This is a genomic window from Clostridium punense (assembly GCF_017874425.1).
Lineage (GTDB): Bacteria > Bacillota > Clostridia > Clostridiales > Clostridiaceae > Clostridium_J > Clostridium_J punense.
The window spans coordinates 1-57,671 of sequence record NZ_JAGGLL010000003.1 but is presented as its reverse complement, the minus strand read 5'-3'; the positions used below and the strand labels follow the sequence as shown (position 1 = coordinate 57,671).

The following is a 57,671-nucleotide window of genomic DNA, read 5'->3' as shown; positions in this document are numbered from 1 at the left end:
TCTTCCAATTTGATATCCATCTCTACTAAGTACCCTAATTACTATCTTTTCACCACTAATCATGGGCAGAATAGAAACCCTCAGGTCTACTTCTTTATCAGTTAGTCTGGTGATGATTCTACCATCCTGTGGCAATCGCTTTTCAGCAATATTCAAGTTAGCCATAATTTTAATTCTTGTAACAAGGGGCGGTAGACTATCTATGGACAGAGTTGAAACTTGTTGAAGTTGTCCATCTATTCTGTATCTTATTCTTACAATTTTCTCGTAAGGTTCAATATGTATATCACTGGCCCTTTGCTCTATGGCATTTCTAATTAAGTAATCTATCATTTTAACTACAGGTGCATTTTTAATATCATCAAAGGTTTCATCTACATTCCCCTGACTCTTAGAATCACCTTGTTTTTCTTTGGATAGTTCTTCTGCAGCCTTTGTTACCTGTTCATCAGAGTACTGCCTTTCAATGGTACGTTTTATTTCATCTCTTGTAGCTAAATATGCCTCAACCTCAAACCCTGAAGCTATATATATGTCATCGATTGCAAATATATTTAAAGGATCCCACATGGCAACTTTAATCTTATTCCCGTCAAATCCAAATGGGATTAAGTCATTCTTTAAACAAATATTCTCTGGTACAGCTTTTATAGCTCGCTTATCGATAGTGTTTAATTCTAAATTAATTCTTGTTATGCCTGTTTGCTTTTCTAGTACTTCTAATATATCTTCTATAGTAACATAGCCCTCAGCAATTAAAACCTCTCCAATTTTCTTACCCAGAAATTTTTGTTTTTTAAGAGCTTCTTGTAACTGAAAATTAGTTATTTTTCCAGCTTGCACTAGCAAATCTCCAAGCCTTTTAACCTGTTTTCCTCCTATTGCCATCCATAACACTCCTTGCTTAGTACAATTTTAAAATATACTTATATTTACATAAATGTCTAATATTTCATTATACATTTATTATAATAATAATCAGTTAGTTTCACAATGAAATCTTATTTTTTCTTTGGAAATTATCTTAAAAAAATAATACCAGATAGTAATTTATTATTGCACTACCAAACAATACTGAAATCAAGGCACCTAAAGCTAAAAATGGTCCAAATGCCATATAGTCTCTTCTTCCTTTAATATTGGTAGCAATTAATATAGTGCCTATTACTCCACCTAATATAAACGCTAGTATTATCATAAGTATGGAAAGTTTCCAACCTATAAATGTTCCACATAGTGCTGCTATTTCAATGTCACCTTCACCCATTGCGCCTGTAATATAAACTATCAAACCAATAATTACAGCAGCTATAACCGCACCAATAAAATAATTTTTAAAACTTCCTATAGCAAAGTACTGCTCTATAATAGCAAAAATAAGTCCACTAATTATGCCTGGAATAGTTGTAGATGTGTATACGTCTTGATGCTTAATATCAATATTAGATATTACAATTAAAATGCTAAATAATATTACATACTTGAAAAGATAAATAGAAAACCCGTATTTATAATAAGTAATGAGAAATATTATTGCAGTAAATAATTCTTGAACTGGATATGTGATAGAGATTTTATTTCCGCAATACCTGCACTTCCCCTTCAAAATAGCATAACTTAATACTGGTATTAAGTCTTTCCAATTTAACCTTGTGTTGCAGCGCGGACAATTTGAAGGAGGATACACAATGGATTGATTTAATGGAATTCTATACACACATACATTCAAGAAACTGCCAATAATCAAGCCATAAATAAAAACAGTAACGTAACCCAAAATTTTTATCATCCCCTCATCTAAATCAAAATTAATATACAAATATGTAATAAGTCTATAGTAAATTATTTTTTTTACATTTCTTATTACTCACAATATTTTTGCGTGGATTTGTAAAATTCAAGAAACAAAAAAAAGGCCCCTGTTAAAGGCCGGTTGCACTATAAACTCCACATATCCAAAGTGCCCAAATAAGAATATGTTTCAAAGTTTCCTTCTAAAAATTTACAAATATTTTCTATATAATATTATATTATATACTTTGCAAAAAAAAATCAATAGTTTTTTTATGATTATTCAATTTTTTTCTGTAAACAATGCTTTTCATTTTCCACATACAAAATAGACTTTATATGCTTATAAAAAAAATAAGAAATTAAGTATAATGTAAATCTATAACTTAATTTCTTAAACAAATTTATTTACATGTTTATTCTAATTTTAAATCAACAAACTCTCCCTTAGTAAAACTAAATAATCCCCTAGAAGTAATCTTTAATTCAGGTATTACTGGAAGAGCTAAGAATGATAAGGTTATAAATGGGTCAAACTCAGGTTTTACACCAAAGGTTCGTGCTATCCTATTAAGCCTTTTTATTCCCTCACTGACTATAAATGGGTCTTGGAATGTCATTAAACCTCCAATTGGAAGGCTTAAATGAGCAATTAACTTTTCTTCTGACACAATAGCAATTCCTCCACCCATGGTTATTAAAGAATTAACTGCTATAGCCATATCCTTGTCTTTCTCTCCTATAACCACTACATTATGGGAATCATGAGCTATACTTTGTGCAATTGCACAATTTTTCAATCCTAATCCCTCAACAAATCCTAAGGAATATTTACCTGTTCTCTTATGCCTTTCAAATACCCCAATTTTCAATATTTCCTTACCTTTAACCTCTGATATTATATTATTTTCTAGAGTTACATCTCTTATAACAAGTTTTGTTTCTAAGGATTGAGGCTTGCACTTAATTACATTCACCTTAGCTCCAGTAGAAGAAATCTTAAAGGTTTCTTCAGAAACAAAGTCCATGTTCATTGAATTTTTAACTTTAAAGGAACTACTTTTATGTGTTTTAACTGAATCTACGTCCTTACCATTTTTAATTACCTTTACTATATCTACCCTTTTTAAATTTTCTAATACTACTAAATCTGCTTTATATCCTGGAGCTATAGCACCAAGATTTTTTAGTCCATAACATTGAGCAGTATTAAAGCTTCCTATAGTAAAAGCCTTAACTGGATCTACCCCCTCTTTAATAGCCATCCTTATAGAATTATTAATAGATCCTTCTTCTATTAAATCTTCCAAATGTCTATCATCGGTACAAAACAAAAATCTATGATAGTTATCGTTACTTACGGCCTTGATTAGGGTAGTAAGGTTTTTAGCTGCTGATCCTTCTCTAATTATTACATACATTCCACTTTTAATTTTATCTAATGCATCTTCCACCGTTGTGCATTCATGGTCTGTTTTAATTCCTGATGTTAGGTAGGCATTTAATGCTTCTCTATTAATCTTTGGGCAATGTCCATCTATATTCTTCTCTAAGGACATTAAAATCTTATTAAGCATATCTTCATTTCTGTTTAAAACAGCTGGTACATCCATAACTTCCCCTAATCCTAGCACTTTAGGATTATCTATAAGTCCTCCTAGTTCTTTATGACTAAGGGTATATCCATTGTCTTCAAAGGAAGTAGCAGGAACACAGGAAGGTAACATATAAAATATATCTAACAAGGTAGATTTAGAGTTACTCATCATAAACTCTATTCCTTTAATCCCTTGCACATTGGCAATTTCATGAGGATCAGCAATTACTGTTGTTACTCCATTTTTCAAAGCAATCTGAGAATACTTTTCAGGTATTACCATGGAAGATTCTATATGCACATGTGCATCTATAAAACCTGGCACTACATAGTTATTTGAACAATCTATTTCATTGATTCCTTCATAATTTCCTACTCCTATAATTGTATCCTTATATATTCCTATATCTCCAGTCTCCATTTTTTGTGTAAACACATTAATAAAGGTAGCATTTTTTAAAACTAAATCACACTTTTCCTCTTTTAAGGCAGCTTTAATTTTTTTTGATAACTCTTTCATTAAATACACCTTCAACTATTGCTTTAATATTTCCTTAAGCTGATTTTTATAATTTTCCAATATTTTCTCTTCACTATCAAAGATTATTTCATTAGTAAAAGCTTCCTTAAGTTTATACCTGATAATGTTTAGTATAGTATTTTTAAATAAATATTCTGTAGGTTTACCAATTACTAAATTTTCAACTTCATAAACTCTAGATTCCTTACCATTTGAATCTTTAAGGTTTAGTTTGTATTCCATAATTTTATTTTCCTCTTTAACTAAATGAACAACACTTTTTATCCTTGGGGCCATAGATTCATTAATACTTGTGTTACATGTTGCAGCCTCACATTGCTTTTTCTCTGTTAATGATGATAGTTCTACCTCTTTATAACCATTAGTTAACTCCCTGTTAATATCCTCATTTCCCTCTGTAAAAACTTTTAAATCCATTGAATAACCCCCTCTTAAATTAAGTCTAATTAACTTTGTCAGAATATTATATTAATACCATATTATTAGTAAAATCTTTAATATATAACTTATATAAACTATGAAAAAAACTTAGAATTAGACAAAAAAATTGAACTAGATTTTTTATCTAGTTCAATTCAATTAAAAGTATTATTAATTGATTCTTCTTTTTCAGTTTTGTTTTCTACCGGCTTTACTACATGCTTTTTCCAATTAACATAGATATAAAATAAGCTCACCACATCTTGCATATTATAAAGGAGTATTTTCTCTTTTTTTTCTAAAGGCATTCTAGAAAAATACTCTTCATCCTTCATTATTTTCCCAAAGGTTTTTGCCAAATTAGATCCACTAATAAGTTCACTTTCTCTATGAATTTCAAAAATATTTTCTAGATTTTTTAATCCAATGGAAGTACCTGCTTCTTGCTCATATTTTTTTTGAAGATCAATTTGAGTGAAGTTTTCACTAATCTTATATCCAATATTATGCTTATTTAGCAAATAATTTATTACAATAAAATCATTGTTTCCAGAAAATGTAACTATATGCTTCTTCTTATGTACAGTGCTCATCTTTTCAAAATAGTCCTTAGCCATATTTAGCATCTTTTTTAACTCATATTTATTTTCTAACATATATTGAGTAATTCTCAATTCATTCTCCTTAGCATCATAATAAGCTGCTCCAAAAACTCCAATACAAATAGGTTTTTTATATACATAATGCTCTAAATCAAAAAATATGGCATCCTTAAATAGTTCTTTATCACCAGCAATATCCAGACTATTCTCCCATTGAAATTCTTCAACTTTTATAGTTTCTTCTTTAATTATCACAATATCACTCTTTTCTTATATTAAATGTCTATGCTTAATGTACTAAGAGGAATTTATATATTCACCTAAGCTTGACTATAGGCTCCCTAATCATATTTAAATTTATTCATTTTAAAAGCTTTAAGAGAGCTAACAAAGAGGTTCTATATACAAGTTAAGTCTTAATTTTGGTTCCCTATAAAGAAACCATTTCACCGTTTAATTATATCTTCCAAGAAGCGGTTTCTCAAAAAGAAATATACAAGCTCAATGAACTGTAAATATCTAAGTTATTCTTAAGATGAATAAAATTCTATCCTTAAAAGATATATAATTTTGAGCATGTTTATCTATATAACTAAAATTCAATTATATATCAAATATATACGGATGGTTCTAAATTATAGTATAAAAAATATGTCCAAACCCCATACTGAAAAGCATAATAATACTATACCACATTTTAACACTTTTTTTCTATAACCATATATAGTAATTATATTACCATTTATAAAAATTATTATTAATCTATTTAAAATAAATAAGTATACTTAATTCCCCAAAATTCCACAAAAACTAATTTGAGAAAAACTTTAATATAATACTTCTTCCCTATTGACAATTATTCTCAACACTAATATAATAATAATGAGAATAATTATCACTAAGGAGTGAGTTTCATGAGCATATTTGACTTAAAACCTGGCATGAAAGGTTATATAAAATATTTAAACTGTGATGAAAAACTAGCTAAAAGACTTTTAGCTTTAGGATTTATAGAAGGTACAGAAATATTAGTAAAGAAAGCAGCACCTCTTGGTGACCCAATAATAATCAATTTAAGAGGAACTGATTTAGCTATAAGGAAAAAGGATGCCAAAAACATTCATATTATGGAGGCTGTTTAAGGATGAAAACAATCGCATTATTAGGTAATCCTAATGTTGGTAAAACCACCCTGTTTAATGCCTTAACCGGTTCAAATCAGTATGTAGGTAACTGGGCTGGGGTTACTGTAGAAAAGAAAGAAGGCTATTTAGGAAATAACATTAAAATTGTTGATCTTCCTGGTATCTATGCTATGGACACCTTTTCCAATGAAGAAAAAGTATCTAAAGAATTTTTAGAAACCGGGGATGTAGACTTAATTGTAAATATAGTAGATGGGTCCAAGCTAGAGAGGAATCTATATTTAACTTCTCAGCTTTCAGAATTTAATAAGCCTATTTTGCTTATAGTGAACATGATAGACGTTGCTAAGTCTAAGGGTATAGATATTAATTATAGCAAGTTATCTAGAGAGTTAGGGGTAACTATTATGCCTATTTCAGCTTCTAAAAGTGAAGGCATAGAGGCTGTTAAGAATTTTATCCAAAAAAGTGATTATTCAAGTTTAGATTTGTCAATAAATAAAAAGCATAGCTTTTCAAAGATGAATGAAAAGGAAACTTATATGTACATAGAAAATCTGCTAAAAACCTCAGTAGAAGGGAAAAAAACTGGTGTTGTTAGTACAACAGAAAAGATTGACAAACTTGTACTTAATAAGTTTCTCGCTTATCCTATATTTTTAGGTATCTTATATTTAATATTCAAATTTACCTTTGAGTGGGTAGGAGGACCTCTTCAGGAGCTATTAGACGGCTTTGTAGGTGGAACCTTCGTATCATGGGTTGAAGTTCTTTTAGCAAATTCTAGTGATTGGTTTAAATCACTATTAATAGATGGTATTATCGGTGGAGTTGGGTCTGTTATAGTTTTCTTACCAATAATTCTTGCTCTATTTCTTGGAATTTCCTTCCTTGAAGATAGTGGCTATATGGCAAGAGCTGCATTCATAATGGATAAACTAATGAGAAAGTTAGGTCTTTCAGGAAAGGCTTTTATTCCCCTAATAATGGGCTTTGGCTGTTCCGTTCCTGGAATTATGGCTGCAAGGACTCTTGAAAGTGAAAAAGACAGGAAGCTGACTTCTTTAATAGTTCCCTTTATGTCTTGTAATGCTAGATTACCAGTATACGGATTATTTACTGCTGCATTATTTACAGCTAATGAAGCAACTGTTATCTTTGGGCTTTATCTACTTGGAATATCAGTAGCGTTTATAATAGCTTTGATTTTTAAAAATACTTTGTTTAAAAAAGATGAAGAACCATTTATTATTGAGCTTCCTGAGTATAAGCTACCTGAGTTAAAAAGCTTATTAATGCATACTTGGGAAAAAGGAAAAGGCTTCTTAAAGAAAGCTGGAACTTTGATTTTCTCAATTTCAGTATTAGTTTGGTTCCTATCAAACTTTAACATGAGTGGAATGACTGAAATAGAAAGCAGCTTTTTATCTTCAATAGGAAGATTTATAAGTCCTATATTTGCACCTTTAGGTTTTGCATCTTGGCAGAACTCTGTAGCACTTTTAACAGGATTAATGGCAAAAGAGGTTGTTGTAAGTACTCTTGGAGTGCTATATACTGGAGAGCTTGTTGACCAAATTGCTGCAAACTTTACAATGGTTTCAGGATTATCCTTTTTAGTATTCACTTTACTATACACACCATGCGTATCTGTAATAGCAACAATGAAGAAGGAATTCGGAGGTAAATTTGCACTGTTTTCAGTAATCTATCAATTTCTTGTAGCATGGGTTGTAGCTTTCCTAGTATACAACGTTGCTCAAGTAATATTATAGTTTTAAGCTGCTTAATACAATTTTCAGATACTAAATTCTCTTTATAAACTATTTCTTTGTTTAAGCTTTTAAATCAACTTAGTAGTTTATATGACTAATTTTACTTTATTTAAATATTATTGATTATAACAGGAGTGATTAATAATGGAAATTATTATAACTGTATTAATAGTAGCTTCTGCTGGAGCTATTCTTTATAGAAACCTAAAAAGAAAAGCTCAAGGCAAATGTGAGTGTGGAAGTTGCAACTCTAAATGCCCTAAGTATGAAGAAAGAGATTAAAAGTTTTACTTTTAATCTCTTTTTTACTATAGGGATCAAATTTAAAACTCAACTTCTACATGATTTCTACACTGATTCCCTTAAGGCCTTTTGAACATGAATAGATTAAATTTGCACTAGGGAAGCTTATATTAGTTAAAATTAGGCAATTTAAGCTACCCTACCGCAGATATATTCAACTTAGTCCCGTTTAATACTGAAATAAATAAATGGTGCTAAACTTTTCTTTTACATTTCTTCAACAACTTGTAATCCGATTAACTCCAGACCATTTTTTATAACTTGAATTGTAGCTCTAACTAAATTAATTCTTGCATTTTTAATTTCTTCATTCTCTGAGTTTAAAATATTATGTGCATTGTAAAACTTATTAAAGGCTTTTGCAACCTCTATAATATATCTTGTAACCATACTAGGCTGTAGCTTATCAATAGCAGCAGATATAGCACTTTGGAAGCCTTCTAGTTCTTTAACAAGTTCAAACTCTTCTTTAGAAGAAAGTTTACTATAATCTATATCATCACCACGTTGGCCTACTTTTCTTAAGATGCTCTTTCCCCTTGCATAGGTATATTGAACATAAGGACCTGTTTCTCCTTCAAAGCTAAGCATTTCTTTCCAATCAAATACAATATCTTTTTCTCTACTATTTTTTAAGTAAGCAAATATTATGGCTCCAATACCTACCTTCTTTGCGACCTCTTCTTTATTTTTAAGAGTAGGGTTTTTTTCATTAATAGTTTCCAGAGTTTTTACAACAGCTTCATTTAATAGCTCATCTAAAAGTATTACATCACCTTTTCTTGTGGATAATTTTTTATCTAAAAATCTTACAAGACCAAATTCTACATGGTGGCAATCTTTAGCCCACTCATAACCCATTAAATCTATTGTTGTGAAAACCTGCTTGAAGTGAAGACTTTGATCCTTTCCTACCACATATATATTTTTATAAAAATCATAAGTGTTTTTTCTATAAAAAGCAGCAGCTAGATCACGAGTAGCATAAATAGTTGCACCATCTGCTTTTTTTATGATACATGGTGGCATATTATACTCTTCAAGCATAACTACTTTTGCCCCATTGCTTTCAACTAACAAACCCTTTTTATCAATTTCATCCACTACTTCTTGCATTTTATCACTGTAGAAACTTTCACCTGCATAGGAATCAAAAGTAACATTTAAGGTTTTATAAAGCTTACTGAACTCCTTCAGGCTAAGGTCTCTGAATCTTGCCCAAAGCTCTACGGCTTCCTCATCTCCATCTTCTAACTGTTTAAAATATTTTCTTCCTTCCTCTTCTAATTCAGGATTATTTTCAGCTTCATCGTGAAACTTTACATATATTCTTAAAAGTTCAGTTATAGGTTCCTTTTGAAGTGCTTCTTCATCTCCCCATCTTTTATATGCAGAAATTAACTTACCAAATTGAGTTCCCCAATCTCCTAAGTGATTAATTCCAATAGTATTATATCCTTGAAACTTAAAAATCTTATACAGAGAATTCCCGATAACTGTAGTAAATAAATGTCCTATATGAAAAGGTTTTGCAATATTAGGGGAAGAGTATTCCACAATAACATTTTTCCCTTCGCCTACATTATTTCTCCCATAGTTATCCCCCTGGTGTAATATATTTTCGATGACTTCTTTTATAAATATTGATTTATCAACAAAAAAGTTTAAATATGGCCCAAAAGCTTGGATTTTTTCAAATCCCTCCAATGGGAAGTTTTCCTTTAACTCCATAGCAATAATATTTGGAGCTTTCTTTAGTTCTTTTGCTAACTGAAAGCAAGGAAAAGCAAAATCCCCCATATCACTTCGTGGCGGAACTTCTATTAAATTTTCTAGTGTATTAATATCCATGTCTATATATTCACATATTTTATTCGCAATAATACTTTTATAATTCATGAAACTGTCTCCCTTCCATTTAAATTTATTAATCTCTCTATTTTATTCATTAATTGGACTGTCGCAAGCCTTGAAGCTTTCAGCCTAGAGAAGCTGTTTTAGTGTAACAAATTTTACTTATAAATACTAAATCTACTTACTAAGTAACTCCACAAAATGAACTTGTTCATTATTTAATATAAAAGCAAAAGCATGCATTCGAATGCTCTTTTAAATAATTTATAACATAAAAAAACCCGTCTCTAAAAATAGAGACGGGTGTATCCGCGGTACCACTCTTGTTGACTTAACTAAGTCCACTCAAAACTATAACGCATTGCTGCGACTTACCCTATACAAGCAAAGTGTTACTCTTTCAGGTAGCTTCTCCGAGGTTCTCTTCCTTTATAAGTTTTAAACAGAAAACTTATAATACCTTTGTGTTACCACAATGGCTTTTCATATTCCTACAAGGCTTTCACTCTCCCCTTGCTCGCTTTAAGACTTCTGAAAAGTACTGTCCTCTTCATTGAATTTTTATACATTATTAGGTTTTATTTATAAAATGTATTATAAACTCCTAGGAATATATTGTCAATACTACGCTTTATACATTTGTTGTACTTGTTTTTGAATATCATCACTTTCTAAGTACTCATCATAAGTCATAGCTCTATCCATTATACCACTTGGTGTTATCTCTATAACTCTATTTGCTATAGTTTGAATAAACTGATGGTCATGAGAAGTAAATAGAATAGTTCCTGTATAGCTTATTAAACCATTGTTTACAGCGGTAATTGATTCAAGATCTAAGTGGTTGGTTGGTTCATCTAAAATAAGAACATTAGCACTGCTAAGCATCATTTTAGATAACATACAACGCACTTTTTCTCCTCCTGAAAGAACTGAAGCTTGCTTTAGTGCTTCTTCACCTGAAAACAACATTCTACCTAAGAATCCTCTAATAAAGCTTTCAGCCTTATCTTCAGAGAATTGTCTTAACCAATCAACTAAGTTTAAATCACAATCATTGAAAAACTCTGAGTTATCCTGTGGGAAGTAAGCCTGTGAAGTTGTAATTCCCCACTTAAAAGTTCCGTTATCCGGTTCCATTTCTCCCATAAGAATTTTGAATAAAGTAGTTTTGGCAACACCTTCACCTAAAAAGGCTATCTTATCTCCCTTATTCACTCTAAAAGTTACTTCATCTAAAACTTTAACTCCATCGATAGTTTTAGATAAATTTTCAACAGTTAGCAAATCATTTCCCGCTTCTCTTTCTGGCTTAAAGCCTACAAAAGGATATCTTCTAGAAGAAGGTTTTATATCGTCTAAAGTTAACTTATCAAGTTGCTTCTTTCTACTAGTAGCTTGCTTTGCTTTGGATGCATTAGAGCTGAATCTAGCGATGAAGGCTTGTAAATCCTTAATTTTTTCTTCTTTCTTCTTGTTTTGATCTTTAGCCATTTGATGTGCTAATTGGCTAGATTCATACCAGAAGTCATAGTTACCAACATAAAGTTGAATCTTACCAAAGTCCACATCTGCCATATGAGTACATACTTTATTTAAAAAGTGTCTATCATGGGATACTACTATTACTGTACCTTCAAACTCCATTAAGAAGTTCTCAAGCCAGGTAATAGATTTAATATCTAAATGGTTAGTAGGCTCATCTAGTAGAAGAATATCTGGATGTCCAAATAAAGCCTGTGCTAAAAGTACTTTAACCTTTTCTGGTCCATTTAAGTCCTTCATTTTTTTATAGTGTAATTCTTCTGTAATTCCTAAACCCATTAATAAAGTTGCTGCTTCACTTTCAGCTTCCCAACCATTAAGTTCTGCAAATTCTCCTTCAAGCTCAGAAGCCTTTATTCCATCCTCATCACTAAAGTCCTCTTTTGCATATAGGGCCTCTTTTTCATCCATAATCTCTATTAATCTACCATGACCCATGATTACTGTTCTTAAAACTTCTTCTTCGTCAAATTGGAAGTGATCCTGTTTTAGCACGGCTAATCTTTGTCCATTAGTTATAGAAACTTCACCATTATTTGGTTCAATTTCTCCAGATAAAATCTTTAAAAAAGTTGACTTTCCTGCTCCATTTGCTCCAATTAATCCATAGCAGTTTCCCTCTGTGAACTTAATATTCACATCCTCAAATAACTTACGACCACCATATCTTAAACTTACTCCAGTTGTACTTATCATATTTTCCCCTCCATATATCAAGAAAAAAGTTTTACCCTGTAAAAGACAATTTTCATAGATAGTAAGCATCTAGATCTCACATTTATAAATTACATATCAACTTGTTCAAGCATATTATTTACACTTAGCCTCATTTTTACGTAACCATAAATTTGTGATTTAATTTACTTATTATTTTAAATGTCTAAGTTTAGATAAAACTTTTAAAATTTCTTTAGTTGTTGTAATCCAAAGTAAAAGTACATATTTCACTTATACTCAAACTTACCTTGGCTATTTTAGAACTTTTTTATAAACAAGATTGTTTTTTTAAAGCTCATAAACACATAGTTTTTATTATACCATAGGATTTTATAATATACCACATTAAATTTATATTTTGTAGATATAAATTTCCAAAGAACTTATATTATCATTAAATCACAATAAATATTTAATCTAATTTCTTACACTGCATGTTTCAGATGCTAATCTAAAGATAACACTTTATATTGTTCTTTAATTTATAAATTATCAGTAAAAGAAAGTTTTTGTGAGATACTTACCTAGTGTTTGCCTATTATTTCTTATGTGTGTTTTTTTTCGGTCCATTAACCTTTTTAAAGTCTGAGTGAGATTTGCGCTCCTCCTTATTAAATGCATTACTAGTAGATTTTGGTGTACTGCTTTTACTTGAAGAAGAACTATTAAAGTTCACTTTGCGTCCCTCATATATTTTGCTGTCATTATTATTTGAATCCTTATTTTTATCTGTTTTATTTTTTACATACTTATGTTCTGTTGTACCTTCTATTTCTTTAGCTCCTGGTTTTCTATAATTCTTCTTATCAGACTTATAGTTCTCTTTAAATGTGGGTTCCTTATCCTTATTCTTATTGATTTTAACTACAGGATTACTATTTGGTGTATACTCACCTTGCATTAACTTTCCATAATATAATTCTACATAATTAATGTTTATAGAAAACTTGTTTTCGATTCCTTTAATTATATGAATTTCTCTTTCCGTAACTATTGATATAGCTACACCCTTTTTATTTACTCTCCCTGTTCTTCCACTTCTATGTAAGTAATCTCTTGGATCTTCTGGTATGTCTATGTTAAACACGTGGGTAATACCTTCAATATCTAATCCTCTTGCTGCTATGTCTGATGCCACTAGTAGATTAATTTTTCCACTTTTAAAATCCTCCATAACCTTTTTTCTCTCATTCTTAACAAAAGAACCATGAATTCCATCTGCTTTTAAACCATGAAACTTTAGCTTTGAAGACAAAATCTCTATTTCATCTGTTTTATTAATAAAAGCAATAGCTTTTTTAGGTTTTAATCCAGCCATAAGTTTTCTTAATAGTAAAACCTTATCTCTTCTATCACAAACCATATAAAAATGTTGGATATTTTCATTCACAGTTGATTCTGTTTTTTCTTTTATAATTATAGGTTCTCTCATTAATTCCTTACCCTTTTCTATTACCTCTTCAGTAACGGTGGCAGAGAACATAAGTAGTTGTCGTTGTTTTAGGGTAGTCTTAACAACGGATTTTATTGTATCGTAATTATTTTCGTCTAATAGTCTATCGCACTCATCTATAACAATAGTTTTTACAGTATGAGCAGATATTTTTTTCAACTTTATTAGTTCTAAAATTCTTCCTGGAGAGCCGATTACAAATTGTGGCTTTTCTTTAAGCTTTTCAACTTGTCTTTTTATATTTACATTTCCTATTATTACAGCTGAAGATAAATTTAGTGCTGAATTTTCCTTTATAGTTTCTATAACTTTATTTACTTGAAGGGCAAGTTCATGAGTAGGAGTTAAAACAATAAATTGATTTTCTCTCTTCTCAAAGTCTACAGACTGTATTAAAGGGATTAAGTATGCTAAAGTTTTTCCACTTCCTGTTTCCGACTCTCCTATTACGTCTAGACCTTCTAGTATCTTTGGAATGGCAGAGTTTTGTATTTTAGTTGGATTTTTAATCCATTGTTTGTCCAGAGCTTTTACTATTTCATCATTTATATTCAAGTCTAAGAACTTGTTCATTTAATCATCTCCATATTTATTATTTAAGTATATTGTACAGGAGTATTATTGCATAAAAATCTATTATAACAGAATTATTTACAAGTTAACATTTTTTTATTATAGATAATGTAAATCAAAATTAACTTAGACATTAATATACAACTTAGCTCCCTTATGGCTTTTAGGAGATAAAAAAGAAAATTTCATCCTAAAGCCACTAAAATAGGTATCAACTTGAAAATATTGTCTATAATTTATTTTATAGAACGTTAGTTTGATATTGGTAATATATTATGATATAATTTATTTGAATGAGAGGTGTTTTCATGATTGAAATAAAAAGTAACAAACAAAGCGAAATATATGAGTATATTAAGCAACAAGTTGCTCTTAAGGGGTATCCACCTTCTGTAAGGGAAATTTGTCAAGCTGTAAACTTAAGTTCAACTTCTACAGTTCATGGCCATCTTTCCAGATTGGAAAAAAAGGGACTTATTCGAAGAGACCCTACTAAACCAAGAGCAATTGAGCTATTAATGGAATCTCCAATAAAAAAGGAAATGGTAGATATCCCTATTGTAGGCAAAATTACTGCTGGTGAGCCAATACTTGCTCAAGAATCTATTGAAGACTTTTTTACCTTACCTCTTAACTTTGTTAAAAGCAATGCTGAACTTTACATGTTAAAAGTTTCTGGTGAAAGTATGATTGAGGCAGGTATCTTCGATGGTGACTTAGCAATTATTGAAAAAACCTCAACTGCATCCAATGGTGATATAGTAGTAGCACTAATTGAAAATGAAGCAACAATAAAAAGATTTTTTAAAGAAGATGGCTACATAAGATTACAACCTGAAAACTCATCTATGACTCCAATCCTAGTAAAGGATTGCAAAATCCTTGGCAAACTTGCTGGGTTATACAGAAAATATTAAGAAGCTAGTAACTAGCTTCTTATTTTTTACCATTATTTAGCTATTCATTATTTTAGATAAGGAAATTAATATTCCTATTTTTGCATGGTCAAAAGTTAGACCACCTTGAAGGTATGCAATATACGGCTCTCTTATCGGCGCATCTGCAGATAGTTCTATAGATGACCCTTGAATAAAAGCACCTGCTGCCATGATAACTTGGTCATTATACCCTGGCATATCCCATGGCTCACATTCTACAAAGGAATCAACGGGTGAACCTGCTTGAATACCCTTGCAGAACTTTATTAACTTGCCTTTATCATTGAATTTTACTGCTTGAATAATGTCACTTCTTTTTTCATTATACTTAGGCAATACCTCAAAACCAGCTAGTTCCATTATTCTAGAACAAAAAATAGCACCTTTTACTGCTTCAATAGATACATGGGGTGCAAAAAACAACCCTTGATAAAAAGATCTCATTACACCAAAGGTAGAACCACATTCTCCACCGATTCCTGGTATTGTTAATCTATAAGAAGCTTGAGTTACATATTTTTCCTTACCTGCAATATACCCTCCTGTTGGAGCTATTCCACCTCCAATATTTTTAATGAGAGATCCAGCTATTAAGTCTGCTCCTACATCTGTAGGTTCTATAGTTTCAATGAATTCTCCGTAACAGTTGTCCACAAAACAAATTATATCTTTATTTATGTTTTTTACAGCATTGATTATTGGTTCTATGTCCTCCACTAACAATGAATTTCTCCATCCATAACCAGTGGATCTTTGAATATGTACTAATTTAATAGTTTCATCTTCTTGTAAAATTTTCTTCATTAATTCAATATTTACTTTTTTATTTTCGTCTAGTTCTATTTGCTTATAATTAATCCCGTACTCCTTAAGTGAACCAATGTTTTCATTGCCGCTTATTCCAATAATATTGTGAAGTGTATCATAAGGGGTTCCACATACGCTTAACATAGTGTCCTTTGGTCTTAAATTTCCAAAAAGTGCAGCTCCAATAGCATGGGTACCATTTACAAAATGTGGTCTTACTAAAGCACTTTCAGTATTAAAAATTCTTGCATAAACCTTATCTAGGGCATCTCTTCCTACATCTCCATATCCATAGCCACTTGAATTAGTAAAGTGCATATCACTAATTCTTTCTTCTTGAAGCGCATTTAACACTTTTAATTGATTATATTCTCTAATAGTATCCAGCTCTTCAAACTGCTTTTTAACATCCTCTATAGCTTGGTCATAAAGACTTAAAATATTATCATTTATTTTATATTGTTTTAATAAAAACTCTTTAGTTATATTTAACATTATATTTACTCCTTTTGTAGAATTTCTTAAATATACTATCATATTACAAAGGAATAATCAAATTAAAGTTATTTATAGAACAAAAGTATATACTAGATAAATCCTTTCTAGGAAGGAACCTTTCATTATATTTTCTTACATATAATTTAAAGTCAACTTTTTCAATCCTCTTTTATCAGTAATGTCAGTTGGAAAAGTTGAATTTCTCGTAAAATAAAAAATACACCTACTGGTGTATTTTTTATTTTACTTACTCTTCAGTTTGCTCACTAGGATTATTAAACAATATTGGTTTTAATGGAGTAATAGTTGAAACCGCATGCTTATAAATAAGCATTTGCTGCCTTGAATCCCCATTTGAAGCCACATTTAAAACCACTGTAAAACTATCGAAACCCGATACAGTGCCTTTAATTTGAAAGCCATTTGTTAAATGAATTGTAACAGGAATTTTATTTTTTCTTGCACCGTTTAAGAAAATGTCTTGTAAATTATTTGTAGATTTACTCATACCCGCGCACCTCCAAAACTATAATAAATTATTCTATAGATGATGAAAAAATCCTTTTTATTTTGAAATTATTTGGAATTTTTCATAAAATCCTTATATATATATTCTGCTATAGCTTCATCACTTGAAAATTCATCTTTATTAATCCAATTTACCCTTGGATCTTTTCTAAACCAAGTTAGCTGTCTTTTAGCATAATTTCTAGAAAATTGTTTTATCATCTCTATAGCTCTTTCTAAAGAAATTTGGCCCTCTAAGTAGTATAATATTTCTTTATAACCTATACCCTTCATAGATTGCATATCTGAAGTATATCCTTCTTTTTGCAATCTTATAACCTCTTCTATTAAACCTTTTTCCATCATTATATCTACTCTTTTATTTATTCTGTCATAAAGTTCATCTCTATTCATATTTAGAACATAATAGTGCACTTTATAAGGTATATTAAAAACATCTTCTTCCTTAGCAAATTGAGATATAGACTTTCCTGTAACCTTGTAAACCTCTAGAGCTCTTATTACTCTTTTCAAATCATTAGGGTATAATTTATTGTAGCTTTCTAAATCCACTTCTTTTAGAAGATTGTGTACAAAATCCTTTCCCTTCTCTTCAGCAAGAGCTTCAAGGTGCTGTCTGTACGCCTCATCCCTGTTTGTGTTGGCAAAGTTATAGTTGTATATAAGAGAATTGATATAAAATCCTGTTCCACCTACTATCATAGGTAAATTACCTCTGCCTTTTATATCTTTTATAAGTTCCTCTGCCTTTTCCTGAAACATTGCTACACTAAAGTCTTCTTTAGGATCAACTATATCTATCATATGATGAGGTATGCCCTGCATTTCTTCCACGTTTATCTTTGCTGAGCCTATATCCATCTTTTTATATATTTGCATTGAATCTGCAGATATAATCTCTCCTTGAAGTTTTTTAGCTAAGCTAATAGAAATATTAGTCTTTCCAACGGCTGTAGGCCCAGCTAAAATAAAAATATCTATCATAAATAATTCTCACCTTACTTTATTGTATTCTTTTAAACCTTTTTTCTAACTCTTGTAATCCAATTTTAATTATGGTTGGTCTTCCATGGGGACAAGTAAAAGGTTCATCTATATATCTTAAATCTTCAATAAGAACTTCCATCTCTTTATCAGAAAGTCTATCATTAGCTTTAACTGCTGCCTTGCAAGCAAGAGAAGCAATTTTATCATATTTTACATCTATAGTTTTACCACTACCTAGAGCTTTAAGATTTTCAATAATATCATAAAATAAATCTTTAACATTAGGTTTTCCAAGCAGCATTGGAACTTCTCTTATAGCAATGGAGTTTCCCCCAAAAACTTCAATATCAAAGCCACAAGAATCAAACACTTCTTGATTTTCTATATAATAAGGAAAATCCTCATGGCTTAAATCTAAAACTAAGGGAGTAAGTAATATTTGGCTAATAACCTGAAGATTCATAATGGATTTTCTGTATTTTTCAAATAAAATCTTTTCATGAGCTGCATGTTGGTCTATTAAGTAGAGTTCGTTCATATATTCCCCAAGAATATAGGTGTTATTAAACTGTCCAATGAGCCTAATACTTGGAAACTTAGGAGTTTTAACCTGTTCTTTAGTTTCATAATAAACTTGATTTTTTTCAGGTTTATCTTCATTTTCATCTGGCTTTTCAAATACCTCAGTATTATTTTTTTCTAAATCAGTTTTTTTCAATTCATAGGTTTTAAGTCCTTCTCCAAAGCTCTTTTTTAGGTCATCCCGATCAAAGTCCTTAAAGCTTGGTAGACTATCTTCCTTGCTTGAAGAAAAATCTACTGGAAATTCTACAGTTGTAATTTGTTCAGCTCTTTCTTTAAAATCACATTGAATATCTTCTTCAATGTTAAAGCTATTTCTTAAGCTTTCTCTTAAAGCACTATGTACTCCATCAAATACTAATTTAAATATAGCTTTTTCATCAAAAAACTTTATTTCTGCTTTAGTTGGGTGTACATTAGGGTCAATATAATCTGGGAATATATCAATATACACAAGGAAAAAGGGAAATTTATTCACCGTAATAAAGGATTTAAAAGCATTTTCCACTGCTGCAGTAATTAAGCTACTTTTAATTAGCCTTTTATTTACAAAAATGCTTTGTCTATTCCTGCTTCCTCTACTAATTTCTCTATTCCCAATAAATCCATGGACTGAGATTATATCACTATGACTTTCAAAAGGAATTACATTATTATAAACTTCTTTACCATAAACTGCTCTAATAGTATCCTTAGAGTTATTAGTTCCTAAACTTGAAAAAACTTCTTTCCCATTACTATATAGCTTGAAGGTCACTGTATGATTTCCAAGAGCCAACCTAAGCACTAAATCATTGATTATACTATTCTCTCTTTGTGGAGATTTTAAGAATTTTTGCCTTGCTGGCACATTATAAAATAAGTTTTTTATTTCAATGGTGGTACCAACATTGGCTCCCACGTCTTTTATATACTTAATTTCTCCACCCTCTAAATATATTTCCTTGCCAAATTCAAACTCAGGAGCTCTAGATATCATCTTCACCTTCGAAATCGCTGCAATACTAGCTAGTGCTTCCCCTCTAAATCCAAAAGTACTAATAGCAAAAATTTCATCAATGGTATGTATCTTACTAGTTCCATGGGGCATGAAGGCTTTCTCCATATCCTCAGGGTGTATTCCATTTCCGTCATCACTTATTCTTATTAATGAAGTTCCACTATCCTCAACTTCAATAATAATGTTTTTCCCATTGGCATCAATACTGTTTTCTACTAGTTCTTTAACTACAGAACTAGCTCTTTCTACTACCTCACCAGCAGCAATTTTATTTGCAGTATCCTGTGATAGCAAATTAATACGTCTCACAAAGTCACCTTCCTTTTTAAGAGAATTGAATAATTAACAAGCTCATTTAGCAAATCAGATTTGGAAGTATATTAGAACTCATCAAATGAAATTTATTATTCTAAAGCAACCCACCTATTCTGAGCAGTGACCACTTAAAGACTATGACAAGGACAGACTTTAAGCTTTAAAAATCTTATTAAAGAGATTATAAGTCTAAATTTTTTTAGCCTTATTAATTAATTCATATAATTTATTAAAACCTTCCATTGGTGTCATATTTAACACATCAACAGCTTTTATTTCTTCTAGTAAATTCTTTGTGGCAATATCCTCAAAGCCGATTTGAATGGGCCCTAACTTTTCTTCTTTAATTAGAGCGGTTGCAACTTCATTATTGGATTTATCTTCTTTATTATTTTTCTTTTTAGATAAAGCTCTATTAGAAAGTTCCTTAAAGCTATCAGCTTCTAAGTTTTTATCCTCATCTACAAGTTGTTCATTATAAGCTTTTTTATTATCAATTATATTATGACTTGAACATTCTTTATTATTATCCTCCAGCACTTGTAGGATTTCCTTAGCTCTATTGATTACTTCACTTGGTAGTCCAGCTAGTTTTCCAACTTCAATACCATAGGACTCATCTGCTCCTCCTCTTATAATTTTTCTTAAGAAAATTATATTATTGTCTATCTTTTTAACAGCAATTGAGTAGTTTTTAACTCCTGGAATTTCTCCCTCTAGCTTTGTTAGTTCGTGATAGTGAGTAGCAAATAAGGTTTTACATCTTATTGTAGAAGTCTTACAGATATATTCTATAACAGACCAAGCAATACTAAGACCATCATAGGTACTTGTTCCTCTTCCAACTTCATCTAAAAGCACTAAGCTTCTTGTGGTGGCATTTTTTAAAATATTTGAAACCTCCCACATTTCTACCATAAAGGTACTTTTCCCTCCTGCTAAATCGTCAGAGGCTCCAATACGAGTAAAGATTTTATCACAGATAGAGATATTGGCACTTTTAGCAGGCACGAAAGATCCAATCTGAGCCATAATTGTTATCAATGCCACCTGTCTCATATAGGTGGATTTACCCGCCATGTTTGGCCCTGTAATTAAAATAAGCTGATTGTCCTTAGTATCTAATTCCGTTTCATTATCCACAAAGGTGTTTACAGGGAGCATTTTCTCAACTACAGGATGCCTTCCCCCTTCTATTGTGATTATTCCTTCATTATTTATATTAGGTTTACAATAGTTATTTTCCTTAGATATTAAGGCTAAAGAATAAAGACAATCAAGCTCGGATATTAATTTAGCTGTATTTTTCATTCTGTGATTTTCAACTTCAATGGTATCTCTTACATTTACAAACAAATCATATTCAAGTGCCATTAGCTTATCTTCTGCGCCAAGAATTTTATCCTCCATTTCCTTAAGTTCTGGAGTTATAAATCTTTCTGCATTAGATAGGGTTTGCTTTCTTATATATTTTCCTTCTGGAATGGATGAAAGATTAGCTTTAGTGATTTCAATATAGTATCCAAAGACCTTATTATAGCTAACCTTTAAAGACTTAATTCCAGTATCTAGTCTTTCACTATTTTCAAGAGCTGCTATCCATTGCTTACCATTAGTTTTAGCTACTCTCAGTTCATCTACTTCCTTATGGTAGCCATCCTTAATGATATTACCTTCTTTTATTGTAAGCGGTGGGTTTTCTAATAAGGAAGAATCTAATAGCTCATATATATCTTCAAGTTCATCCAGATTATTATAAATATTTATAAGTAATTTAGAATTAGCTGCTGCTAAAAGTTCCTTAACGGAAGGTATTTTACCTATGGATTGCTTTAAAGCTACTAGTTCTTTAGCATTAATATTCTTTGAGCTTATTTTCCCCACAAGCCTCTCAATATCATAAATTTGTTTTAAAGCTTCTTTTAAATCCTCCATTAGAGGCAGATTATTTACTAACTCTTCAATAGCTTCTTGTCTATGATGAATTTCTTCCTTTATAACTAAAGGTTTTTCTACCCAACTTTTAAGTCTTCTTGCTCCCATAGATGTATTAGTCTTATCTAAAATCCAAAGTAAGGTTCCCTTTTTAGTTTTATCCCTTAAACTTTCTATTATTTCTAAGTTTCTCTTTGAGTTTATATCAATAGTTAAATAATCAAAAATATTATATAATTCGATTTCATCTATGTGGGTTAAGGAAATCTTTTGTGTTTCAAGAATATAACCTAATAAGCCATTACAAGCTTTTAAAACTCCTTGTCCTAAGGTAATCTCATTAAAATTTTTAAACTGAGCTTGTAGTTTTTCAGTATCACTACTAAAAGCTGCGTTACTAAATCTTGAAAGAGAAATTGAAAATCTCTCCTCAATTGTTTTTATTATATTATTGTTTAAATCCTCAGATAGTAAAATCTCCTTAGGTTCAAACTTACAAATCTCATCAATTATTATACTTTCTTCATAGTTTGTTTCACTGCAATAAAATTCACCCGTGGAAATATCACAAAAACAAATTCCTACTTTTTCATCCTCAGTTATATACAATGACATGATAAAGTTATTTTTTGTCTCTTGCAAAAAACTTCCTTCAGTATAAGTTCCTGGGGTTACAATTTTAATAATATCTCTTTTTACAATACCTTTTGCAACAGCTGGATCCTCCACTTGTTCGCAAATAGCCACCTTATATCCCTTGGAAACTAATCTTGATATATAATTTTCCGCAGCATGAAAAGGCACCCCACACATAGGAGCCTTATTTTCTAAACCACAATCTCTACCTGTTAAGGTTAGTTCTAATTCTCTAGATGCCACCTGCGCATCCTCAAAGAACATCTCATAAAAATCCCCTAGCCTAAAAAATAAAATACAATCCTTGCATTTATCTTTAACCTCTAAATATTGTCTCATCATAGGAGTTAAAGCCATGATATCTCTCCTTTTATATAAATAATGGACTATAGGTAAACAAGCTCAAAAATTTATATATACTTTAAGTATGGAAATATTTTATATAAATAACATCTTAGATATTTACAATGTATCGAGCTTGCATATCTCTTTTGGAGAAACCACTTCATGGGAATAATAGTCTTATATTGAAGTGTTTTCTCTATAGTTTACTTTACAAAAAAAGCGACAATGTCGCTTTTTTAAAACCCTTAAATCTACTGAACTTGTTCTCCTATTAGTGAAAAGGATTGAGCTTTTGTAATTTTCACATTTACTAGGTTTCCAATGCTGCTTTTTTCTCCAGTAAAGTTCACTAGTTTTCCAGTTCTAGTTCTTCCAGTTAACTTAGTTTCATCACTTTTACTTTCGCCTTCTACTAGAACTTCTACTACTTTGCCATCATACTCTTTATTTTTCTTAGCGCATATCTCATTTACTGCTTCAACTAATTTGTTAAATCTTTCTTTTTTAGCACTTTCACTTACCTGGTCAAGCATTAAATCTGCTGGTGTTCCTTTTCTCTTTGAATATAAGAAAGTGAAGGCTGAATCATACTCCACTTCTTTTACAAGACTTAATGTATCTTCAAAATCTTCATCAGTTTCTCCTGGGAAACCTACTATTATATCTGTAGTTAAAGCCACATCTGGTATTGCTTTCTTTATTTTTCTAATTGATTCTAAGTATTGTTCTCTATCGTAATGTCTATTCATTTTCTTTAAAATTCTAGAAGAACCAGATTGTACTGGCAGGTGAATTGATTCACAAAGCTTATCACATTCAGCCACTGCTTTAATTACATCATCACTTAAATCTTTAGGGTGAGATGTCATAAATCTTACTCTTTCAAGGCCATCTATTTCATTAATTTTTCTTAAAAGTTTAGCAAAATCAATTTGTGGCTCTAAACCCTTACCATAAGAGTTAACATTTTGGCCAAGCAAAGTTACTTCCTTATATCCAGCAGCAACCATATCTTGTATTTCCTTTACAATTTCCTCTGGCTTTCTGCTTCTCTCTCTTCCTCTTACATGAGGTACTATACAGTAGGTACAGAAGTTATTACATCCATACATTATTGTAACAAAACCTTTGATGGTGCTTGCTCTATCAATTACAGCGCCTTCAATAATATCAGCTTCCTTATCCCAAATCTCTACAATTGGTCTTTCTCCACCTAAAGCTTTAGCTAAGTATTCAGTGAATTTATAAGCGTTATGAGTACCAAGTATTATATCTACAAAAGGAAATTTTGATATTATGTTTTCAGCCATTCCTTCTTGCTGCATCATACAACCTGTAATTGCTATAACTACCTCTGGTCTTTCCTTCTTAAGCTTTTTTAAGGCTCCAAGGTTTCCTTCAACCTTTTGTTCTGCATTTTCTCTAACACAACAAGTGTTAAAAATTATTATATCTGCATCTTCCTTAGAAGTTGTTCTTTTATATCCTAATGGTTTTAAACCGCCTGAAAGCTTTTCTGAGTCTTCTTCATTCATTTGGCATCCCCAAGTTTCTATATAATACTTTAAATCTTTTTTCATTAGCAGTCTCTCCTCCATCTTAAGTCTTAATTATAACCATCTATTAATTATATATAATATTCATCAATATTCAAAGTTTTTTTTGTTTTTTCAGAGGATTTTTTTCATTTCCTTGTAATTTAGCCATAATTGCTGAAACACTTTCATTACATGAAATATGATTTTCACAAAGTAAAAATATTTTTAACTTTTTAAAAGCTTTCTGTATTATTCACCTAGCATAACACTAAAAATAACATGAATATTTTATTGCGCTGATGAATCATCACATAAAACTTATTCTTTAAGGCAAAAATATTCAAAAGGAGGGTTTTCTATGTATGATGCAAAAAAAGGAAAGTTAGATACTAACGAATGCCTAAAGGGAGATTGTATCAAAGACCGTAGTTACTTTACAAATACAGAAAATACCATTTCCATGGGTACTAAATCATCATTAGTTCCTATAGAGAATTTAATACCGGACTTTAGTAACAATTCATAGGAGGATTTATACAATGAAATTTTCAAACAGAATTTTATCAATGCAGTATTCACCAATTCGTAAACTCGCACCTTATGGAGATGCAGCAAAGAAAAAAGGAATCCATGTTTACCCTTTAAACATTGGTCAACCTGATATTGAAACTCCTCAACAATTTATGGAGGGGGTTGCTAACTATAAGGATGCAGTTCTAAAATATGCACAATCACAAGGTTTAGATGAAACTATCGAAAGCTTTATAAAGTATTATAAAGAATGGAAAATAGATTTTGAAAAAGATGAACTTATAATCACCAACGGAGGATCAGAGGCTATATCTCTTGCTCTTACTACAATTTGTGATGTTGATGATGAGATTATAATTCCTGAGCCATTTTATACTAACTACGGTGGCTTTGCAGAAGCTGTAGGTGCTAAAGTTGTTCCTTTCATCACCAAAGCTGAAGAAGGGTTCCATTTGCCAACTAAAGAGGTTATAACAAGTAAAATCACAAATAAAACCAGAGCATTAATGGTTTCAAATCCTGGAAATCCAACTGGGGTTGTTTATACCGAAGCAGAAGTTAGAATGCTTGCAGATATCTGTAAAGAGTATGATTTATTCTTAATTGCAGATGAAGTTTATAGGGAGTTTGTTTATGATGGATTAAAGTACACCTCAGCACTTTATATGAAAGATATTGAGGATAGAGTTATTCTGATTGATAGTATTTCTAAAAGATATAGTGCTTGTGGTGCGAGAATTGGGCTTGTGGCATCAAAAAATAAGGAACTTATAGCTCAAATTATGAAAATATGCCAAACAAGATTATGTGTTCCAACAATAGAGCAGTTAGCTGCTGCAAACTTAATCAATACTCCAAAAGAGTATTTTGAAAAGGTTCTTATGGAATATGAGGCAAGAAGAAATATTCTTCATGAAAAGCTTTCTAAAATTCCTGGAGTTGTTTGTGAAAAACCTACGGGTGCTTTTTATGTAGTTGCTAAACTTCCCATAAAAAATGGTGAAGACTTTGCTAAATGGATGTTAACTGATTTTAGTCACAATAATAAAACTGTGATGTTTGCACCTGCAGAAGGGTTCTATGCTACAGAGGGCCTTGGAGTTGATGAAATAAGACTCTCCTACTGCTTAAACACCGAGGCCTTATCAGATGCAATGGACGTATTAGCTTTAGGTCTAGAAAAATACATGGAAATACAGGGAACTGCGCAAATATAAGTAGCTGCTGAATAGTATGTAAAAGTCTCCAATAATATAGAAACCATGGATGATAAAGATTCAACCTTTTTTATCCATGGCTTGTTTTATCTAAGGATTAAATTTCATAATAGTATTAAACTATTTTATAAAGCTCATAAGTTAAATCCCATTGCATAAACCCCATTGTTTCATACAGCTGAAGTGCTATAGAGTTACTTTCATTGCATTTTAAGTAAATCTCCTTATACCCCATGTTATAACATAAATTGGAGAGATAATTTAAAAGTAATTTTCCAAGCCCCTTTCCTCTGTACTTTTCTAATATACCAAAGTTTACAAGATATGCCTTACCCTTGTCTATTATAATTTGTCCATAACCAACTACACTTTCCTCATGCTTTATAAATATACAGCCATCATTAAGATAATATTTTTGATTTTCTTCAAAATATACATCTTCTTCATCAATTGGATAACGACTTAAATCAGAAAATATTTGATTTTGAACATTGCAACGTAATTTCTCGTCTTTATTTTTTTGAAACCTATAAAATGAAATTGGCAAATCACATTCTACTTCTTCAAAAAATTTTAGAGTCTTTTTCATTTCTACTATAGCTCTTTTCTTATCAAATCCTAGTTTTTTAAAAATGTAATACTCAATATCAGAGCTTTTACAAAAGTAGGTTGCAATTGAATTTTTCTTTATAGCACCTAATAGAGCCTTATAGTTTTCTAAACTTTTGAATTCTGACATTACAAATATTGAATTTATTTTATATCTGTTATTACTTAGTTTATTAAACCAAATAAACCCCACATACTGACTTTTAAGCTTTAAAAACTTAATATTTCTCCAGAGCAAAAACCTTTTTAATATATTATTAGAATTTAAAACACTGCTTAAATTTGCCTGCAAGTCATACTCATCAGAAATATTTATATTTTTTATTAAGTTTATATTTGTATTATTTAAGCCTTCCCATTTATACATAGCTTCCTCTTAACCAATATTTATTTTGAATCATTACATATTATACTACATTTATGGTAATTTTATCCATAAATACTATAAATATATCAACCCAAAAGAAAAAAGTCACCAAAATGATGACTTTTATATATTTGATGCTTTCACAGAAACTGGATGTTCAAAAATCCCTCTCTTAACTTCTGTAGCAGTCATATTTTTTGCTTTTAATAGTTCTGTTAAATAATTACATGCATCCCAAGGATTTATTCTATCTCCACAGGTAAATACATCAACAGCTGCATATCCAAGTTCTGGCCATGTATGTATTGTTAAATGGGACTCAGAAATAATTACTACCCCACTTACTCCTTGAGGACTAAATTTATGAAAGGCAACCTCTCTTACTTCGGCTCCAGCCTTAAGTGCAGATTCTACCATGTTTCTTTCTATTAATTCTTTATCATTTAATATTTCAGCATCACATCCATAAATTTCAGCTAAAATATGGCGTCCTAGTTCATTCATTAACAGCATACCTCCCTCACTAAATTTAAACAGATAAATAAATTCTATCAAAAATACACAAAAAGTCAATATTATTCAAAATTCCTTAAAGTATATTCTTAAGTCCTCTATTTTATTGAATAAAGAACAAGTTAATTTTGCTTAACAACCTTATTGTATATACCTCTTAAAATACATTGTATAACATAGATAAGCTACATGAGATTAAAACCCTTAATAGAACTACTTTAAGTTCATGTGTTAGTAAACTGATAATTTAAATTCTATATTATTAAGCAATTTAATAAATATTATAAAAGTAATGCTACTAGATTTATTCACACTACTTTTATAATATTATCTCTGTAATTTAATTAAATTTCTTCCAAAGCTTTAATACTAAGGGCTACTCTTTTTTGTTCTTCATTTACGTCAACTATTATAGCTTTAATTTCTTCTCCAACTTTTAATACTTCTTCAGGGCTTTCTATTCTATTTTTACTTATTTGAGATATATGAACTAATCCATCAACCCCTGGCTCTAATTCAACGAAAGCACCAAACTTAGCAAATCTTACTACCTTTCCTAAAACTATGTTACCTACAGGATACTTTTCTTTAATGTTATTCCAAGGATTTTCTGAAAGTTTCTTTATACTTAAAGAAAGCTTTTTATTTTCTTTATCAACTGTAAGGATAGATACTTTAACCTTTTCTCCAACTTTTAATAGCTCATTAGGGTTATTAACCTTATTCCATGAAATTTCTGAGCTATGAAGCAAACCATCTACACCATTAACTTCTACAAAAGCACCAAAATTAGATATTCTTCTTACTATACCTTCAACAATTTGGCCTTCTTCTAAGTTATTCCAAGTTTCTACTTCTTTAGTTTCCTTTTCACCTTTAAGAATATCTCTTCTAGAAGCTACAATTTTCATTCCATTTCTTTGTCTTTCAAATTCTATTAATTGAACATTAATTGTATTACCAACATAAGCTTTAAAATTGCTTACTCTATTTAACTCTAGATGAGATGCTGGAATAAATACTCTTATTCCTTTATAGCTTGCAACTAATCCACCCTTAACTTCTTCTTTTACTACAACTTCTATTACTTCTTTATTTTCAAAAGCAACTCTTAAATCTTCATATAATTTTTGTCTCTCAACTTCAATAGTAGAAAGCACTACAAGACCATCAGTATTTTTTCTATTTATAACTTTAGCCCTAATTCTATCTCCTGATTTTAGAAAATTCTTTAGTGATGCATTTTCTTCTTTTGTATATTCATTTATCGGTAAAATAGCTTCCGATTTAGTGCCTATAGTTAAATAAGCTTCTTTATCATTTACCTTAAATACTTCTCCCTCAAGAATTTTCCCCACACTAATATTTACATTGTCTTTCGAATACTGTTCGTATAATTCCATTTCTTCTCCATTTAATACTTTTTCATCTTTCATTTTTTCAATAGCCTCCTTAATTATCCAGTCCGGTGTTGATGCTCCAGCTGTAACTCCAATTTTTTTTATTTTATTATTGTTTAAAATTTCACGTGGTAATCCATTAAGATTTTCTACATGATAGGTATTATCACAGTTATTTTTACATATTTCATATAGCTTTGTTGTATTAGAACTATTAAAGCCACCAATTACAATCATTGCATCTACTTCTTTAGATATTTCCTCTGCAGACTTCTGTCTTACTTCCGTAGCACTGCAAATAGTGTTAAATGCTATAAGTTCTTTTGCTGAGCCTATTATTTTACTTAAAACCTTTTCCCAGTTGCTTTGCTTTTCTGTAGTTTGAGAAACTACACAAACCCTTCTAGGTATTTCCTCTAGATTTTCTCCATTTTTAGATATAATTGCTGAATTGTTACACCATCCATTAATTCCTACCACCTCAGGATGACTTTTATCACCTACAATTATAATAGAATAGCCTTCTTTATAATATTTTTCCACCTTCTGTTGTATATTGCTCACATAAGGACAAGTAGCATTTTCAACAACCACCTTATGATTTTTAAGTTTATCCAATACATTCTTAGGTACACCATGAGATCTTATAATAATCACATCATCAACTTGAAGCTTATCTATTTCATCTAGTTCAACAGAATAAATTTCTTTGTCTTTTAAAAAGTTAACTACATCATTATTATGTATCAATGGTCCTAAAGTATAAATAGGCTTATTGTGCTGTTCTCTTAGCCTTAAAGCAGAGTCCACTGCTCTTTTTACCCCAAAACAATAACCTGCTTTATCTGCTAATACTACTTCTTTCATGGTATCACATCCTAGTATTAATTAGTTATAAAACTTGTGCTAAGTAATGAGCTATATTATTAATATATTATAATTGCACAAAATCATAGAAATAGCTCCAAGTCCTTTTCACAAAACATTTGAAGAAAAATAAAGTTAACTAATGTTTTTTTATTTATTAGCTAAATATTTATCTATATAATCAGAAATTACATTTACTACCCCATTTATATCTAAATCAGAAGAGTTAATTTCAACTGCATCCTCAGCTTTAGTAAGAGGATCAACCTCTCTATGCGTATCCATATAATCTCTTTTTATAATATCCTGTAAAATAGTGTTGTACTCTACTTCTATATCTCTTCCCTTAAGCTCTTCATATCTTCTTCTTGCTCTTTCCTCTGCACTAGCAGTTAAGAAGAACTTTAAGTCTGCATTTATTAATACCACAGTACCAATATCTCTTCCATCCATTATTACACTATATTTTTCGGATATATTTCTTTGTAACTCTACGAGTTTTGCTCTAATTTCAGCTATAGCTGCATAGTTAGATACATTATTACTTATAAGGGGCATGGTAATTTCACTAGTTACATCTACTCCATTAACTATAAGATTTTCCTTATCAAAATGCATCTCAAGGGAATCAACTAGTCTGCAAAGCTCTTCAACTTGATGTGGCTCAATTCCTTCATTCATGGCACATAAGGTAACAGCTCTATACATTGCCCCTGTATTTATATACATTAAGTTATATTTATCTCCTATAATTTTTGCTATAGTACTTTTTCCCGCACCTGCTGGTCCGTCTATGGCAATAGCTATTTTCATTTAAATCTTCCTCTCCCTACTGATTCAAGTCCTTTCTTAAGCTTTTAGCATCATGTAAGTAAATAAACTTGACACTTTCCTTCTGTTCATTAGAAAGTATTAAAACTCTAATGCAAAACTTAAGATAATTTTCCACTTTCATTTCATTAAAATGCATAATAGAAAGGGTTTTCATATTGAAATACTCTCTTACAAAAGCTCCAGGATATCCACATGTAATGTCGTCAGTACATGAGAATATCATTGTGTGGATTTCCTCAACATCTAAATTATTAACTGTAATGATTTCATTAATTAACTCTATGGTCTTGCTCTTAATTTCATCTTGTGAATTACATAAAACCGTTGTAGCACCTCTAATTGAAATCATCTTAATCACCTAACTTACTTCCTGCAATATATCCAGTAGACAACGCAATTTGGACATTGTAACCACCGGTATAAGCATCTACATCTATAATTTCCCCTGCAAAACTTAAATTATCAATAATCCTAGACTTCATTGTAGATGGATCTATTTCCTTAGTATCAATTCCTCCTGAGGTTACAATAGCTTCCTCAACCGGTCTTAACCCCTTTACTGTTAAGGTTAAGTTCTGTATTAAATTCACAAGGGATTTTCTTTGTTCTCTAGTTATTGTATTTACCTTTTGATTTTCATCTATACCACTTAGTTTAATAATAATTGGTATTAGTTTTTTTGGAAAAAGATCATTTAGGGAATTCTTAAAATCTTTATTAATATATAAGTTAAAATCCTTTTGTATTCTTTTATCTAGTTCATCTTCTTTTAAGCCCGGCTTTAAATTAATTATTATTTTATATGGATTTTGTTTTTTAACTGAACTACTAGCACTCAACACTAAAGGTCCAGATATACCAAAGTGAGTAAATACCATTTCCCCTAAATCCTTAAACACAGTCTTGCCACTTTTACTCTTTAGGGATAATTCAACATTTTTTAAAGAAAGTCCTTGAAGCTCCTTTACCCATGGTTCCTCAATTTCCACTGGAACTAATGATGGTTTTAACTCAACCACTTTATGACCCAAGTTTTCAGCAATTTCTAACCCTTCTCCTGAAGACCCTGTTTGAGGATAGGACACTCCACCTGTGCTTAAAATAAAATGATCTCCAGCAATTCTTTCTCCACTGCTCAAAATAACAGCTCTAATTTTATTTTCTTTTATATCAAATTCTTTTATTTTTGAATCTAATAAAATCTTTACTCCTTTATCTCTTAGCTCAGATTCCATGGCTCTAATAATATCTGAAGATTTATCTGACTCAGGGAATACTCTATCCCCTCTCTCAATCTTAAGCTTTACACCTTTGTTTTGAAAAAACTTCATAGTATCTTCGTTAGTAAAACTATATAATGAACTATATAAGAAAGTTGGATTAGTAGGTATGTAATCAAAAAACTCCCCTATCTCTTTTCCATTAGTTACATTACATCTTCCTTTTCCAGTTATAAAAAGCTTTCTTCCAAGTTTATTATTTTTTTCAATTAGTATAACTTCATTTTTATCACTAGCAGTGATTGCTGCCATCATTCCTGCAGGACCTCCACCAATAACTATGACCTTAGACATAAAATCACCACCTAATTACTTTATCATTTAAGGCATCTTCAAAGAATAAATAAGTCAGTATCCTCGTCTATTTTGTGTTATACTGCGTCAACAGAACCCTTTGATAGCACAACTTCTAAGGAACCTATTTCCATGTCGGCACAAGCTTGCTTGTGATCTCAAAATATCCTTCACATCTTTGACTTGTTATTTATTTTCAGATACCTAAATTACAACTAATTCCCTATATTATAATTTAATACAAATTCTAGAAATATTCAACTTAATATTAGGTAACCATAGTCTTATTCAAATATTATTTATCTATATTAGACATTTAAAATAAATGTTTAAATTTATTTAGCTCGTAAACAACGGATGAAGAAAGTATTATTCCCATTAATTCTTACTACGGAATTAATTAATTGTATTGTTAGAATAATGCTTATTAATTTCCATAGCCAAATTTAAGTATAATCTACTAAACTTACACTTAATAGTATATATCAATACACAATTACTAATGTATTAAACTTAAAAAAAGAGAGAATTCAACAGAACTCTCTCTAATCATTATATTAGGATTAGTAATTTCCTTGTGCGTGCATAGCTTCAGCAACTTTAACGAATCCAGCTACGTTAGCTCCAGCAACTAAGTTGTATCCAAAGCCATAAGCTTCTGATGCATCTTTACAGTTGTTGTAGATGTTAACCATGATTTGGTGAAGTTTTGCATCAACTTCTTCAGCAGTCCAAGACATTCTCATGCTGTTTTGTGACATTTCAAGAGCAGAAGTAGCAACTCCACCTGCATTAGCAGCTTTAGCTGGTCCTACAATAACTCCGTTGTCTAAGAAGTATTGAACAGCTTCGTTTGTACAAGGCATGTTAGCAGCTTCACAAACATATTTAACTCCGTTAGCTACGATTTGTTTAGCATGCTCTAATTGAACATCGTTTTGAGTAGCAGCTGGGATTACGATATCAACTTTAACATTCCATGGTTTTTGTCCTTCGAAGAACTCGCAACCATATTTGTCAGCATAGTCTTTAACTCTAGCACCTTTGTTGATTTTTAACATTTCAACTAGGTAATCTATTTTCTCACCAGTTACTCCAGCTGGATCGTATATGTATCCGTCTGGTCCAGATAATGTAACAACTTTTCCACCTAAATCAGCAACCTTTTGGCAAACTCCCCAAGCAACGTTACCAAATCCAGAAACTGCTACAGTTTTTCCTGCAAAATCAGTTCCTTCATGTTTTAACATTTCTTGGCAGTAGTAAGTTACTCCAAATCCAGTAGCTTCTGGTCTGATTAAGCTTCCGCCATAAGATAATCCTTTTCCAGTAAGAACTCCGTTTTCGAAAGCTCCTCTGATTCTTCTATATTGTCCATAAAGGTATCCGATTTCTCTTCCACCAACTCCGATGTCTCCAGCTGGAACGTCAACGTCTGGTCCAATGTGTCTGTAAAGCTCAGTCATGAAGCTTTGGCAGAATCTCATTATTTCAGCATCTGATTTTCCTCTTGGATCGAAGTCTGAACCACCTTTACCTCCTCCTATTGGAAGACCAGTTAAAGAGTTCTTTAATATTTGCTCAAATCCTAAGAATTTAACTATTCCTAAGTAAACTGATGGATGGAATCTTAAACCACCTTTGTATGGTCCTATAACTCCGTTAAATTGTACTCTAAATCCTCTGTTTACTTGCATCTTGCCATTGTCATCCATCCAAGATACTTTAAACATTATTTGTCTTTCTGGCTCACAGAATCTCTCTAAAAGGTTAGCTTCTACATATTCTGGGTGTTTCTCTAGAACTGGTCCTAAAGAATGTAGAACTTCCTCAACAGCTTGGATAAATTCTGGTTCCCCACTGTTTCTTTTTTTAACATTTTCCAATACTTGATCGATATAAGCTTTAATATCCACGCTTACTACCTCCTAAAAAATTGAAGTTAAAATTTCAAATCTATTTTGATTTTGCAAAATAAATTTCATTTCATAATATTTATTCTATGTAGTTTAAGTTTTTCCTTCTAATTCATAAAAAGTTTATATTTCTTAATCACAGAAGTAAAACGATTTCATAGCTACAAGTACATGATATTCTATTATGATTTATAAATCAACCTTATTTTAAAATTTATTATCTTCTTTATTTTTATAAGAATAAATCTGATATTCTTGCCAAATTCCCTCTAAATCATTAAAGGTTTGAGATATTTTATCTTTTGTCCTTAATCCTACTGCAATAATAAGAGCATTGATAACACTTAGTGGAGCCACTAAGGAATCAACGAAGGAAGCCATATTACTTTCAGCAATTAAGGTGTAATCAGCTCTAGCTGCAAGTGGTGATAATACACTATCAGTTATTGCTATTACATCTGCATTTCGTGACTTTGCAAAGGTTAAAACCTCCACAGTTCTCATAGCATATCTCGGAAATCCAATTCCAATAACACAATCATCTTGAGATAAATTTAACATTTGCTCGAAAATATCGCTCATTCCATAAGAAACGATTTTAACATTATCAAGAATTAAATTTAAATAAAAGCCTAAGAAATCTGCAAGAGCTGTTGAGCTTCTAAGTCCTACAATGTATATTTTTTTAGCATTCACTATACTATCTACAGAATTCTCAAAGGCTGAATAATTAATTTTTTCTAAAGTCGCTCTAATATTTTCTATGTCAGACTTTAACACACCTTTAAGCGCATTATCCTGGCTTATAAAATCATTAGAAAGCTCTATTCTTTGAACTGTAGTCAATTTGTTTTTGATGAGCTCTTGTAAAGCTTTTTGAAGCTCAGGGTACCCAGCATAATCTAACTCATTGGCAAATCTTACTACAGTAGATTCACTTACACCTACACTACTTCCAAGTTTTGCAGCAGTCATAAAAGCAGCTTTATCGTAATGTTTTAAAATATATTCTGCTATAAGTTTTTGTCCCTTGCTTAACCTCGGAAATTTTAACTGAATGGTTCTCATAAGATCAAGATTATTATTGTCCATAATAACACCCCTTTATATCAGGAAGCAAATGAAATCTACACTTCATTTGTCATGAAATTGAATTTTTCAATTCATTTTAACATATAATGACATAACATTCAACCAAATAATTCATTTGTTTACTTATTCATACTAATTTTCTTCTTTATAGATAGATAATATATGTTTATTATTTTTTTCATGCATTCCGAAAATTAAGTTTAAATCGCTTAAATTTTTATTTAAAAAGTCAACAACCCTATACATTTCGTCATATTCTTTAAACTCTTTCATTGCAATAAGCTGTAATTTATCCTTCATTTTACTCACCTTTCCTATGCTATTCATAAATATATTTACTTCTTTTCAATTATTATTAAATATGGAGCCTTCGAATCTCTATTGGCAAAGCTATGAATCATAACTCCAAATATACTTTTTGGCAGTGTTGTAACAAATTTATGTATTGCTTCACTTTCTCTTTGCCCTTCTTCATGTCCAGTATAAACAGCTATAGTTATAAACCCTCCACTTTTTAAAAGTTCTAAGGATTTTTCAATGCTTTTTACAGAAGATTCACTTTTTGTTGTAATACTTTTATCTCCACCAGGCAAAAACCCTAAATTATACATAGCTACGTCAATACCCTCACTAATATAACTATCAAGATTATCATGTGAATCTTCTATTAATAATACATTGAGTTTATTTTTTTGAGAATATCTCTCTACAGCTTCCTTTTGTATATCAAAAGCATATACCTTACTAAACCTTTCACTTAAAAAATCACAATCAAATCCATTACCAAGAGTACAATCTACAGCAACTTCTCTTCCCTCACAATAGGTATTAATAATATTATGTGCAATGTTACTAATATCACCAACATATTTAAACATTAGCCTCACCACCCTGTTTTAAATATTGAATTTCCTTTTCACTTAAAAATCTCCACTTTCCCTTAGGTAAATCACCCAAGGAAAGACCTCCAATAGAAACTCTCTTTAAAGTAATCACTGGGTGACCAATAGCATCACACATTCTTCTTACTTGTCTATTCTTTCCTTCATGGATTATAATTTTTAGTTCAGAGCTGTTCTCAAACTTTTTAATAATCTTACAACTGCCAGGAGCTGTTATATAATCCCCAATATCTATACCCTTCTTAAATTTATCTGTTTCATCTTTAGTTGGTAGTCCTTTTACTACAGCAATATATACTTTATCCATCGATACTCTAGGATGAATTACCTTATTATATACTTCTCCATCATTTGTAAGAAGAATAAGTCCTGAGGTATCATAATCCAATCTACCAATAGGATAAATTCTTTCCTCAACCTTTACTAAATCTAAAATTGTATTTCTTCCTTTTTCATCTTTTACAGTAGATACATATCCCTCAGGCTTATTTAGCATAATATATACTTTTTTTTCTTCTGGTTTAACTAATTTACCATCAACGTAAACCTGATCTACTTCACTATTTATTTTTGCCCCTAACTCTGTAACTATCTTATCATTAACCTTCACTCTTCCAGAAGTTATTATTTCTTCACATTTTCTTCTAGATGCAATTCCACATCTAGCCATGTATTTTTGTAGTCTTTCTTCCAATATATCACCTCAAAATAACTAATTGTCCATAAATATTAATTCCTTTAACAACATTTTATAAGCTTCAAATTTGCCATCTTCCTAAAGAGCTGTTACCTACCTTGCATTTTATCGGCATGGGTAAGTAACAAAGTACCTTTGTTTAATCCAAACCAGCTTCCAAAGTTGTTAAATAAACTTATTCATGCATACCTTATATAATAGTTTGCATAATTGGAATTATAATTATAATTAGAATAAAAATCAAATATATCTTATAAATTTAAAAAGAACAGCTTAGAGTTACATTAAGGTAAATCTCTAAGCTGTTCTTTCTCACATCAACATATTTAATTATCTAAATTGATTTTCCTTAGTACTAGGGTGCTTATGCATATATCCATTTTCTAAGCTTCCCTTTGGTTGTTCAGTATCATTAATAGATGTAGCCTTAGACTTTTCTTTTCCTTGACTCTGTAATTTTGCTTGCTGTTTTTGTTTGTTTTGTGGCATATAAATCACCTCCCTTGTAATATAATTATCTATTTGAGAGAAACTATACTTATAAGTTCTTACAATTTATTTCCATGGAAATAAATTCAAGTATTGCTTGGTTGAGAAATTTATCCAGTGATGCTATATTAGATTTAAAAGACAACTCTTCCTATAACCCACATAAATATTTATGTGTAATCTATTGAAGCCCAATTATATAAATACTATTTGCTAATATATTTATTCTTTTATTTTAGATAACTAAAGGAGACATGATAGATGAATAATTCAATCTTTTATATGCCTACTAAAATTATTATGGAAAAACAAGTGATAAAGAACCATAGCTCAGCTCTATGTCAGTTAGGTAAAAGAACCCTAATTGTAACTGGTAAAACTTCTTCTAAGAAAAATGGTTCTTTGCAAGATTTAGTTGAAGTTTTACAAGAACTTAATATTACCTATTTAATTTTCGATGATGTTGAAGAAAATCCATCTTTCGAAACCGTAGAAAAAATTTCTGCTCTAGGAAGAGAAAATCATATAGATTTTTTAATCGGTTTAGGTGGTGGTTCTCCTATTGATGCTGCTAAAGCTGCCGCAGTGCTAATAAAAAATGCTTCTTCAACAATTGAGGACTTGACCTTAGCTCCAATGCTAGGAGCTCTTCCTCTAGTTGCAATTCCAACAACAGCTGGTACAGGAACTGAAGTTACTCCTTATGCCATATTAACTAATCACAAGCTACAAACTAAACATGGTATATCCCAAAAGGTATTTCCTATTTTAGCTCTGCTAGACCCAAGTTATTTAATGGATACACCAAAGGAGGTAACTATAAATACAGCAATCGATGCTCTTTGTCACTTAATAGAAGGTTATCTTTCTGCAAGCACAAATATATTTAGTGATGGCTTAGCTGAAAAAGGCTTGAAATTATTTGGAGAGTGTATTAATAAAATAGAAAAAGATACTCTGGAGTTTAATATTAGGGAAACTTTACTTATTGTTTCTTCCATTGCTGGAATTGTTATAACACAGGCTGGAACCTCCCTTCCTCACGGTATGGGTTATGCTTTAACCTATAACAAAGGTGTTCCTCATGGAAAAGCAACTGGTGTGTTTTTAAAATCGTATATGAATTTCTGTAGTGATAAAGCTAAGGTTAGAAATATTCTCACTCTGTTAAACTTTGACTCTTTAGATGACTTTGGCATTTACTTACAAAGGGTATTAGGTGAGCCAATAGCTCTTAGTGATGAAGAATTATATAATTTTGCTGCAGCAATGAGTAATAATAAGGCAAAACTTAAAAATCATCCAGCTGAAGTTACTGCAGATGATATATTAGATATTTATAGAAGCAGTTTAGGAAGGATTTAATATGAGAATAGCATTAATTGGTTTTGGAAACGTAGGTAAAGCATTTTTCCAATTGCTAAAAAATAAAAGGGATAATCTTGAGAAAAATGGTATTTCCTTGGAAATTATTTCTATTTTAAATTCTCAGGGAGGAATTTTTGATGCCCAGGGTATTTCTCTGGAGTATTTCTCTAATGAAGTAGAACTTAATAAAGAATGCTATAAGTATTCTAACTTTGCTCCTACGATAACTTTAGATTATGTCATTGAAAATGGTAATATAGATGCTGCTGTAGTCTTAACTCCAACTAATAAGGATACTGGAGAACCAGGCATAACTTATATAAAAAAGCTTCTTACTAAAGGAATAAATGTAATCACAGGAGATAAGGGCCCTATTTTATTAGAATATAACCACTTAAAGAAACTAGCACAAGATAATAACTGTACCCTAGCTTTTGGCTGTACTACAGGTGGAGCACTTCCATCCATAAATTCAGCTTTATTTGACCTTGCAGGCTCTGAGATTTTAGAAGTTAGAGGAGTACTAAATGGTACCTCAAATTATATTATAAATGAAATGGAAGATAATAATTTAACCTTTGAGGAAGCTTTAAAGAAAGCTCAAGATTTAGGTATTGCTGAAACAAATCCAACTTTAGATATTGAAGGTTATGACACTGCCACTAAATTAATTATAATTTGTAATACAATTTTTAATAAAAGTCTTTCCCTTAAGGATGTTAACCTCAGTGGAATATCAAACTTAACTATAGAAGAAATTCACCAAGGAAAAACTTTAGGGTATAAATACAAATTAATAGGAACTGCAAAGTTTATAAATAATTCCTTAACTCTTTCTGTTGGACTAGATAAAGTTTATAGCAATGACCCTCTATACAATGTAGATGGCAAAAACAAAGCTGTAAAATTTCTATCGGATACTTTAGGAGAAGTCACTGTAATTGGTGGAGCTTCGGGCACCACCCCTGCTGCCGCTGCAATTTTAAGAGACATTATAAACATAGAAAAAGGGATTAATTTTACTAAATTTTAGTTTTAATATTTCATTTTTTGTTGAATAAAATGTGCTTAATTTCATGTAGAATACAGTATTTCTGTTTCATTCTATATAAATAAGCATAAAAAGATGAACCGCAGCTTGCAGTTCATCTTTTGTATTGCTTTAAGATGAATAAACAAAATTGTTTATCACTTTAAGTTTAGTTATATTTTTTTAAGACTTTTTAGATCTTCAATAAAATCCTTTACAGCTTCTTCTTTTGTAGCCCAAGAAGTAACTAGTCTTATTGCCGAGTTATTTTCATCTATTTTCTGCCATACATAAAATATATACTTTTCTTGTAATCCTTCAATTATGGAATTAGGCAGTATTGGGAATATTTGATTTGATGGTGAATCAGTTAAAAAAGAGTATCCTTCCTGAACCACTGCTTCTTTTAATAACTCTGCCATGCTATTAGCATGAGTTGCTAAATCAAAGAATAAGTTATCTTTAAAAAGCTCTGCAAATTGTATTCCAAGAATTCTTCCCTTTGCAAGTAATGCGCCCTTTTGCTTTATATGAAATCTAAAGTCCTCTTTTAAGGAATCCTTGCAAATTACAAGTGCTTCCCCTAGTAGAGCTCCATTTTTTGTTCCTCCAATGTAAAAAGCATCCACTAAATTAGCTAAATCATCAAGATAAATATCATTCTCTTTAGAACATAATGCTGAACCAAGTCTTGCACCATCTACATATAGAAAAAGTCTGTTATCTCTACAGAAATTACTTAAGTCTTCTAATTCCTTCTTTGTATAAATAGAGCCAATTTCTGTAGGGTTAGAAATATAAACTAATTTAGGTTTAACCATATGCTCATCAGTGTGTGCATCCATTGCTTCTTTAATCTGAGATGGATTAATTTTCCCATCCTTTACTTCTATTGATATAACTTTATGACCTGTAGCCTCTATCGCTCCAGTTTCATGAACAAGTATATGACCTGTATTTGCAGCAATTGCTGCTTCATGAGGTCTTAAAAAAGCTGAAATAGCTGTTAAATTTGTTTGAGTACCACCTGGGAAAAAGTGAACATCAACATCTTCCCTATGTAATCTTTCTTTTATTAATCTAATAGCTTCTATAGAATACTTATCTTCTCCATACCCTTCCATCTGCTCCATATTAGCTTCCATAAGTGCATTTAGTATCCTAGGATGTGTCCCCTCACTATAATCATTTTTAAAACTATACATTAATTAACATCCTCCTTTTGTGTATCATAATGAAATTATATCCTAAATTAGCATCTTTATCAAAATTATAATGTATTTTTGTAAATTTTTCTTTAGGAGAAATTCATTGTACAATTTCAAAAATGGAAATCCATTATTTAAAGAAAATCATAGTTAAACTTAACTTCTACAGTAGTCTTCCCCTAGTTCCCTTAGGTATTTTCAACACCTATAATTTAATATTCCGCTATTGAACCCAATTAATGTGAATTTAACTTTATCCTATGAGTTTAAGTAGTTGTAATAGTGAGAACTTATAAAAAATAAACCTATAAAATAGACTCTTTTCATGTGTCTACTTTATAGGTTTAATTTTACTAACCTTTATTTATAATTCTTCTACTAGAAGTTATTACAATTTAGAAATACTTAGTGCTTTATAACATCAGTAATTGGAACAGTACTAATAGCATATACCATTACTACTATTCCAAGTACTACCATTAATCCTGAACAAATACCTGCTATAATCATGATTTTCTTTTCTTTTTTCTGTGTTATGGCATCATCTTCTACTTCATTTCTAGCTTGTTTTTTATGAATTAGCTTAGAACCAAATAGTAGAAGGAAAGGCACTACTGCTCCAATAATGAAATAAGTTGATATTGCATATAACATCATTCCTGAATTTATATTTGCTGCTGTAGTCTGTGATTTCGATGTGAAAGAAATCAAAGTTGCTAAGCCATTGTTTACGAAATGAAATATAACTGGCAAAATAATATTTCTTGTCTCAATCATAACGTAAGACAATGCCATTCCTAAAATAGCTGTAGGAAGAAACCTAACTGGATCTAAATGGAAAATACCAAAAATAATCCCCATATAAAGGACTCTAAGCCACTTATTATTTACTGAACCAAGTGATGAAAGAATAAGTCCTCTATGCAAGGCTTCTTCACATATAGCTGGCATAACAGCAATAATAATAAAGGCAACCCACATAGGAACACTAGTAAATACATTCTGTAATCCACTACTTACATCTGTAAGTCCTTGTGGGAAAAAATATCCAATGATTAAAGTTACAAGTAGAACGGCAACATAAGAACCTGCCCATATAAGTAAAACCCCAAAAATCTCACGTAGTAAAGGCTTCTTTATAGGAAATACTTCTTTAAAATTTGCTTTAAAAAGGATTGCTGGGATTATTGCTAATAATAAAAGTATAATCTCTGTAATAGCTACACCATACATCCCAAACACCATTTGTATAGGTGCTGCTACAAAGATTGTAACCATAATTACTAAAATAAACACTCCTATACCCTGATAGGGTTTTAATTGTTTACACTGTTTTGAATTAATTTTTGATAACATCTAACACTTCCCCTTTATAGATTAATTATTAAAAGTATATTTTACTTTTGAAATAGACCTGTTATCCCCTCCAAATCTAAATCATTACCACTATATTCCATTATATCATTTTATGTGCTTCCTCACTATAGGTTCAATTTGAAGATTTTATAAATTAATGTAAATAAATTTAACTTGATTTGTGGAAGCTCCTAATTGATATTTTATTATGGATTAATACTATCCATAGATAAAATGGAATTAACTTTTTATATGAGGAATATTATAGTATAATTACCATGTTGAGGGATTGCATTTTTAGAGAGGTTTTTAAAATTCTACTAAAAATGAAATCCATTATACGAAAAATTATCTGATGTGTTTCAGGAAAGAGGGATATTATGACTTTATGTGTTAAGAATTTGACAAAGAAATACGGAGACAAAGTTGTTGTTGATAACTTAAGTTTTCAGATTGATAAACCAGGAGTTTATGCTCTACTAGGAACAAATGGTGCTGGAAAGACTACAACCTTACGTATTATATTAGGAATGCTGGCAAAGAATGAGGGAGAAGTACAATGGAAAGGTCAGCCTCTTGATCCTTTGAAAACCAATGTAGGTTATCTAGCAGAAGAACGTGGATTATATCCAAAATACACCTTACTTGATCAGCTTTTGTATTTTGCAAAGCTTAGAAATGTGCCTAAAAAAACTGCCCTGAGTCGCATTGAATACTGGAGTGAACGTTTATCAGTAAGTGAGTACGTATTCCCACCTAAGGTAAAAGGTAAAAAAGCTCCTAAGCCCTATCGAGCAGAGCAGTTGTCCAAAGGAAATCAACAAAAGATTCAGCTAATGTCAACTTTAATTTCTGATCCAGAATTAATTATTCTAGATGAGCCTTTAAGCGGACTTGACCCAGTGAATACTGATTTATTTAAATCAATTATTAGAGAAGAAATTTCAAAGAATAAATATCTAATTATGTCCAGTCATCAAATGCCTACTATTGAAGAGTTTTGCTCTGATATTACCATATTAAATCATGGGCAAGCAGTCCTTCAAGGAAATTTAAATGAGATTAAGAAAGGTTATGGACGTGTGAACCTTTTTGTTAAGAGTGATGTAGACATTTCTTCCTATATTGCTGCCTTTGAACTAGACATTGTAAATAAAACACCAAGTGAGTATCATTTAAGAGTTCAAAACGAAGATCATGCAATGCAATTTTTAACAAAACTTATTGAAGATAAGATTCCCGTAATTAAATTCGAACTTCGTGAACCCTCCTTGCACGAAATATTTATTGAAAAGGTAGGCGACACTAATGAAAAAGAATAGTCTTACTGGTTGGAAGGATGTCTTCACTTTTACCCTTAAACAAACTTTAAGAAGTAAAGCCTTTATTATTTCATATGCCATAATCATTGTATTAATGCTAATCTCCATGCCCATTGTAAGTACTCTTACTTCAAAGGATAACTCAGATTCAACATCTCTTAATACAGTGAAAAAAGTTTATGTGAATAATAAAACTAATATTTCATCTATAGATTTTAAAAGTGTTCTTCATGATGAAAAATTAAAGAATATTTCTTTTGAACCAATGAGGGATGACTATAATGTGGTATCTGAAAGAATTGAAAAAAGTGAACAAGAATCTATAATACTAACTATTAGTGAAGTTCAAGATAAGTATTCTTTAGAATTTGTTAAAGCTACCAAGGGACCAGTTAAAGAAAGCAACTTAAATACCCTTTCAGATTCTATAAAAAAGGAATTTCAAACTATTAAACTTAATGCACTTGGAGTAAATAGTAGCCAGTTAGATATGATTAATGCAGAAGTAAAAACTAATGTGTTTATCACTGATATTAATGGTGTAGAAGTTGTAAAAGAAGATACCTCTATATCAGATAGCGAGTACTGGTTTATATATGGAATCCTATTTATAGTTATGATGGTTAACATAATGGCAAGCACACAAATTGCTTCCTCTATAGTTACTGAAAAATCAACTCGAGTTATTGAATATCTACTAACATCTGTTAAACCACTAGCTATAATAGTTGGTAAAATCCTTGGCATGCTTACTGCAGTTCTGTTTCAAGTTGTATCTATGATAGTAGCATTATTTATTTCCAATAGGATTACAAGTGGTTTATCTTCAAGTAGTGGAGAAAGTGTACTTTCTCAGTATCTCCCCAAAAATATTTTTCAGAATTTAAATTTAACTAATATTATTTTCTGTTTAATATTAATTGCCGTTGGAATGATTATTTATGCCACCTTAGCTGGCCTTGCAGGAGCATCTATAAGCAGGCTTGAAGAGTTGAGTGAAGGACTTACAATGTTCACCTTTATTAACTTAATTGGAGCATATATTGGAATGGGTGCTGCCAGTGTATTAATGGCATCGGGAATTAATGGCTTTGTTATATTCTCTTTCTTATTCCCTTTGTCCTCAGTTTTCATATTACCTGGTGCCCTTTTAATCGGAAAGGTAACCTTACCACTTGTATTAGCTGCTATTGCATTACAAATAATAACCATAGTTTTATTATTTAAATTTGTAGCAAAGGTTTATGAAACTCTAATACTTCATAATGGTAACAAAATTAAACTTAAAGAACTTATTAAAATTTCAAAGACGGTGTAAAAGGGGGAAGGAAAGATGAAAGATAATTTTAGAGGATGGACTTCAGTATATGCCTTTACCCTTTCACAGGCTACAAAGGGCATTAGCTTTAAGCTTGTTACTACCTTAATTTCATTACTTATAATAGGAGCATTGGTAGTGGTGAATTTGGTAGTGGCTAAACCTGATAAGGAAAATAAAAATGAACCCTCTCCAATTAAAACAGTATATGTATTAGACAATAGTGGATTACAGCCAACCAATTACAAGGCTATAATCTCACAGACTAACAAAAATGACTTTAATGAAATTGAATATATAAAGGTAATTGATAAATCTAGTGAGGAAGTTGTAAAATCTGCAGGTGAAAAGTCTTCTGAGGCTATAGCTGTAGTTATTACAAAGAAAGACTTAGGCTATGAATTAAAAGCTCTTATACCTGAAAATTCAAAGGTATCAAAAAATCAAGCAGAATCACTACTAAATTCAATGTCCTCTGCTTTTGAAACAAATAAACTCCTCCAGGTAGGTTTATCATCAGAGCAACTTATTGGTGTGCTTAAGCCAACTGTAGTATCCTTCTCAGAAATTGGTGAAAATTCTAGTGTAGTTACTAAAGTAATTAAAGTAGCAGCACCTATGGTATTTAGCTTTGTAATGTACTTTATGCTACTACTTTATGGTCAGACCATCAGCAAATCAGTATCTACAGAAAAGACCTCCAAGCTCATGGAAGTGTTATTAACCTCAGTTCACCCCTATGCTATGATAACTGGTAAGGTGCTAGCTGTTACATCTATGGCATTGGGACAATTTGTAACTTGGATTGCAGCAGGTGTTGTAGGATTATATGGTGGAAATGCAATTGCTCAAAATATTTATCCTAATTATGAGAATTCTGCAATTACCATCATTAACTTTCTTAAGGATAACTTAGGACAAACAGCATTAACTCTTCCAGCAGTGCTCCTTGCAATAATCTTCTTCTGTTTAGGATTCTTGTTTTACTGCATTATTGCTGCAGTTGCTGGCTGCATGGTTTCAAAACCAGAGGATGTAGCCTCTACTCAAGCGGTATTTCAGATGCCAATAATCATAAGCTGGTTAGTTTGTTATATTGCCCCAATACTTGGTAAGGAAGGTATACTTTCCGTAGCTAGATATATTCCCTTTACTTCTCCTTTTATAGTGCCAGCTGATCTTATTACAGGTACCATGAGTATTTCAATGGGGATTATATCAACTGCCCTACTTTTAATTTTCTGTCTGTTAACCATAATGCTAGCAGCTAAAATTTATAAAGGCCTTGTGTTATATAACGGACAAAAGCTTAATTTTAAAGTAATAGGCAATATATTAAAGACTAATAAATAATTTTCAAAACAAATTTATCATATACTAGATTTATGGAATAAGAAGCAGCTAAAAGTATTTTTAACTATACTTTTAGCTGCTTTTTTAACACTGGGATAATATATAAGTTACCTAATAAATCAATGCTTATTATTCTAAATATTACTTAAGAATAGCACTTGCTAATAATTATAGAACTTTCTTATATCCATATTTTCGTATAAATTCACTTTTATATTGCCTGTCATTGTCCAAAATTCAATCTCAGCATTTACATCAAATAAATTTGAACAAAATCCAATCATTTTGCTTACTATGATATAGGTATATGAGGGGTGGAAAATAAAAAAGGCTACAGAAATGGCTATGCAGGTTAACTATAAACTCGTTCCATATCATCATACTTTTGATTTAAAACTAAGAATTATTTTATTTGTCGAAAATATTTATATATTTCGAATATTATGTTATTATATAATGTAATAAGTAATTTAATATCATCTTTTCCTTAAAATTACTTTTACTGTGAAACTTTTTATATACCACATATAGGATTTCTTAGTGGAATCTTGGCTTACTCATTTCCAAATGTCTTAAGGAAACAAGTTGGCTCATATATGGGGTAAATCTTCACTTTGACTCTCTATATGTAGTATTAAGGTTAACTTATCCTTATATATCAAAATACACTTAAAGGTCAACTTGCTTTTCTAATGAGTTTTCATGGAGAAACTTTATTTTGTTCATCTTTAAAAAGCCTTAAGGGAATCAATGTAGCTTGAATACTAAGTTAAGTCTTTACTTTGGTTCCATATATAATAAAAACATAAAGGAGGGTCTTATGGCTAAAGATAAAAACAAAACTATGTGTGCACTTAATCGCGCAGAAGAATTAAAATCAAAAATTGAGGATTATACAAAGATTAAGGATACTATACCTAACGGGTTATCCAATACTGTAGAAGCTAAAATTGAGGAAAAAAAGCAAAAAATATTATCCTTACTTAAGGGTACAGAAGCTGATTGGAATGATTGGCAATGGCATATAAGAAATAGAATTCAAGATATAGATTTACTATCTCAAATTGTAAAACTGGATGACTCTGAAATTACAAGCATAAAAAAAGTTCAAGAAAAATTCAGATGGGGAATCTCACCTTACTATGCTTCTTTAATGGACGATAATAAGCTAAATCCTGTAAGGCTTCAATCAATTCCCACTATTTTAGAATTAAACCAGCATGGCTCCATTGATCCCATGGGAGAAGAATTTACAAATCCAGCAGGTGCTATTACAAGGAGGTATCCTGATAGACTAATTATTAATGTTACTAATTTATGCTCCTCTTTTTGCAGACATTGCCAAAGACGAAGAAACATTGGCACTTTAGACACCCATAAAACTAAAGAAGTTCTCCAAGAATCCATTGACTATATAAGAAATAACCCTGAAATACGGGACGTATTAATCACCGGTGGCGATGCTCTTATGTTGTCTGATGATACGCTAGATTGGCTGCTCGGAGAAATATATAATATCCCAACAGTAGATTATATTAGACTTGGTACTCGTACCCTTGTAAACTTACCCCAAAGAATTACTGAAAATTTACTTAATATTCTTAAAAAGTATTCACCTATTTATATAAATACCCATTTTAACCACCCTTTAGAAATCACAAAAGAAACAAAAGAAGCCTGTGATAAATTATCTAATATAGGAATTCCTCTAGGAAATCAAGCAGTACTATTAAATGGAATAAATAATGATAAGTTTGTAATGCGCCTTCTAAATCAGCAACTTTTAAAATGTAGAGTTAGGCCTTACTATATATTCCATGCTAAAAGTGTAGTTGGAACCACACACTTTAATACATCTATAGATGATGGTATTGAAATAATGGAATACCTAAGGGGTTATACCTCTGGAATGGCAATTCCAACTTACATTGTTAACGCTCCAAATGGAGATGGAAAAACTCCAATTTTACCTCAATACATCATATCTAGAGGTAAGAATTATGTTAAGATTAGAACCTGGGAAGGAAAAATATATGACTATCCTAATAATTTTACACAAGACTTAGGGAATCTATTAAAAGAAAATATTACAAATTAACATAACCCTAAGTATTTTTACTTAGGGCTTTATTTTGGAGTTTTCTCCCGTTGGGATTATTGCTTTAATTGTATAAATTGCAATTTATTCAATAAATTCCTTTGCTTCATTTAGTATTCTTTACGAACTCTCAAATTGAAAAGCAGTAAAACTTTATCAAATACTATTAGAGTATACTTGGTTTTCTAAAAAAATAATGCTCAAATTTTAATTTAACTATTCTTTAATACAAAATCTGCAGTTTCAATGGGGGAATATTCTAGGATATACTTTTCTTCTGCTGGGAAATATCGTTTTTCATATTTACATTTTATATCTTCCAATCCACCTATATATCCATCCCTTGCTAAAACTCTACTTAACCTGACTTCCTGAGGTACATCAAGGTAAATTATAAAATCTAAATAGTCTTTTAGTTCTTTTCTTTGCAAAAATATTCCTTCTAATATTAATACAGAGCCATGAACTAAATTAACTCTTTGAGTAAAATATTCATCATTATCCCTGTTATATATTTCTATTTGTTTATCAATTATTTCACCACTTTTTATAGGAAACAAAATTTCTTTCACCAAGTAATCATATCTCCATTGTACATTATAATAGCAATGCCATTCTTCTTTAGTCAAATCATATCTAATATGTTTTGGGTAAATAAAATCATCAATATGTAACACATAAGAATTATAGTTTTCATTCTGCAATTGTAGTTTCAATGAATTAACAAGTGTACTTTTACCTGCTCCTCCTAAGCCATCAACTCCAACAATATATACCCTATTAGAAATATCTTCACATTTCAATTTGTTTATCAAAAACTCCATTTCAAATTTCTCCTTTTTATACTTCTTGTTCATAATAATTAATAATTTATAACTTGACTTAATAAAAAAAAGTTACGTGCTATTCAATATATATAATTTTAATTAAGAGGATGCTTGTTTTTAACTTATAAATTTATCTGTTTTTACTATTACCCATATTAGTAGCGAACCCGCAGCGATGATTGAAAATAATGAGTACATTTTAGGAAGTACTATTAAATTAATAGCGCCTAAAATAGTTAAAAACATTCCTACTTCTATAATCTTTTTTGCGCAGTAGATATTTGATTTGTCCCATACTTCCTTACTTTTTTCTGATCTTTCAGTCCTAAAGCCATAAAACACATTTATATTCTTCGGTGGAAAAATTTTATATACTACACCAAAAATTAATAACAATAATCCAATCAATGAATGATTAAAAAACAAATCTAATAAATGTAATAAATCCACTTACAATCCTCCTCTTAAAATAATTAATTTTATTTTACCATATAATTACTGTAATAATATACCTATATTCTTTATTTACTTACATAATCATTAAATCAAAGTCATTTGAGCTAATACTTCATCAAAGTAAAAACAGTATCCTTCATCACTGGATACGCTACCATGTATAACTTTTTAAATATATAAATAAGAATAAGTATTGTTAACAATAAAAAAAATAACAATATAGTGTTTATGAGGATTCCAAGGGATTTTACTTGAATTAGCCCTAATTATATACCCTAAAAAGCACTAAGAAATGCACGTATTTATACTGAGAAAATAAGAAACAACTTAAGTAATAAATATCTATTACTTAAGTTGCTTCTCTATAAATCTAATAATAAGTAAAACTAGCCTTTAGATTTCGTTAATATTTTTACCACTTAAATTATCTCCGTAATATGATGCTAAAGGAGAAACTTCTATTTGATTTTTTTCTACCGTCGTCTTATCAAACCCTGCATTAGTAAGCCATTTCTTATGCAAATTTAAAATCAATTCCTTTGCTGTTTCAGGACTATCTTCTCCCTCTTTATTTTTTACTGGAGCAAATTCTTCTTCTCTTTCCACTTCTAAAGCTGCCATATCATTTAACTTCTCAAATATATTAAATAGGAGATATTCAAACTTATAGCCACTGGGTTCTGTAGGCACTGCCCAATTATGCGCAAACTTGAATTATATCCTCTTTTATACAGAACTAATATTTAATAAAATATGCCAAATATACTCATGTCAATTTTTAACACTTCATTATGCTAAATTATTTAATAAAAACCTCTTGTTTTTTGTTTTATTCTCATCTATAATCAATTCAGATAGTTTTAGTATGATTTACAAGATTTTCAATCTTTAATTATTCTAACTTATATATGTGGCATTGCTTAACTTAGAAAAATTCTTTTGGTGTAGGTGCAAATCTGCTTCAAAAGTTATTATTCTAAATATCATGCTACAACCTTAATAAATGCTTAGATCAGGAAAAGTAAATTACATGAAACAGACAGAGAAGAGTTCAAATGCTGAAAGAACTCCATGATAGAATGTAGTTGAAGTGCCCCTGTGAGCAGATAACCGAAATTTAGTAGGCTTATCCGGGTTTCTCCCGTTATAGAGATAGGGTATGCAAGTACCTGAGAAAGATGGGCATTTTTATGTCTAATTAGAGTGGAACCGCGGAATTTAACCTTCTGCCTCTGAATTTTTTTCAGAGGTGGGAGGTTTTTTGATTTCCTTAAATAGGGCCCTTTTAAGGAAATATATTAGATTTAAAATTAAAATTACGAATTTGGAGGGTTTAAAATGAATTTGCAATATGTAACTTTATTAATTTCAGTTTTAGTCGTGGGAATTTTATTCTTTATGAAAACTAAAAAAATCTCTTTGGGTGTTAGAGTTTTTACTGCTATGTTTTTCGGGGTGTCCGTAGGGGCATTACTTAAAAGCAATGCTTTAATAATTGAGCCTGTTGGTACAATCTACGTTAATTTGATTAAGATGCTTGTTATCCCACTAGTTATGTCATCTTTAATTTCAAGCATAACTACTTTAGACAATACAAGTAAACTAAAAAGTATAAGCTTAAAATCCATTGGATTTTTGATAACTACCACAGTTTTAGCTACTGCAATAGGTTTACTTGTTGGTAAAGTAATGGATTTAGGCTCTGGTATTGAATTTGTAAAAGATGCTGCTTTTAAAGCTAAAGAAATACCAAAGTTTTCTGCTGTATTAATTGATATGATTCCTGCTAATCCTATAAATGATATGGCTAATGCAAAGATGATCCCAGTAATTATATTCTCAATGTTTATAGCAGTAGCAATCAATGTTGAAGGTAGTAAAAAACCTGAAAAGGTTAAACCAGTTAAAGATCTTATAAGTTCTTTCTCAAAAATAATGTTTACTTTAACAAGAACTATAATTGAGTTAACACCTTATGGCGTGTATGGTTTAATGGTTCCAGTAGCAGCTAAATATGGTGTAACTTCATTATTACCTTTAGCTAAATTTATAATTGCTATGTATTTAAGTTGTCTAATTCACATTGCACTAGTACATGGAAGTTTGATTGCAGTTATTGCAAAAGTAAACCCAATAAAATTTTTCAAAAAAATCTCTGAAGCCTTGATTATAGCTTTTACAACTAGAAGTAGTTATGGAACTCTTCCTATAACTATCAGGGTATTGACTGAGAATGTTAAAATCTCAGATAGAATTGCTAGCTTCACTGCCTCACTTGGAGCATCTATAGGAATGAATGGTGGCGGCGGTGTTTACCCTACCCTTGTGGCAATATTCGTTGCAAGAATATTTAACATTGAACTTACCCTTACTCACTATGTATTGCTTTTTGTAACAGCCGCTATAAGTTCTATTGGAATTGCAGGGGTACCTGGAGCAGCTACCATATCAGCAACAGTAGTGCTTTCTAGCTTAGGTCTTCCAGTTGAAGGACTTGCTATGATTCTTGGGATAGATGTTGTAGTGGATATGATTAGAACTATGACAAATGTTACTGGTGCTGCTGTAGCTTCAATTCTAGTTGCTAGCACAGAAAATGAACTAGATGTAGATGGATTCAATGATAAAAATAATACTAAAAAACAAGAGCTGCATGCAGCTTAATATAAAGAAAGGATTGATAAACAATGGAAAAGATATACGTTATACACGAAAATGAGGAATGGGTATTACCACTTAGAAAGGAATTTGAGGCTTTAAACCTACCTTATGAAGAATGGTTTTTATCAAAAGGAACTCTTGATTTAACTAAAACACCTCCTGAGGGAGTTTTCTATAATAGAATGAGTGCTTCCTCTCACACAAGAGACCATCGTTATGCTGCAGAATATACAGCAGCTGTACTTGCTTGGCTTGAAGCTCATGGAAGACGAGTTGTAAACAACAGCAACGCCCTTAGGCTTGAAGTAAGCAAGGTAGCTCAACAGGTTTCTCTAGAAGCCTTTGGAGTTCGCACTCCTAAAACTATTGCTGCTATTGGAAAAGAAGAAATAATTAAAGCTGCAAAAGAGTTTGAAGGTGCTTTCATAACAAAGCATAACAGAGCTGGGAAGGGTCTTGGAGTTCAAAAATTCTCAAATATTGAAGCTCTAGAAAGTTATGTTTATGGACCTGATTTTGAAGAGCCTGTAGATGGAATAACTTTAATTCAACAATATATCGAATCTCCTAACCCATATATTGTTAGAAATGAGTTTATTGGCGGAAAGTACTACTATTCTGTACAAGTTAACACTTCTGAAGGCTTCCAACTCTGTCCTGCAGATGCTTGCCAAATTTCTGATGCTTTCTGCCCAGTTGGAGAGACTAAAACTTCTAAGTTTACAGTACTAGAAGGCTTTAGTAACCCTATATTTGAAAAATATGAAAAGTTCCTAGCTGCTAATGGCATTGAAATTGCAGGTATTGAAATGATTACTGACAAAAAAGGTGTTATTTACACATATGATGTAAATACAAACACAAACTATAACAATGAAGCAGAAAGTAAAGCTGGTGTTTCAGGAATGGGAGCTATTGCAAAATTTCTTGGAGATGAACTTGAAAAAGTAAAAAATAATAAATAATAGCTTCAATTCCCATTAGAAACAGAAAAGTAGCCTTAATTCAATCTCACTTTTTACCATATAAGAAAGGGTATGCAAATTATGCATACCCTTTCCTTATTAGTGATGGTTCCTAGTATTGTAACACCATTTTGCTATTTCTTCAATAAGTGACAGTGGTAATGGCTTGCTATACGGAAACTGCACTGCGCCTTTGCTTGTCTTGTACTCCCTTAGTCTTTCAGTGAAATGCTCTACAACCTCAGGTCCAGGGTACAACCCAATGTGATTTTTGAATGCTGCAAAGTGAATTATATTTTGTTTATTCCAATAAGTTGGCATACTCCATGAGATACGCTCTTGTGCATGTGGAAGTGCGGTGCGAAGTGTATCTCTCACTTGATTTAACAACGGTTTAACCTCTTCCAATTGTGCTTCAATATAGTCATCAATGGTTTTTGGCGGCTCGCCGCAGAAGTGGTCTTGGTCTGTATTTTTAAAATTACGTCCGCATTTTGGACATTGCCACATAATAATTCGCCTCGCTCTCTCTACAATGGTCACTTTTATTGTAAGTGTGACCTCCAAATTTCTAAGCTAAATATTAACTGTTACATTCTAAGTATTTATTTCTATTATACTTTAAGTACTCTTACTCTGTAATCATTTATTTGCTACATAACAGCCATATTTTAGCATGTAAGTGCAATATTATTTCTAGGTTGTAAGATAAGTTTTAGGCAATCTATCTTAAAGGCAATGTAATATCCTTGTTATATTTTATATAATGCTATTTTTAATTACTTTCAGTATAACCTGTTATGTCTTTTTTCATTTCTTTATCATCTATTGGTATATTTAATTTTATGGAAGTGGTTTCTAACTTTTTTGTTATGACTCCATTTTCATCATACCATTCAGTCTTTAATACTATGCCAGTGTTTTTTTCTACCCAAATCTTATATTTTGTTGATGCAAATTTAACTGAATAGTAATTATCAAGGGTACCCTCAATTATCGCTGCATCTAGATCCAAATACTTTTCTATAGCAGATATAGACCACTTTGATTCATCTTTTAAAATTCCAACTGCCAAGTTTTGATTAAACAAACTTTCATTTGCGTAAAGTAAAAATAAAGGGTCACGTCTTAGATAGCCTACACTACTACCATCTGATGCAGTACCGTATCTATTCTCTATATTATCCCTTGTGGTATCTCTTTTAGATACTGATACATCTTCAACTCTAAAGGTTTTTGTATTTTTGTCAAATATACTTCTCTTGTCTTCATTAAGAGTTGCTTCTATATCATTCCTTGCGGTACCTCCTTTAGATACTGATACATCTCCAACTCTAAAGGTTTTTGAATTGTTGTCAAATATAGTCTTCTTGTTTTCATTAAGAGTTGCTTCAACTATGGTGCCATCCTTTGAAGTTTCTTTTTCATAGCTTGATGGAATATCTTTAAGTTTAACTTTATAGTCTACTGTAACATCACTATTTAATCTTTTCTCATACAATCTAAAGATTCCTTGAGCACTTGAGAAATAGTCTACACTATTGGTAATTTTATTACGTAAATCCTTTTTGGAAACTGCTGTTGTTTCCTTTGTCAAACCCCCTGCTTCAACCAATGCTCTAAGCTCATCTGTTGTTTCATAATGCCAGTCATTTAATCCAGTAATATCTATTTTATTTATATCCTTATAATAATATAATCTCAACACAGCCTTATCTTTATAATTAATGCATATCATGTATTGATTTTCTACAGATTTCTTTCCATTAAACTCTTTATTAATTGGCTTAGAAGTTTCTAATGCAGCTAAAAACTTCTCTAAATTCCTGGTAATTGTACTTCTTTTTTCTACACCTAAGTTTTCCCCATTTGAATATTCAAATTTAATAAGTTCAATGCTTTCCACACTTTCAAACTTAAAGGTCTGTGGCTCAAAACCTTCAGGTATAACCTCACTTCTACTGTTTATTGGGAATATTCCTGGAGTATACCCATCATAGGACAAGAAGCCCCCTATTAATTCGTTTTTATCATTATAATATAAAATAGCACTTATGCTTCCATTGAAGTTATCCTTTGTTTTTTCCTTTAAGGTATAAGTTACTTGCTTAACTTCTTTACGTTTATATTGTGATAAATCAAGGCCTATCTCCTTAGATGCTTCTGTTTCTAAATTTGACCCAAAGGATTCATTTAATACAATTTGCTTTTCACTAATCTTCTCCTCTATATGATAATTATACTTAAGAAGAATATTTTTAGATTTTTCATCTATATCATCTATCTTAACATTGTCCTCTTGTACTTTAACTAAATTATTATTTTTTAAATTACCTACTAAATTAAACTTTTCACTAAACATAGGTATACTTATTACTGCAAAAGCCAGCACTGCCACTGCTGTATACTTTACAATCTTCCTTTTATTTTCAATTATTTTATTTAGGTAAAAGTACCTTTTTCTTGAATATAAATCTTTGTCTATTTTACTCATCACAGTAGTTGTAAATGCTGACGATGCATGAAATGGAGTTTCACCAATAGATTCCATAAGTTTAAAGGTATTTAAAACTTCTGTGCATTTTTTACAAACTCTAATATGCTCTTCTACCATTTTTAGTTTTTCATCATCCAGTTTGTTTTCAATATAATCATATAAGTTTTCTTCATTACACTTCATTTAAGATACCTCCTTCTTCTGATTCCTCTCCGCTTGAAATATATAACTTTTTCTTTGCTCTAAAGGCTTTCATTTTAACTGTATCTTCTTTAATTTTAAGAAACTCACCTATTTCCTTGTATGAGAATCCATGTACAAATTTAAGCAAAATAATATTCTTTTGATCCTCTTTGAGAATGCTCAACTTTTTATGTAGTTCTTTCTCTTTTTCCTTCAACTCCAGCATATTTTCAGGATTGTATTTATCATCGGCTTTTAGGTTTTCAAAAGACTCATCAAACTCCATAGTGGATTTTTTCCTCTTTTTTAAATGAGTGTTCATTGTATTAATTGTAATTTTGAATAACCAATGATAAAAATTAGACTTATCCTCAAGTTTATATAAATTTTTATAAGCCTTTAAAAAGGCTTCCTGCATAATATCTTCACTATCCTCTTTATCCAAGGTGTTTTTATATAAAAAGCCGTAGATAATGTCTTGATATTTCAAAATAAGAGTTTCATATGCTTTCGCATCACCTTTTATAACTCTCTCTACCAACAAATAATCTGTATCCAAAAACTCTTCCCCCTAATATGTTTTCTCCAAATACCCTATATCTATAAAGACCTTATTGCTTTTATAAAAGTAACACTTTGCTATAAATTTTCTTATGGTACTAATCAATTTTTCTAAACCTCAATTTCTGTTTTAATTTTTAGATTTATTATAAGGCATCTTGGAAAAATTAATTAGTCAGCATGTACCTCTAATTTCAGTTATACTAGATCAAAAGGTTACTTGTCAGCACAAGCTTGCTTGTGAACTGAAAATATCTTTCAAAGCTCTGACTTATCGCTTTTTCACAGATACCTAATGAAGTGTAAATAATACTTTTCTTTAATTTTATATAAGCTTCAATTCTACTTCTATATTATAAGATGATCTTAAGTAACTTATATGAAAGAGAAAACAAAATAGACTTTATGCATTTATGAAGTAGCAATTTTTATTTTATATGTTGTATTTATGTATTAAAAAAGTAGCTAAGAGTATTTATAACCATACTTATAGCTACTTTAAAACCTATGAATATTATATTATTTATCTAATATGTGAACACTTCCAATTTTACAAATTATTTTAAAAGAACACTTGCTATTAGTTTATCAAACTTACGTATATCCACATCTTTGTTTAAGTTCACTTTTATGTGTCCTGCCCTTGTCCAAAGTTCAACTTCAGCATTCATATCAAATAATTTTCCCGCATTTTCTGTAGACCACATGTTTATTGATGAGTATGGTAGTGAATATATCTCTACTTTTTTCCCTGTAATCCCCTGTGAATCTCTTACTATTAATCTCTTGTTAGTGAATATAGCGCTATCACGGAATGTTTTATAAGCAGCAATTGCTACCTCACCTTCCACTAATAAATCCTTTGCATCACTAGGAATTGGGCATTCTGAAATTAATGTCCATGATAAAATGTTATTTGATTCAGCCATTTTACTTTCCCCCTACCTCAATAATTTTAATTTATCTTTTATTTACTTCTATTTTCATAGAATTTTATTATTTATAAACAAGTAGTTTAAGATGAATATGTGATTA

The 57,671-nt window shown here is 30.7% G+C and carries 48 protein-coding genes, 1 pseudogene, 1 riboswitch and 2 other annotated features (1 of these 52 running past the window's edge); of the genes and pseudogenes, 14 read left to right on the top strand and 35 right to left on the bottom strand.

Translation table 11 applies throughout. The features are described from left to right. The 5 genes from J2Z44_RS02440 to J2Z44_RS02420 all read right to left on the bottom strand — a co-directional run. On the bottom strand, window positions 1–888 hold the 5' portion of the coding sequence (locus J2Z44_RS02440; RefSeq protein WP_209649311.1) for a GspE/PulE family protein. 810 nt of this gene lie to the left of the window's left edge; 888 of the gene's 1,698 nt are visible here — the first part of the coding sequence; its start codon is at window positions 886–888; the stop codon falls past the left edge of the window. A gap of 136 nt (window positions 889–1,024) precedes the next feature. Continuing rightward, the gene (locus J2Z44_RS02435) at window positions 1,025–1,789 is read right to left on the bottom strand and encodes a prepilin peptidase (protein ID WP_031271628.1); all 765 of its coding nucleotides are present in this window, start codon (window positions 1,787–1,789) and stop codon (window positions 1,025–1,027) included. A 129-nt stretch (window positions 1,790–1,918) separates the two neighbouring features. Further along, window positions 1,919–2,001, bottom strand: a riboswitch (cyclic di-GMP riboswitch). Window positions 2,002–2,207: 206 nt separating this feature from the next. Beyond that, window positions 2,208–3,908: an adenine deaminase gene (gene ade, locus J2Z44_RS02430; protein WP_021283999.1), complete on the bottom strand. Its 1,701-nt coding sequence runs from the start codon at window positions 3,906–3,908 to the stop codon at window positions 2,208–2,210. A 15-nt stretch (window positions 3,909–3,923) separates the two neighbouring features. Further along, window positions 3,924–4,346, bottom strand: a complete 423-nt coding sequence (locus tag J2Z44_RS02425) for a hypothetical protein (protein WP_021283998.1) — start codon at window positions 4,344–4,346, stop codon at window positions 3,924–3,926. Between the two features lie 158 nt (window positions 4,347–4,504). After that, on the bottom strand, window positions 4,505–5,206 hold the full coding sequence (locus J2Z44_RS02420) for a ribonuclease H-like domain-containing protein (RefSeq protein WP_021283997.1): 702 nt from the start codon (window positions 5,204–5,206) through the stop codon (window positions 4,505–4,507). A gap of 659 nt (window positions 5,207–5,865) precedes the next feature. Here J2Z44_RS02420 and J2Z44_RS02415 point away from each other — a divergent pair. The 3 genes from J2Z44_RS02415 to J2Z44_RS02405 all read left to right on the top strand — a co-directional run bounded on the left by J2Z44_RS02415 (window position 5,866) and on the right by J2Z44_RS02405 (window position 8,153). After that, window positions 5,866–6,093: a FeoA family protein gene (locus J2Z44_RS02415; protein WP_017415963.1), complete on the top strand. Its 228-nt coding sequence runs from the start codon at window positions 5,866–5,868 to the stop codon at window positions 6,091–6,093. Between the two features lie 2 nt (window positions 6,094–6,095). After that, the gene (gene feoB, locus J2Z44_RS02410) at window positions 6,096–7,871 is read left to right on the top strand and encodes a ferrous iron transport protein B (protein WP_021283996.1); all 1,776 of its coding nucleotides are present in this window, start codon (window positions 6,096–6,098) and stop codon (window positions 7,869–7,871) included. A gap of 144 nt (window positions 7,872–8,015) precedes the next feature. Further along, window positions 8,016–8,153: a FeoB-associated Cys-rich membrane protein gene (locus J2Z44_RS02405; protein ID WP_021283995.1), complete on the top strand. Its 138-nt coding sequence runs from the start codon at window positions 8,016–8,018 to the stop codon at window positions 8,151–8,153. Window positions 8,154–8,381: 228 nt separating this feature from the next. Here the strand turns inward: J2Z44_RS02405 and argS are convergent, their stop codons facing one another. From argS to J2Z44_RS02390, 3 genes and pseudogenes are all read right to left on the bottom strand, one after another. Further along, on the bottom strand, window positions 8,382–10,073 hold the full coding sequence (gene argS / locus J2Z44_RS02400; RefSeq protein ID WP_021283994.1) for an arginine--tRNA ligase: 1,692 nt from the start codon (window positions 10,071–10,073) through the stop codon (window positions 8,382–8,384). A gap of 247 nt (window positions 10,074–10,320) precedes the next feature. Then, window positions 10,321–10,591, bottom strand: a binding site (T-box leader). A 61-nt stretch (window positions 10,592–10,652) separates the two neighbouring features. Further along, entirely contained in the window at window positions 10,653–12,269 is a 1,617-nt protein-coding gene (locus tag J2Z44_RS02395) for an ABC-F family ATP-binding cassette domain-containing protein (RefSeq protein WP_021283993.1), read from the bottom strand. Between the two features lie 817 nt (window positions 12,270–13,086). Next, window positions 13,087–14,316, bottom strand: a pseudogene (locus tag J2Z44_RS02390) (DEAD/DEAH box helicase); the annotation flags it as partial. 308 nt (window positions 14,317–14,624) lie between these two features. Here J2Z44_RS02390 and lexA point away from each other — a divergent pair. After that, window positions 14,625–15,233, top strand: coding sequence for a transcriptional repressor LexA (lexA, locus tag J2Z44_RS02385; protein WP_021283990.1), 609 nt, complete (start codon window positions 14,625–14,627; stop codon window positions 15,231–15,233). 36 nt (window positions 15,234–15,269) lie between these two features. On the opposite strand, the gene J2Z44_RS02380 is transcribed toward lexA, so the two are convergent. The 6 genes from J2Z44_RS02380 to miaB all read right to left on the bottom strand — a co-directional run bounded on the left by J2Z44_RS02380 (window position 15,270) and on the right by miaB (window position 24,467). Further along, complete coding sequence (locus tag J2Z44_RS02380; protein WP_021283989.1) at window positions 15,270–16,556, bottom strand: methionine gamma-lyase family protein; 1,287 nt, start codon at window positions 16,554–16,556, stop codon at window positions 15,270–15,272. Window positions 16,557–16,806: 250 nt separating this feature from the next. Further along, the gene (gene hfq / locus J2Z44_RS02375; RefSeq protein WP_021283988.1) at window positions 16,807–17,067 is read right to left on the bottom strand and encodes an RNA chaperone Hfq; all 261 of its coding nucleotides are present in this window, start codon (window positions 17,065–17,067) and stop codon (window positions 16,807–16,809) included. Window positions 17,068–17,135: 68 nt separating this feature from the next. Beyond that, complete coding sequence (gene miaA / locus J2Z44_RS02370) at window positions 17,136–18,071, bottom strand: tRNA (adenosine(37)-N6)-dimethylallyltransferase MiaA (protein WP_021283987.1); 936 nt, start codon at window positions 18,069–18,071, stop codon at window positions 17,136–17,138. A gap of 19 nt (window positions 18,072–18,090) precedes the next feature. After that, window positions 18,091–19,965 (bottom strand): DNA mismatch repair endonuclease MutL, encoded by a 1,875-nt coding sequence (gene mutL, locus J2Z44_RS02365; protein WP_021283986.1) that lies wholly within the window; start codon window positions 19,963–19,965, stop codon window positions 18,091–18,093. A 195-nt stretch (window positions 19,966–20,160) separates the two neighbouring features. Next, window positions 20,161–22,899, bottom strand: a complete 2,739-nt coding sequence (gene mutS / locus J2Z44_RS02360; RefSeq protein WP_021283985.1) for a DNA mismatch repair protein MutS — start codon at window positions 22,897–22,899, stop codon at window positions 20,161–20,163. Between the two features lie 239 nt (window positions 22,900–23,138). Next, a complete protein-coding gene (gene miaB, locus J2Z44_RS02355) occupies window positions 23,139–24,467 on the bottom strand; it encodes a tRNA (N6-isopentenyl adenosine(37)-C2)-methylthiotransferase MiaB (RefSeq protein ID WP_021283984.1) in 1,329 nt (442 codons plus the stop codon). A gap of 316 nt (window positions 24,468–24,783) precedes the next feature. On the opposite strand from miaB, the gene J2Z44_RS02350 reads away from it, so the two are divergent. Both J2Z44_RS02350 and J2Z44_RS02345 read left to right on the top strand, forming a co-directional pair. Next, window positions 24,784–24,951, top strand: coding sequence for a hypothetical protein (locus tag J2Z44_RS02350; RefSeq protein WP_021283983.1), 168 nt, complete (start codon window positions 24,784–24,786; stop codon window positions 24,949–24,951). A gap of 13 nt (window positions 24,952–24,964) precedes the next feature. Then, window positions 24,965–26,173, top strand: a complete 1,209-nt coding sequence (locus J2Z44_RS02345) for a pyridoxal phosphate-dependent aminotransferase (protein ID WP_021283982.1) — start codon at window positions 24,965–24,967, stop codon at window positions 26,171–26,173. A 115-nt stretch (window positions 26,174–26,288) separates the two neighbouring features. Here the strand turns inward: J2Z44_RS02345 and J2Z44_RS02340 are convergent, their stop codons facing one another. The 12 genes from J2Z44_RS02340 to J2Z44_RS02285 form a co-directional block, all read right to left on the bottom strand. Beyond that, on the bottom strand, window positions 26,289–27,149 hold the full coding sequence (locus tag J2Z44_RS02340) for a GNAT family N-acetyltransferase (RefSeq protein WP_021283981.1): 861 nt from the start codon (window positions 27,147–27,149) through the stop codon (window positions 26,289–26,291). A gap of 123 nt (window positions 27,150–27,272) precedes the next feature. Then, on the bottom strand, window positions 27,273–27,653 hold the full coding sequence (speD, locus tag J2Z44_RS02335; protein WP_021283980.1) for an adenosylmethionine decarboxylase: 381 nt from the start codon (window positions 27,651–27,653) through the stop codon (window positions 27,273–27,275). A gap of 353 nt (window positions 27,654–28,006) precedes the next feature. Further along, window positions 28,007–29,929: a bifunctional 4-hydroxy-3-methylbut-2-enyl diphosphate reductase/30S ribosomal protein S1 gene (locus J2Z44_RS02330; protein WP_209649310.1), complete on the bottom strand. Its 1,923-nt coding sequence runs from the start codon at window positions 29,927–29,929 to the stop codon at window positions 28,007–28,009. 150 nt (window positions 29,930–30,079) lie between these two features. Continuing rightward, a complete protein-coding gene (cmk, locus tag J2Z44_RS02325; RefSeq protein WP_021283935.1) occupies window positions 30,080–30,742 on the bottom strand; it encodes a (d)CMP kinase in 663 nt (220 codons plus the stop codon). A 16-nt stretch (window positions 30,743–30,758) separates the two neighbouring features. Next, window positions 30,759–31,112, bottom strand: a complete 354-nt coding sequence (gene aroH / locus J2Z44_RS02320; RefSeq protein ID WP_031271595.1) for a chorismate mutase — start codon at window positions 31,110–31,112, stop codon at window positions 30,759–30,761. Between the two features lies 1 nt (window position 31,113). Then, window positions 31,114–32,337 carry a BaiN/RdsA family NAD(P)/FAD-dependent oxidoreductase gene (locus J2Z44_RS02315; RefSeq protein WP_021283933.1) on the bottom strand — a complete coding sequence of 408 codons (1,224 nt, stop codon included), beginning with the start codon at window positions 32,335–32,337 and terminating at the stop codon, window positions 31,114–31,116. A 563-nt stretch (window positions 32,338–32,900) separates the two neighbouring features. After that, complete coding sequence (gene gdhA / locus J2Z44_RS02310) at window positions 32,901–34,253, bottom strand: NADP-specific glutamate dehydrogenase (protein ID WP_021283932.1); 1,353 nt, start codon at window positions 34,251–34,253, stop codon at window positions 32,901–32,903. 207 nt (window positions 34,254–34,460) lie between these two features. After that, window positions 34,461–35,345, bottom strand: a complete 885-nt coding sequence (locus J2Z44_RS02305; RefSeq protein ID WP_021283931.1) for a MurR/RpiR family transcriptional regulator — start codon at window positions 35,343–35,345, stop codon at window positions 34,461–34,463. Between the two features lie 132 nt (window positions 35,346–35,477). Continuing rightward, window positions 35,478–35,645 (bottom strand): DUF4264 family protein, encoded by a 168-nt coding sequence (locus J2Z44_RS02300; protein WP_082206953.1) that lies wholly within the window; start codon window positions 35,643–35,645, stop codon window positions 35,478–35,480. 35 nt (window positions 35,646–35,680) lie between these two features. Further along, a complete protein-coding gene (mnmM, locus tag J2Z44_RS02295; protein WP_021283929.1) occupies window positions 35,681–36,223 on the bottom strand; it encodes a tRNA 5-(aminomethyl)-2-thiouridylate-methyltransferase MnmM in 543 nt (180 codons plus the stop codon). Continuing rightward, window positions 36,216–36,941, bottom strand: a complete 726-nt coding sequence (locus J2Z44_RS02290) for a pseudouridine synthase (protein WP_021283928.1) — start codon at window positions 36,939–36,941, stop codon at window positions 36,216–36,218. The genes mnmM and J2Z44_RS02290 overlap by 8 nt, the downstream gene beginning before the upstream one ends. A 333-nt stretch (window positions 36,942–37,274) precedes the next feature. Further along, window positions 37,275–37,433 (bottom strand): hypothetical protein, encoded by a 159-nt coding sequence (locus J2Z44_RS02285; protein ID WP_021283927.1) that lies wholly within the window; start codon window positions 37,431–37,433, stop codon window positions 37,275–37,277. Window positions 37,434–37,694: 261 nt separating this feature from the next. Between J2Z44_RS02285 and J2Z44_RS02280 the strand changes: the two genes are divergently transcribed. Both J2Z44_RS02280 and J2Z44_RS02275 read left to right on the top strand, forming a co-directional pair. Then, window positions 37,695–38,798, top strand: a complete 1,104-nt coding sequence (locus J2Z44_RS02280; RefSeq protein ID WP_021283926.1) for an iron-containing alcohol dehydrogenase family protein — start codon at window positions 37,695–37,697, stop codon at window positions 38,796–38,798. A 1-nt stretch (window position 38,799) separates the two neighbouring features. Continuing rightward, complete coding sequence (locus tag J2Z44_RS02275; protein ID WP_021283925.1) at window positions 38,800–39,834, top strand: homoserine dehydrogenase; 1,035 nt, start codon at window positions 38,800–38,802, stop codon at window positions 39,832–39,834. A gap of 170 nt (window positions 39,835–40,004) precedes the next feature. Here the strand turns inward: J2Z44_RS02275 and J2Z44_RS02270 are convergent, their stop codons facing one another. Both J2Z44_RS02270 and J2Z44_RS02265 read right to left on the bottom strand, forming a co-directional pair. Further along, on the bottom strand, window positions 40,005–41,036 hold the full coding sequence (locus J2Z44_RS02270; RefSeq protein ID WP_209649309.1) for a threonine aldolase family protein: 1,032 nt from the start codon (window positions 41,034–41,036) through the stop codon (window positions 40,005–40,007). Window positions 41,037–41,444: 408 nt separating this feature from the next. Further along, the gene (locus J2Z44_RS02265) at window positions 41,445–42,395 is read right to left on the bottom strand and encodes a CPBP family intramembrane glutamic endopeptidase (RefSeq protein ID WP_021283923.1); all 951 of its coding nucleotides are present in this window, start codon (window positions 42,393–42,395) and stop codon (window positions 41,445–41,447) included. Between the two features lie 380 nt (window positions 42,396–42,775). Here J2Z44_RS02265 and J2Z44_RS02260 point away from each other — a divergent pair, with 380 nt between their 5' ends. The 4 genes from J2Z44_RS02260 (at window position 42,776) to eam (ending at window position 48,486) form a co-directional block, all read left to right on the top strand. Further along, window positions 42,776–43,717 (top strand): ABC transporter ATP-binding protein, encoded by a 942-nt coding sequence (locus J2Z44_RS02260; protein ID WP_021283922.1) that lies wholly within the window; start codon window positions 42,776–42,778, stop codon window positions 43,715–43,717. After that, window positions 43,704–45,035, top strand: a complete 1,332-nt coding sequence (locus J2Z44_RS02255; protein WP_021283921.1) for an ABC transporter permease — start codon at window positions 43,704–43,706, stop codon at window positions 45,033–45,035. The genes J2Z44_RS02260 and J2Z44_RS02255 overlap by 14 nt, the downstream gene beginning before the upstream one ends. 15 nt (window positions 45,036–45,050) lie before the next feature. Next, window positions 45,051–46,388, top strand: coding sequence for an ABC transporter permease (locus tag J2Z44_RS02250; RefSeq protein WP_021283920.1), 1,338 nt, complete (start codon window positions 45,051–45,053; stop codon window positions 46,386–46,388). A gap of 820 nt (window positions 46,389–47,208) precedes the next feature. Next, a complete protein-coding gene (gene eam / locus J2Z44_RS02245) occupies window positions 47,209–48,486 on the top strand; it encodes a glutamate 2,3-aminomutase (RefSeq protein ID WP_021283919.1) in 1,278 nt (425 codons plus the stop codon). 212 nt (window positions 48,487–48,698) lie between these two features. On the opposite strand, the gene J2Z44_RS02240 is transcribed toward eam, so the two are convergent. The 3 genes from J2Z44_RS02240 to J2Z44_RS02230 all read right to left on the bottom strand — a co-directional run bounded on the left by J2Z44_RS02240 (window position 48,699) and on the right by J2Z44_RS02230 (window position 50,390). After that, window positions 48,699–49,310, bottom strand: coding sequence for a nucleoside/nucleotide kinase family protein (locus tag J2Z44_RS02240; protein ID WP_021283918.1), 612 nt, complete (start codon window positions 49,308–49,310; stop codon window positions 48,699–48,701). Window positions 49,311–49,430: 120 nt separating this feature from the next. Then, window positions 49,431–49,763, bottom strand: coding sequence for an SdpI family protein (locus J2Z44_RS02235; RefSeq protein ID WP_021283917.1), 333 nt, complete (start codon window positions 49,761–49,763; stop codon window positions 49,431–49,433). Window positions 49,764–50,162: 399 nt separating this feature from the next. Further along, window positions 50,163–50,390 (bottom strand): hypothetical protein, encoded by a 228-nt coding sequence (locus J2Z44_RS02230; protein ID WP_152513263.1) that lies wholly within the window; start codon window positions 50,388–50,390, stop codon window positions 50,163–50,165. A 378-nt stretch (window positions 50,391–50,768) separates the two neighbouring features. Beyond that, window positions 50,769–51,006 (top strand) — a binding site (T-box leader). Window positions 51,007–51,107: 101 nt separating this feature from the next. On the opposite strand from J2Z44_RS02230, the gene J2Z44_RS02225 reads away from it, so the two are divergent. Both J2Z44_RS02225 and J2Z44_RS02220 read left to right on the top strand, forming a co-directional pair. Beyond that, complete coding sequence (locus J2Z44_RS02225; RefSeq protein ID WP_021283915.1) at window positions 51,108–52,433, top strand: dicarboxylate/amino acid:cation symporter; 1,326 nt, start codon at window positions 51,108–51,110, stop codon at window positions 52,431–52,433. Between the two features lie 23 nt (window positions 52,434–52,456). After that, window positions 52,457–53,395: an ATP-grasp domain-containing protein gene (locus J2Z44_RS02220; protein WP_021283914.1), complete on the top strand. Its 939-nt coding sequence runs from the start codon at window positions 52,457–52,459 to the stop codon at window positions 53,393–53,395. Window positions 53,396–53,494: 99 nt separating this feature from the next. Here J2Z44_RS02220 and J2Z44_RS02215 read toward each other — a convergent pair whose 3' ends face one another. The 4 genes from J2Z44_RS02215 to J2Z44_RS02200 all read right to left on the bottom strand — a co-directional run bounded on the left by J2Z44_RS02215 (window position 53,495) and on the right by J2Z44_RS02200 (window position 57,565). Next, window positions 53,495–53,905 carry an iron chaperone gene (locus tag J2Z44_RS02215; RefSeq protein WP_031271591.1) on the bottom strand — a complete coding sequence of 137 codons (411 nt, stop codon included), beginning with the start codon at window positions 53,903–53,905 and terminating at the stop codon, window positions 53,495–53,497. Between the two features lie 265 nt (window positions 53,906–54,170). Beyond that, window positions 54,171–56,075, bottom strand: coding sequence for a DUF4830 domain-containing protein (locus J2Z44_RS02210; protein WP_021283912.1), 1,905 nt, complete (start codon window positions 56,073–56,075; stop codon window positions 54,171–54,173). Beyond that, window positions 56,065–56,634 carry an RNA polymerase sigma factor gene (locus tag J2Z44_RS02205; protein ID WP_021283911.1) on the bottom strand — a complete coding sequence of 190 codons (570 nt, stop codon included), beginning with the start codon at window positions 56,632–56,634 and terminating at the stop codon, window positions 56,065–56,067. Before J2Z44_RS02205 ends, J2Z44_RS02210 begins: the two co-directional genes overlap by 11 nt. A 559-nt stretch (window positions 56,635–57,193) precedes the next feature. Continuing rightward, window positions 57,194–57,565, bottom strand: coding sequence for a PH domain-containing protein (locus J2Z44_RS02200; RefSeq protein ID WP_021283910.1), 372 nt, complete (start codon window positions 57,563–57,565; stop codon window positions 57,194–57,196). Window positions 57,566–57,671 lie beyond the last annotated feature (106 nt).

What these genes read in the sequence shown, in the direction of transcription:
- J2Z44_RS02435 (WP_031271628.1), bottom strand. Translation starts at nt 1,789, where the DNA reads ATGATAAAAATTTTGGGTTACGTTACTGTTTTTATTTATGGCTTGATT.
- ade (WP_021283999.1), bottom strand. Translation starts at nt 3,908, where the DNA reads ATGAAAGAGTTATCAAAAAAAATTAAAGCTGCCTTAAAAGAGGAAAAG.
- J2Z44_RS02425 (WP_021283998.1), bottom strand. Translation starts at nt 4,346, where the DNA reads ATGGATTTAAAAGTTTTTACAGAGGGAAATGAGGATATTAACAGGGAG.
- J2Z44_RS02415 (WP_017415963.1), top strand. Translation starts at nt 5,866, where the DNA reads ATGAGCATATTTGACTTAAAACCTGGCATGAAAGGTTATATAAAATAT.
- feoB (WP_021283996.1), top strand. Translation starts at nt 6,096, where the DNA reads ATGAAAACAATCGCATTATTAGGTAATCCTAATGTTGGTAAAACCACC.
- J2Z44_RS02405 (WP_021283995.1), top strand. Translation starts at nt 8,016, where the DNA reads ATGGAAATTATTATAACTGTATTAATAGTAGCTTCTGCTGGAGCTATT.
- argS (WP_021283994.1), bottom strand. Translation starts at nt 10,073, where the DNA reads ATGAATTATAAAAGTATTATTGCGAATAAAATATGTGAATATATAGAC.
- J2Z44_RS02395 (WP_021283993.1), bottom strand. Translation starts at nt 12,269, where the DNA reads ATGATAAGTACAACTGGAGTAAGTTTAAGATATGGTGGTCGTAAGTTA.
- lexA (WP_021283990.1), top strand. Translation starts at nt 14,625, where the DNA reads ATGATTGAAATAAAAAGTAACAAACAAAGCGAAATATATGAGTATATT.
- J2Z44_RS02380 (WP_021283989.1), bottom strand. Translation starts at nt 16,556, where the DNA reads ATGTTAAATATAACTAAAGAGTTTTTATTAAAACAATATAAAATAAAT.
- hfq (WP_021283988.1), bottom strand. Translation starts at nt 17,067, where the DNA reads ATGAGTAAATCTACAAATAATTTACAAGACATTTTCTTAAACGGTGCA.
- miaA (WP_021283987.1), bottom strand. Translation starts at nt 18,071, where the DNA reads ATGATAGATATTTTTATTTTAGCTGGGCCTACAGCCGTTGGAAAGACT.
- mutS (WP_021283985.1), bottom strand. Translation starts at nt 22,899, where the DNA reads ATGGCTTTAACTCCTATGATGAGACAATATTTAGAGGTTAAAGATAAA.
- miaB (WP_021283984.1), bottom strand. Translation starts at nt 24,467, where the DNA reads ATGAAAAAAGATTTAAAGTATTATATAGAAACTTGGGGATGCCAAATG.
- J2Z44_RS02350 (WP_021283983.1), top strand. Translation starts at nt 24,784, where the DNA reads ATGTATGATGCAAAAAAAGGAAAGTTAGATACTAACGAATGCCTAAAG.
- J2Z44_RS02345 (WP_021283982.1), top strand. Translation starts at nt 24,965, where the DNA reads ATGAAATTTTCAAACAGAATTTTATCAATGCAGTATTCACCAATTCGT.
- J2Z44_RS02340 (WP_021283981.1), bottom strand. Translation starts at nt 27,149, where the DNA reads ATGTATAAATGGGAAGGCTTAAATAATACAAATATAAACTTAATAAAA.
- speD (WP_021283980.1), bottom strand. Translation starts at nt 27,653, where the DNA reads ATGAATGAACTAGGACGCCATATTTTAGCTGAAATTTATGGATGTGAT.
- J2Z44_RS02330 (WP_209649310.1), bottom strand. Translation starts at nt 29,929, where the DNA reads ATGAAAGAAGTAGTATTAGCAGATAAAGCAGGTTATTGTTTTGGGGTA.
- cmk (WP_021283935.1), bottom strand. Translation starts at nt 30,742, where the DNA reads ATGAAAATAGCTATTGCCATAGACGGACCAGCAGGTGCGGGAAAAAGT.
- aroH (WP_031271595.1), bottom strand. Translation starts at nt 31,112, where the DNA reads ATGATTTCAATTAGAGGTGCTACAACGGTTTTATGTAATTCACAAGAT.
- J2Z44_RS02315 (WP_021283933.1), bottom strand. Translation starts at nt 32,337, where the DNA reads ATGTCTAAGGTCATAGTTATTGGTGGAGGTCCTGCAGGAATGATGGCA.
- J2Z44_RS02305 (WP_021283931.1), bottom strand. Translation starts at nt 35,345, where the DNA reads ATGGACAATAATAATCTTGATCTTATGAGAACCATTCAGTTAAAATTT.
- J2Z44_RS02300 (WP_082206953.1), bottom strand. Translation starts at nt 35,645, where the DNA reads ATGAAGGATAAATTACAGCTTATTGCAATGAAAGAGTTTAAAGAATAT.
- mnmM (WP_021283929.1), bottom strand. Translation starts at nt 36,223, where the DNA reads ATGTTTAAATATGTTGGTGATATTAGTAACATTGCACATAATATTATT.
- J2Z44_RS02285 (WP_021283927.1), bottom strand. Translation starts at nt 37,433, where the DNA reads ATGCCACAAAACAAACAAAAACAGCAAGCAAAATTACAGAGTCAAGGA.
- J2Z44_RS02280 (WP_021283926.1), top strand. Translation starts at nt 37,695, where the DNA reads ATGAATAATTCAATCTTTTATATGCCTACTAAAATTATTATGGAAAAA.
- J2Z44_RS02275 (WP_021283925.1), top strand. Translation starts at nt 38,800, where the DNA reads ATGAGAATAGCATTAATTGGTTTTGGAAACGTAGGTAAAGCATTTTTC.
- J2Z44_RS02270 (WP_209649309.1), bottom strand. Translation starts at nt 41,036, where the DNA reads ATGTATAGTTTTAAAAATGATTATAGTGAGGGGACACATCCTAGGATA.
- J2Z44_RS02265 (WP_021283923.1), bottom strand. Translation starts at nt 42,395, where the DNA reads ATGTTATCAAAAATTAATTCAAAACAGTGTAAACAATTAAAACCCTAT.
- J2Z44_RS02260 (WP_021283922.1), top strand. Translation starts at nt 42,776, where the DNA reads ATGACTTTATGTGTTAAGAATTTGACAAAGAAATACGGAGACAAAGTT.
- J2Z44_RS02255 (WP_021283921.1), top strand. Translation starts at nt 43,704, where the DNA reads ATGAAAAAGAATAGTCTTACTGGTTGGAAGGATGTCTTCACTTTTACC.
- J2Z44_RS02250 (WP_021283920.1), top strand. Translation starts at nt 45,051, where the DNA reads ATGAAAGATAATTTTAGAGGATGGACTTCAGTATATGCCTTTACCCTT.
- eam (WP_021283919.1), top strand. Translation starts at nt 47,209, where the DNA reads ATGGCTAAAGATAAAAACAAAACTATGTGTGCACTTAATCGCGCAGAA.
- J2Z44_RS02240 (WP_021283918.1), bottom strand. Translation starts at nt 49,310, where the DNA reads ATGGAGTTTTTGATAAACAAATTGAAATGTGAAGATATTTCTAATAGG.
- J2Z44_RS02230 (WP_152513263.1), bottom strand. Translation starts at nt 50,390, where the DNA reads ATGGCAGCTTTAGAAGTGGAAAGAGAAGAAGAATTTGCTCCAGTAAAA.
- J2Z44_RS02225 (WP_021283915.1), top strand. Translation starts at nt 51,108, where the DNA reads ATGAATTTGCAATATGTAACTTTATTAATTTCAGTTTTAGTCGTGGGA.
- J2Z44_RS02220 (WP_021283914.1), top strand. Translation starts at nt 52,457, where the DNA reads ATGGAAAAGATATACGTTATACACGAAAATGAGGAATGGGTATTACCA.
- J2Z44_RS02215 (WP_031271591.1), bottom strand. Translation starts at nt 53,905, where the DNA reads ATGTGGCAATGTCCAAAATGCGGACGTAATTTTAAAAATACAGACCAA.
- J2Z44_RS02210 (WP_021283912.1), bottom strand. Translation starts at nt 56,075, where the DNA reads ATGAAGTGTAATGAAGAAAACTTATATGATTATATTGAAAACAAACTG.
- J2Z44_RS02200 (WP_021283910.1), bottom strand. Translation starts at nt 57,565, where the DNA reads ATGGCTGAATCAAATAACATTTTATCATGGACATTAATTTCAGAATGC.